This is a genomic window from Mesorhizobium sp. M0676, from assembly GCF_040320535.1.
GTDB lineage: Bacteria > Pseudomonadota > Alphaproteobacteria > Rhizobiales > Rhizobiaceae > Mesorhizobium.
The window spans coordinates 383,183-430,368 of the sequence record NZ_JAMYPU010000001.1 but is presented as its reverse complement, the minus strand read 5'-3'; the positions used below and the strand labels follow the sequence as shown (position 1 = coordinate 430,368).

The 47,186-nt window shown below is 62.8% G+C and carries 44 protein-coding genes and 1 tRNA gene (1 of these 45 cut by a window edge); 19 read left to right on the top strand and 26 right to left on the bottom strand.

The window, feature by feature from the left end; genetic code table 11:
* Positions 1-249 precede the first annotated feature (249 nt).
* From NKI35_RS02075 to NKI35_RS02065, 3 genes are all read right to left on the bottom strand, one after another.
* Positions 250-1,239: a BMP family lipoprotein gene (locus NKI35_RS02075; RefSeq protein WP_023683177.1), complete on the bottom strand. Its 990-nt coding sequence runs from the start codon at positions 1,237-1,239 to the stop codon at positions 250-252.
* Between the two features lie 251 nt (positions 1,240-1,490).
* Complete coding sequence (locus tag NKI35_RS02070) at positions 1,491-1,814, bottom strand: hypothetical protein (RefSeq protein WP_023691865.1); 324 nt, start codon at positions 1,812-1,814, stop codon at positions 1,491-1,493.
* Between the two features lie 116 nt (positions 1,815-1,930).
* Positions 1,931-2,677 (bottom strand): hypothetical protein, encoded by a 747-nt coding sequence (locus NKI35_RS02065; RefSeq protein ID WP_352738277.1) that lies wholly within the window; start codon positions 2,675-2,677, stop codon positions 1,931-1,933.
* Positions 2,678-3,038: 361 nt separating this feature from the next.
* Here NKI35_RS02065 and NKI35_RS02060 point away from each other — a divergent pair.
* Positions 3,039-3,128: transfer RNA gene (locus tag NKI35_RS02060), tRNA-Ser, on the top strand.
* Positions 3,129-3,358: 230 nt separating this feature from the next.
* On the opposite strand, the gene NKI35_RS02055 is transcribed toward NKI35_RS02060, so the two are convergent.
* On the bottom strand, positions 3,359-3,811 hold the full coding sequence (locus tag NKI35_RS02055; protein WP_352738275.1) for a BA14K family protein: 453 nt from the start codon (positions 3,809-3,811) through the stop codon (positions 3,359-3,361).
* 509 nt (positions 3,812-4,320) lie between these two features.
* On the opposite strand from NKI35_RS02055, the gene NKI35_RS02050 reads away from it, so the two are divergent.
* The gene (locus NKI35_RS02050; protein ID WP_023683172.1) at positions 4,321-4,719 is read left to right on the top strand and encodes a hypothetical protein; all 399 of its coding nucleotides are present in this window, start codon (positions 4,321-4,323) and stop codon (positions 4,717-4,719) included.
* Between the two features lie 904 nt (positions 4,720-5,623).
* Here NKI35_RS02050 and NKI35_RS02045 read toward each other — a convergent pair.
* The 4 genes from NKI35_RS02045 to NKI35_RS02030 all read right to left on the bottom strand — a co-directional run bounded on the left by NKI35_RS02045 (position 5,624) and on the right by NKI35_RS02030 (position 13,300).
* Positions 5,624-10,255, bottom strand: a complete 4,632-nt coding sequence (locus tag NKI35_RS02045) for an autotransporter outer membrane beta-barrel domain-containing protein (RefSeq protein WP_352738273.1) — start codon at positions 10,253-10,255, stop codon at positions 5,624-5,626.
* 110 nt (positions 10,256-10,365) lie between these two features.
* Positions 10,366-10,521 carry a hypothetical protein gene (locus NKI35_RS02040; RefSeq protein WP_156033724.1) on the bottom strand — a complete coding sequence of 52 codons (156 nt, stop codon included), beginning with the start codon at positions 10,519-10,521 and terminating at the stop codon, positions 10,366-10,368.
* A gap of 472 nt (positions 10,522-10,993) precedes the next feature.
* Positions 10,994-11,287, bottom strand: coding sequence for a hypothetical protein (locus tag NKI35_RS02035; RefSeq protein WP_023704064.1), 294 nt, complete (start codon positions 11,285-11,287; stop codon positions 10,994-10,996).
* A 192-nt stretch (positions 11,288-11,479) separates the two neighbouring features.
* Positions 11,480-13,300 carry a PAS domain S-box protein gene (locus NKI35_RS02030; RefSeq protein ID WP_352738271.1) on the bottom strand — a complete coding sequence of 607 codons (1,821 nt, stop codon included), beginning with the start codon at positions 13,298-13,300 and terminating at the stop codon, positions 11,480-11,482.
* A 126-nt stretch (positions 13,301-13,426) separates the two neighbouring features.
* Here NKI35_RS02030 and NKI35_RS02025 point away from each other — a divergent pair, with 126 nt between their 5' ends.
* Positions 13,427-13,795: a response regulator gene (locus NKI35_RS02025; protein WP_352738269.1), complete on the top strand. Its 369-nt coding sequence runs from the start codon at positions 13,427-13,429 to the stop codon at positions 13,793-13,795.
* Between the two features lie 422 nt (positions 13,796-14,217).
* Here the strand turns inward: NKI35_RS02025 and NKI35_RS02020 are convergent, their stop codons facing one another.
* Positions 14,218-14,376 carry a hypothetical protein gene (locus tag NKI35_RS02020; RefSeq protein ID WP_023726519.1) on the bottom strand — a complete coding sequence of 53 codons (159 nt, stop codon included), beginning with the start codon at positions 14,374-14,376 and terminating at the stop codon, positions 14,218-14,220.
* Positions 14,377-14,506: 130 nt separating this feature from the next.
* On the bottom strand, positions 14,507-16,507 hold the full coding sequence (locus NKI35_RS02015) for an AI-2E family transporter (RefSeq protein ID WP_352738267.1): 2,001 nt from the start codon (positions 16,505-16,507) through the stop codon (positions 14,507-14,509).
* A 185-nt stretch (positions 16,508-16,692) separates the two neighbouring features.
* On the opposite strand from NKI35_RS02015, the gene NKI35_RS02010 reads away from it, so the two are divergent.
* Together NKI35_RS02010 and NKI35_RS02005 are read left to right on the top strand one after the other, a co-directional pair.
* Complete coding sequence (locus NKI35_RS02010) at positions 16,693-16,926, top strand: hypothetical protein (RefSeq protein ID WP_023671105.1); 234 nt, start codon at positions 16,693-16,695, stop codon at positions 16,924-16,926.
* Positions 16,927-17,126: 200 nt separating this feature from the next.
* Entirely contained in the window at positions 17,127-18,206 is a 1,080-nt protein-coding gene (locus tag NKI35_RS02005) for an aminopeptidase (protein WP_352738265.1), read from the top strand.
* A 29-nt stretch (positions 18,207-18,235) separates the two neighbouring features.
* On the opposite strand, the gene NKI35_RS02000 is transcribed toward NKI35_RS02005, so the two are convergent.
* Positions 18,236-19,441: an ROK family transcriptional regulator gene (locus tag NKI35_RS02000; RefSeq protein WP_352738263.1), complete on the bottom strand. Its 1,206-nt coding sequence runs from the start codon at positions 19,439-19,441 to the stop codon at positions 18,236-18,238.
* Between the two features lie 145 nt (positions 19,442-19,586).
* Here NKI35_RS02000 and NKI35_RS01995 point away from each other — a divergent pair, with 145 nt between their 5' ends.
* The 7 genes from NKI35_RS01995 to NKI35_RS01965 all read left to right on the top strand — a co-directional run bounded on the left by NKI35_RS01995 (position 19,587) and on the right by NKI35_RS01965 (position 26,540).
* On the top strand, positions 19,587-20,852 hold the full coding sequence (locus tag NKI35_RS01995; RefSeq protein ID WP_352738261.1) for an ABC transporter substrate-binding protein: 1,266 nt from the start codon (positions 19,587-19,589) through the stop codon (positions 20,850-20,852).
* An 80-nt stretch (positions 20,853-20,932) separates the two neighbouring features.
* Entirely contained in the window at positions 20,933-21,868 is a 936-nt protein-coding gene (locus NKI35_RS01990) for a carbohydrate ABC transporter permease (protein WP_023671101.1), read from the top strand.
* Positions 21,861-22,766, top strand: coding sequence for a carbohydrate ABC transporter permease (locus NKI35_RS01985; RefSeq protein ID WP_023671100.1), 906 nt, complete (start codon positions 21,861-21,863; stop codon positions 22,764-22,766). The genes NKI35_RS01990 and NKI35_RS01985 overlap by 8 nt, the downstream gene beginning before the upstream one ends.
* A gap of 25 nt (positions 22,767-22,791) precedes the next feature.
* Positions 22,792-23,898, top strand: a complete 1,107-nt coding sequence (locus NKI35_RS01980; RefSeq protein ID WP_352738259.1) for an ABC transporter ATP-binding protein — start codon at positions 22,792-22,794, stop codon at positions 23,896-23,898.
* Between the two features lie 49 nt (positions 23,899-23,947).
* Complete coding sequence (locus tag NKI35_RS01975; RefSeq protein WP_352738257.1) at positions 23,948-24,715, top strand: SDR family NAD(P)-dependent oxidoreductase; 768 nt, start codon at positions 23,948-23,950, stop codon at positions 24,713-24,715.
* Positions 24,716-24,741: 26 nt separating this feature from the next.
* Positions 24,742-25,731 carry a sugar phosphate isomerase/epimerase family protein gene (locus NKI35_RS01970; RefSeq protein WP_352738255.1) on the top strand — a complete coding sequence of 330 codons (990 nt, stop codon included), beginning with the start codon at positions 24,742-24,744 and terminating at the stop codon, positions 25,729-25,731.
* On the top strand, positions 25,728-26,540 hold the full coding sequence (locus tag NKI35_RS01965) for an SDR family NAD(P)-dependent oxidoreductase (protein ID WP_023735070.1): 813 nt from the start codon (positions 25,728-25,730) through the stop codon (positions 26,538-26,540). Before NKI35_RS01970 ends, NKI35_RS01965 begins: the two co-directional genes overlap by 4 nt.
* Positions 26,541-26,850: 310 nt before the next feature.
* On the opposite strand, the gene NKI35_RS01960 is transcribed toward NKI35_RS01965, so the two are convergent.
* From NKI35_RS01960 to NKI35_RS01940, 5 genes are all read right to left on the bottom strand, one after another.
* Positions 26,851-27,285, bottom strand: coding sequence for a hypothetical protein (locus NKI35_RS01960; protein WP_023671095.1), 435 nt, complete (start codon positions 27,283-27,285; stop codon positions 26,851-26,853).
* Between the two features lie 698 nt (positions 27,286-27,983).
* A complete protein-coding gene (locus NKI35_RS01955) occupies positions 27,984-28,532 on the bottom strand; it encodes a dihydrofolate reductase family protein (protein WP_352738296.1) in 549 nt (182 codons plus the stop codon).
* A 185-nt stretch (positions 28,533-28,717) separates the two neighbouring features.
* Positions 28,718-28,987: a PilZ domain-containing protein gene (locus NKI35_RS01950; RefSeq protein ID WP_023726509.1), complete on the bottom strand. Its 270-nt coding sequence runs from the start codon at positions 28,985-28,987 to the stop codon at positions 28,718-28,720.
* 59 nt (positions 28,988-29,046) lie between these two features.
* A complete protein-coding gene (locus tag NKI35_RS01945; protein WP_023671091.1) occupies positions 29,047-29,256 on the bottom strand; it encodes a hypothetical protein in 210 nt (69 codons plus the stop codon).
* A 183-nt stretch (positions 29,257-29,439) separates the two neighbouring features.
* Entirely contained in the window at positions 29,440-29,790 is a 351-nt protein-coding gene (locus tag NKI35_RS01940) for a hypothetical protein (RefSeq protein WP_352738253.1), read from the bottom strand.
* A gap of 130 nt (positions 29,791-29,920) precedes the next feature.
* Between NKI35_RS01940 and NKI35_RS01935 the strand changes: the two genes are divergently transcribed.
* The 4 genes from NKI35_RS01935 to NKI35_RS01920 all read left to right on the top strand — a co-directional run bounded on the left by NKI35_RS01935 (position 29,921) and on the right by NKI35_RS01920 (position 32,561).
* A complete protein-coding gene (locus NKI35_RS01935) occupies positions 29,921-30,109 on the top strand; it encodes a hypothetical protein (RefSeq protein WP_023671089.1) in 189 nt (62 codons plus the stop codon).
* A gap of 259 nt (positions 30,110-30,368) precedes the next feature.
* Entirely contained in the window at positions 30,369-31,121 is a 753-nt protein-coding gene (locus NKI35_RS01930) for a DUF4142 domain-containing protein (RefSeq protein ID WP_352738251.1), read from the top strand.
* 32 nt (positions 31,122-31,153) lie between these two features.
* Positions 31,154-31,759 carry a general stress protein gene (locus NKI35_RS01925; protein WP_023671087.1) on the top strand — a complete coding sequence of 202 codons (606 nt, stop codon included), beginning with the start codon at positions 31,154-31,156 and terminating at the stop codon, positions 31,757-31,759.
* A gap of 181 nt (positions 31,760-31,940) precedes the next feature.
* Positions 31,941-32,561, top strand: a complete 621-nt coding sequence (locus NKI35_RS01920; protein WP_031192923.1) for a hypothetical protein — start codon at positions 31,941-31,943, stop codon at positions 32,559-32,561.
* 53 nt (positions 32,562-32,614) lie between these two features.
* Here NKI35_RS01920 and NKI35_RS01915 read toward each other — a convergent pair whose 3' ends face one another.
* The 3 genes from NKI35_RS01915 to NKI35_RS01905 form a co-directional block, all read right to left on the bottom strand.
* Positions 32,615-33,763, bottom strand: coding sequence for an extracellular catalytic domain type 1 short-chain-length polyhydroxyalkanoate depolymerase (locus tag NKI35_RS01915; protein WP_352738247.1), 1,149 nt, complete (start codon positions 33,761-33,763; stop codon positions 32,615-32,617).
* Positions 33,764-33,971: 208 nt separating this feature from the next.
* On the bottom strand, positions 33,972-34,958 hold the full coding sequence (locus NKI35_RS01910; RefSeq protein WP_352738245.1) for an aldo/keto reductase: 987 nt from the start codon (positions 34,956-34,958) through the stop codon (positions 33,972-33,974).
* Positions 34,959-35,184: 226 nt separating this feature from the next.
* Positions 35,185-35,925 (bottom strand): FadR/GntR family transcriptional regulator, encoded by a 741-nt coding sequence (locus tag NKI35_RS01905; RefSeq protein WP_023686499.1) that lies wholly within the window; start codon positions 35,923-35,925, stop codon positions 35,185-35,187.
* Between the two features lie 124 nt (positions 35,926-36,049).
* On the opposite strand from NKI35_RS01905, the gene NKI35_RS01900 reads away from it, so the two are divergent.
* Positions 36,050-36,952, top strand: a complete 903-nt coding sequence (locus NKI35_RS01900) for an NAD(P)-dependent oxidoreductase (RefSeq protein WP_352738294.1) — start codon at positions 36,050-36,052, stop codon at positions 36,950-36,952.
* A gap of 77 nt (positions 36,953-37,029) precedes the next feature.
* On the opposite strand, the gene NKI35_RS01895 is transcribed toward NKI35_RS01900, so the two are convergent.
* Positions 37,030-38,403, bottom strand: coding sequence for a DUF1828 domain-containing protein (locus tag NKI35_RS01895; protein WP_352738243.1), 1,374 nt, complete (start codon positions 38,401-38,403; stop codon positions 37,030-37,032).
* A gap of 221 nt (positions 38,404-38,624) precedes the next feature.
* On the opposite strand from NKI35_RS01895, the gene NKI35_RS01890 reads away from it, so the two are divergent.
* Complete coding sequence (locus NKI35_RS01890) at positions 38,625-39,509, top strand: AraC family transcriptional regulator (protein WP_502897114.1); 885 nt, start codon at positions 38,625-38,627, stop codon at positions 39,507-39,509.
* A gap of 323 nt (positions 39,510-39,832) precedes the next feature.
* Here NKI35_RS01890 and NKI35_RS01885 read toward each other — a convergent pair whose 3' ends face one another.
* Both NKI35_RS01885 and NKI35_RS01880 read right to left on the bottom strand, forming a co-directional pair.
* Positions 39,833-40,627 (bottom strand): FadR/GntR family transcriptional regulator, encoded by a 795-nt coding sequence (locus tag NKI35_RS01885; protein ID WP_023691897.1) that lies wholly within the window; start codon positions 40,625-40,627, stop codon positions 39,833-39,835.
* Positions 40,628-40,630: 3 nt separating this feature from the next.
* Positions 40,631-42,073 carry an FAD-binding oxidoreductase gene (locus NKI35_RS01880; protein WP_352738241.1) on the bottom strand — a complete coding sequence of 481 codons (1,443 nt, stop codon included), beginning with the start codon at positions 42,071-42,073 and terminating at the stop codon, positions 40,631-40,633.
* 161 nt (positions 42,074-42,234) lie between these two features.
* Here NKI35_RS01880 and gloA point away from each other — a divergent pair, with 161 nt between their 5' ends.
* Positions 42,235-42,645, top strand: a complete 411-nt coding sequence (gloA, locus tag NKI35_RS01875; protein ID WP_019856614.1) for a lactoylglutathione lyase — start codon at positions 42,235-42,237, stop codon at positions 42,643-42,645.
* 74 nt (positions 42,646-42,719) lie between these two features.
* Here gloA and NKI35_RS01870 read toward each other — a convergent pair whose 3' ends face one another.
* The 4 genes from NKI35_RS01870 to NKI35_RS01855 form a co-directional block, all read right to left on the bottom strand.
* The gene (locus NKI35_RS01870; RefSeq protein WP_352738238.1) at positions 42,720-43,688 is read right to left on the bottom strand and encodes an ABC transporter permease; all 969 of its coding nucleotides are present in this window, start codon (positions 43,686-43,688) and stop codon (positions 42,720-42,722) included.
* A 4-nt stretch (positions 43,689-43,692) separates the two neighbouring features.
* Positions 43,693-45,195, bottom strand: a complete 1,503-nt coding sequence (locus tag NKI35_RS01865) for a sugar ABC transporter ATP-binding protein (protein ID WP_352738290.1) — start codon at positions 45,193-45,195, stop codon at positions 43,693-43,695.
* A 5-nt stretch (positions 45,196-45,200) separates the two neighbouring features.
* Positions 45,201-46,184 (bottom strand): ABC transporter permease, encoded by a 984-nt coding sequence (locus NKI35_RS01860; protein WP_023686507.1) that lies wholly within the window; start codon positions 46,182-46,184, stop codon positions 45,201-45,203.
* Positions 46,185-46,343: 159 nt separating this feature from the next.
* A protein-coding gene (locus NKI35_RS01855) for a sugar ABC transporter substrate-binding protein (protein WP_352738235.1) crosses the window boundary here: on the bottom strand, positions 46,344-47,186 show its 3' portion. It continues 228 nt past the right edge of the window; the window shows 843 of its 1,071 coding nt (coding positions 229-1,071); its start codon lies off the right edge, out of view; its stop codon occupies positions 46,344-46,346.

Sequence of the window (47,186 nt, the reverse complement as noted above, 5' to 3'; positions counted from 1 at the left end):
GCGCGAGCACAAGAAGCTCGCTCTACGCCAAGCCGCATGACCAGTTTCATGATCGCCCATTTTGCAGAACTTGACGCACACAACCCCGTTAGGCCGAGGGACAGCCCCCCTCTGCCTTGCCAGGCATCTCCCCCGCAAGGGGGGAGATCGGACGTCGCCGAGACCTCCGCCAATCCTCAACGTCCTTTAAAGCCCTCAAACAAAACCGCCGGGCTTTTACCCGGCGGTTCGTAAGCGAATTCTTATCAATCAATACGGGCAGGCGTTGTCGGCGGTATAGTCGTGCACCTGGATCGTGCCGGCGATGATGTCGGCCTTGGCCTTTTCGACGGCAGCCTTCATCTCGTCGGTGACCAGCGCCTTGTTGTTGTCGTCCATGGCGTAGTCGACGCCGCCTTCTTTGAGGCCGAGATTTTGCAGGCCGCCCTTGAAGGTGCCGTTCTTGCCGTCCATGAAGGCGGTGTAGACCGCAACGTCGACGCGCTTCAGCATCGAGGTCAGCACCTTGCCGGGCTGCAGGCCGTTCTGGTTGGAATCGACGCCGATGCCGAGCTTGCCGGCATCCGCCGCCGCCTGCAGCACGCCGACGCCGGTGCCACCGGCCGCGGCATAGACGACGTCGGAGCCCTGGTCGATCTGCGTCTTGGCGATCTCGCCGCCCTTGGCCGGATCGTTCCACGCCGCGGGCGTGTCACCGGTCATGTTCTGGATGACATCGGTCGCACCGGCCGCCTTGGCGCCGCCGACATAGCCGCATTCGAACTTGCGGATCAGCGGAATGTCCATGCCGCCGATGAAGGACACCTTCTTGGACTTCGAGGCCATCGCCGCCAGGATGCCGACGAGATAGGAGCCTTCGTTTTCCTTGAAGACCAGCGAGCGGACATTGGGCATATCGACGGCATCGTCGATGATGGCGAAGTTGAGATCGGGATATTCCTTCGCGACCACCTTCAGCGCATCCTCCCAGGCAAAGCCGGCCATGACGATCGGGTTGCGGCCGTCCTCGGCGAAGCGGCGCAGCGCCTGCTCGCGTTGCGAGGCGTTCGACACTTCGAACTCGACATAGGCGGTGCCCGTCTCGGTCTTGAACTTTTCGGCGCCGTGATAGGCAGCCTCGTTGAAGGATTTGTCGAACTTGCCGCCGAGATCGTAGAGGATGGCCGGCTGGACATCCGCGGCGAAAGCCGGAAGAACCATTGCGGTTGCGGCCAGGAGGCCGAGAACGATACGTTTCATGTGATCCACACCCTGTCGGTTATTTTTTTCCGTTACGCGCCGCCCGTCTGCCCGGTTCTCCGGCAGGCACGCGGCATCAGCCAGGAGTGTACTCCCCTCCCGCTCAAGGCAATCTGGCACGGCCCGAAACAAAATTCACGCGGAATTTTGACCTTTTGGAAAAGCATGCCCCCCGTTGGAAAAACATGCCCAATGCGGTGACAGCTGTGGACGATTGCCGCGTTGTCGTCGCAGTCCGCCGGCACAACCCATCAGCCCGGCGCGAATTCTCCGCCGCGCCGCCGGCGCCGGTAGCCGATCGCATAGAGGATGAAGGCAAGCACCGCGAACACGGCAAACCCCGGCTGGGCAAGCACCCAGGCGATGCCGCCATCCCATATCATCGGATTGACCTTGGCGCGCACGAAGGTCTCGAAGGCCGCGCGGGTGTCGGGCGAAACCGCCAGCCAGCTCGAATTCAGCGGCGTCATGACCAATGCGGAAGCCGCCACCGAGCGCGTCGCGTCGAGCACGGCCATGATGACGGCGACCGAGAGTGCGACCATGGCCGCGAGGCGAAACAAAAAACGCAGCATCGAAATCTTCCCCGGTCCTCAAGTTCCTCCCGAGGACCTTCCGGTCAAAGGCGAGGAATAGAATGCGCACGCCCGGCGCGCAATCGCCATACGCGAATTTGAAGCCTATCGCCCGCCTATATGGCCACCTTTCGGCTCCGCCGATGGACGAGCCAGATGCCGAGGATGCCGCCGCCAATGGCCCCGACCACCAGCCCGGCAAGGCCGATGAACACCGCGAAGTAGCCGCAGCCGCCTTCGAAACAGCTGATGTCGGTGGCTTCGGCGATCCCCGCGCCGAGCGCGAAGCCGGCGACAGTGCCGACGACGGCGCCGAGGGTGATGCCGGCCAGCGCGGCGACGATCGAACTACAGGCTGACGGTGCCTGAGCTTCCGGCCTTGCATAAAAGGCCTTGGCCTCGTCGCGGCGGCGAAGCAGGTAAATGCAAAACAGGCCGATGACGATTTCGGTGGCGGCGATCGCAAGCTCCCTGGCGGAGACGGTGAAATCGGGCACGGTCAGCGCATAGACCTGCTCGGCCAGCCGCCAGGCGATGGTGGTGAGCTGCCAGATGGTGAAATGACGCGGAAAGCGCGCGGAACGGCTGAAGGCGAGACCGAGCAGATAAAGCCCCCACACGATGGTGACGATGTCGAAGGCCAGTCCGCCAAGCACGAAATAGAAGACCCTGTCCGGCACGCCGGAACTCTCGAACAGCCACCGCGCCGAGACCAGCCAGTAGACCGACCATGCCATGACGAAGAGGAGCCAGACCACGGGCACGAAGGACAGCCCGCTGTCCGGACGCCCTGCGGGCGTCAGCCCGCCTGGCATGCCTCCGGCCGGCGTTCCGCTGGCCGGCTGTTCATTGCTCGATGTCATGTCGGACGATGCCCCCCGCAAAGCCTCCGCCGCACTCGACAGGTGGCGAGGGGCGAAGTCAAGCGCGGCCGGCCCTGCCGCCTTGCCCGTGGAACACCATTCAGAACCGAAGCGCCTTAGAAGCGGAGCCGATCAACGCCCCGCGAAACGATGCATGGCCGGCAAAGCGAATAGACTGCCGTTATGGCTTGGCATTCGGCGCCGGATCGACTAGATGAGCCCCGCGCCTGTTTAATTGACGGGCGCCGGGAAAGGCATCCGCTGGTTGGCGGTGTCCATCAAGCGGGTCTTCCCGCAAATCCCAAAGGGATGCATCTCCCCAACCCGCGTGGCAAAACCGGCCGGGCGCGAATGCAAGGACGGAGAGGTGGCCGAGTGGTTGAAGGCGCACGCCTGGAAAGTGTGTTTACGGGAGACCGTAACGCGGGTTCGAATCCCGCTCTCTCCGCCATCGCCGTTGATTTTATTGTATTCTTTGACTATTTATCGATGTGCCATAACCGAGGAAACTCGACGGTAGCAACTCTTCGGAACCTTGCCCAGCCGGATCTTGAGTCTCGTGGCGGCGGAGCATTTGTTTGTCCCTCACAGCGATGTCGGGTCTCGTAACCCTAATTCGCCGTCACGCCTCACACAAAGAAAAACCCCGCCGAAGCGGGGTTCTCATTTCGGTCAAAAATCTCAGTAGGGAGAATTGCACTCCCGACGAGGGCCGTAGTTCGGCTGGTAGGTGTTGTCCGAGGCGCGGTAGCTACGGTAATGATCGTAGCACCACTGCACATGCGAATCGCCACCCCGGTAGACGCGATGGTTGTTGTTGAGCGCGCCGGTAATCAGGGCGCCGGCAATGAATGCTCCGGCGGGGAACCAGAAATCGCCGTGGCGGCGATAGCCGTGTCGGTAATGGCGCGAGCCGCGATGGCCGTTCCAGTAGGGGCCGTCATTGTTGTAGCGCGAGAAATTGCGATCGCCGCGATGCTTCATCCACGGCTTGTAGTCCACCGCCTGCACATCGGACGACGCCGAAGGCGCCTGCGGCGTGAACATTTGCGCTGCACCTGCAGGCACAGCGGCGGTGGCCGCGAACGAAACTGACAGCGTGACCGCCAGCATACCCGATACAATCTTATTCATGATCTTCTATCTTTCCGTTGCCGTCCCTTATGGGCTTTAAACGGTTTAAGAGCGTTCCGGTTCCGCCCGCCTGCCACAACAAAACCCCACACTTGGCGGGGTTCTGTCGTTTGCGATGCGGAGCGGTTAGGCGGAGAGCTTCGCAACCATCTCCGGAGTCAGAATGCAATGCGCCCATGCCTCGTCATCAATCGGCTTTAGGCTGTCCGCCAAGATCTATCCCGATTGGGATCCACGTTCATGAAGGATCGCACGCCGCAAATCCCGCGGACCTTGCTGGTCCTAACCCCTCCCATAACCATAGACGGCAAGATTTGGTCTTTGTGGGTTATCATTGCGCCGAGTTCGAATTTCCACGCTCGCTTAGTGGAGAGCTACGTAGCGCCGAAGCGGAAGACGCGACTTGTCAACAAGGCGTAGATCCCATGGTTGGCGGGGAGCGTTGGGCGTGTCCTTGTGCCGGCGCAGGGATGATGATTTGCTGCGATTCAACAAAGCGGGGGAACGCCATGGCGGACACGGTTATGAAGGCTCCGGTTCTGGATGTAGTTTTAGCATCTGGGATCGACGCCGCCTTAGGCACGGTGTCGGTCACATTTGGATCAATCGACACAAAGAGATTCCAACTCGATTTCTCCGCACAATGTGTTCCTTTGGCAATTGCTGCCCTCTCGGTCGAGATGGGAAAGCTCGTCGCCACTCTTCCTGCCGAAATGACACCAAAACTGCAGGGCATTTCTATAACGAGCACTCAACTGGCCATGAAAGAGGACGGCACTGTAGCCATCTTTCTCCGATTGGAGAGTGGAGCGGAACTGCCGCTTGATTTTCGGTTGGACGACCTCACCCGCCTGCGCCAACAAATAGACGAAGCGCTTACGCTGGCGGATCGAAAGACCCACCACTGATATAAGCTTCGTCCCGCTCTACATCCGCGCCTTGTCATCTCGCTGGTTGCTGCCGGCGTCTGGCGATTCCGGCAGCGCGATATAGTGGGCATGGCTTCCTGCCCCTGCTGGCCGGGCTGGGCACAACCGGGCTTAATGAACAAACTGCGACATAGCGCGTTGAGGCTCATTCGCGGAGGGAGCTTCAAAAATGGATCCGGTAACGGCTGCTGTGCTAGTTTTGCTTTCTTGCAGCCCCGGCCAGGGAGTCTGCGAACCACTCGGTACATCACCGGCCGTTTTCGGATCCCTTGACACATGCCAGTTGACGCTAGCGAGGAGGCTCGCGGACGCGCCCAACGGAGAGATTGTCGGTCGATGCCGTTTAATCGATCCGATGGCTACAGGTTCCGTTCCCGCGGGATACAGGACCATTGTCGTCACGCGGGGCACAGGGGCGGATTCGGTGAGCCGTCGCTATATCGTCCCGCACAAGGACTGAAGCCCGCGACATCGCCCGCACCTCTTGCGTAGGGGAAAGAGGCGCGGGGCCGACCGGCTGTTTTGCCTTGCGCAAACGCTTTCGGCTGGCAAGTTCATCAACCGGCTACCCGCAGCAGCAGTTCGGGCCGGGGTTAATCTCTATGACGGCCGCGTCTATGGGCCTGGCGGCGAAGGCTTCATCCGCCTGAATGTCGGCTGCCCGCGTCCCCTGTTGCGCCAAGGGCTGGAGCGCATGTCCAGCGCGCTGGCATCCCTGTGATCGAGCGCCAGGGTGCTTCGGATTCGAGCCTGGTACTTGATGCCGGCAGCCGGTAAGGAAACGTCCGAGGGCCGACGAGCCAGGTGGCCCGCAAGTCCGGATTCCATAGCCGTGCCGGACACAACCCTCAAGCCAAAGTCGACATGTCCAGCTTGATCGCCGCTACCATTTCACAGCGAACCCGAGCTTGGCGCCCAGGGCGTGGCTATCGCCAAAATCCTTGAGGCTTGTCCGCGCTGTCCCTTCTCCGAAGACGGCGTAGCGGCCGTCCGCCCAGCTCAGCGAGCCACCAAGGCCGACACCGCCCCACAGCGCCTGATTTTCGCTGACCAGCTTCGTGCCAGACACATCGACATCATTTCCGTCGAGGAAGTCGTAGTAAAGGTTGCCGAGCCCATAGATGTGCGTACGGCTTACCTGCCCGGCATCGTCCACCCACTGGTCTTCATAGTCCGCGGAGAGGCCGAGCCGGCCAACGAGGCTGTTGCTGCTGCCGGGCGACACGATGGCGCCAAACGGGTCGGTGAACGTGTCGAAGTCGACCGACGAATAGGCAAGCTGGGCTTGCGGCGTCAGCGACCAGTTGCCGTTGAGGGCGATCTTCTGTCCAGTCTCGATGCTCAGCCCGTAGCCGAAACCGTTGTTGCTGTCCGCAAGCGTGGTGCCCAGCGTGGCCGACCGGATGTCACTGTCATACCATGTCGCCTCAGCCTGCGCGTCGACGTAGAAGCCACCGCTGCCGAACCAGGTGAGCGTGCTGCCGACGCCGAAGCCGGTGGCAGCGATCGACCCTGCCCCGAAGATCGAGGAGACGTCCGACGACGCGGTTCCGTAGTGGGCCGTAATCCCTCCGATCAGGGTACCGGCGTCGCTTTCGTGCAGCAGGCCATCGACGCCGGCCTGCAGCTTCCAGGTGGTCACGTCATAGTTCGTGCCGGAGGTCGACGTCTCAGGCTTGATCTCGGCATGGGCAGCTTCGATGCGCGCCCATATCGCCTTGCCGTCGACCGAGCCCTGGCCTGGCAGGTCCGCACCTTGCGGCGTAGCACCCTCGCCCCACGACCGATTGCCAATGCGTTGCTGCATGGTGCCCAGTTCATTGAAGGCCTGCAGCACCCCTTCATAGGCCTCGTACAGAGGCACGCCGGGCGAATAGAGCGGCTGCGGATCGGGATCGCCGTTGACCAGGGCCGAGCGCAGATACCAATCGCCATCGGCCGGTGTGCTGACGCCGTTCTTGTAGAGCCTGTATGCGTAGGCGCCCGCGACGACCGCTGCATCGCCTTCGAAGGTATAATTGCCGTCGAGCGAGAAGCTGCCGTTCGAGACGCCGCCGACGTCGACGATCTTGATGCCTCCGACCGTTTGGGCGCCCGACCCGCCGAAATTGACGACCTGAAGGGTACCCGTCCCTGACGTGTTGCCGGCGATCACCAGCATGTCTGTCGGCGAACCGTCACCACCGAGCGCAGCGTTGAGAACGACGGCGCCGCTATTGCCGACATAGTCGCCGCTTACGGTAAGTGTGTCGCCTGGGACGCCACCCGCGATGCGCACCGTTCCGGCGTTGCTCAGCCCCGCAATCGTCTGGGACGTGCCGGCAAGATCGAGCGTGGCGCCCGAGGCGACGGAAAACTGCGAGGAGGAACTGAACGCGTTCGCAGCGCCCGCGGCAAGCGTGCCGCCGCTGACCGTTGTGGCGCCGGTAAAGCCTGAGTTGTCCAACGCAAGCAGCAGCGTGCCTTGGCCGTCCTTGATGAACGTACCGGCGCCCGAGAGCACGCCGGCATAGCTGGCGGAGGCGACTTGGTCGAATGTGAAGGAGGCGCCGGCGCCGATCGCGACATCGCCACCTAAGCGCTCGGCTGCCGAGACGAGGCCGCCTTGATTGACGGTCCAGTCCAGCAGCGACGTGCCTGACAGCGTCAGCACGCCGGCGCCATCCTTCATCATTGCGCCGGTGCCGGAGATATCGCCGGCGAAGCTGGCGTCCGCCGCCTGGTCGAACACGACAGTGCCGGAATTGCCGATGTCGCCACGAATCGAGGTTGCATCGCCGACCAGCGTGCCAGCGCTGACCAACGTGTTGCCGCCATAGCTGTTCGTTCCCGTAAGCGTCAGCGTGCCGGCGCCGGTCTTGGCAAGGCTGCCAGCGCCAGAGATCGCACCGGACAAGGTCAGGTCGGCCACAGTGTCGAAGGTGCCGCCGGCCGACGAAAGCGTGACGTCGCGCGCCGAGCTGAACGCCGCTGTGTTGCGCAGCGTCCCGCCGGAGAGCGTCAGGCCGCCAGCGGCAACGCCGAGATTGTTGTCGGCTGAAACAGATAGCACGCCGCCCAGGACGGTGGTGCCGCCCGTGTAGGTGTTGGCGCCGGACAGCACCAGCGTGCCCGCATCGGTCTTGGTCAGGCTGCTGGTCCCGGTTAGCACGGAGGCGATGGTGGCGGTGTAACCTGCTCCGGCCACCGTGCCGTCGCCGACCCGGATGATGCTCTCGCCACCGGCGCCGGCGAGCGTGACGGAGTCGCCCTCGATGCCGTAGCCATCGGCAGCGAACTGCATGCCGGTAACCTCCAGCGCGCCGGCGCTGTCGTCGGTGGTGACGGTGCCGCCAAGCGTCTGGAAGATGGCGAAACCGGGTTGCGGCTTCATCGCGCCGGTCACCAGGCCGGTGCTCGTCGTCCACGTCGGGCTTGCCGCAGTCCACGTGCCGTTGCCGCCATCGACCAGCTCGTTGTTGGCATTCCCGGCCGCGTCACCGTCCCAGAACAACAGGTCGTTACCGACACTGCTGATAAGATTGACCTGGTTGGCGACAGAAGTCTGCACCGTCAAATCGGCCGCCGTGACGCCGGCCGGCAGATTGCCGAGTTCGAGACCATTGTCGGTGAGGGCGCCGCCATAATTGATGAGCCGGTAGACGCCAGGGCCAAAGCCGCCTACATCGGTGATGTTGAGGCTGCCGTCCAGCGTCAGCGCTCCGGTCACCTCGATCAGGTCGTTGACACCGCCGCCGACAATTCCTGCCTGGCCGAGCTCGTAGTCGAGCATAGAACCGGAGCTCAGGCTGAGCGATCCGACCGTAAGCGTACCCGGACTGGAGCCGGGGGCCAGCACGCCGCCATCGGCGACGATCACCGCGCCGCCTATCGAGCCGGAGCCGCCCAGCGTGCCGCCGCTGTTGACCGTCGTTTCGGTATTCCCAAGCGAACCTTCGACGACGAGCTTGCCCCCGTCGACCGTGGTACGGCCGGAATAGGTGCTGTCGCCGTTGAGCACCAGGGTGCCGGCGCCCTCCTTGTAGACGCCGCCCACGCCGCTCAGCTCGCCATTCGCGGTCAGCGTCGTACCCGCCGCCGCGCGGAAGTAGCCATAGGCGGAAGTGAGCTTGACATCGCGGCTCATGGCGAAGCTTGCTGTCGTGCCGAGTTCGCCGCCGTCGAGTGTCAGCAGGCCCGTAGCGGCACCCAGATTCTGGTCCGACGCGACCGAGATGCTTTTGCCGGTCCCGACCTTGGTGCCGCCGCTGTGGGTGTTGGCACCGGTCAGCGTCAGCGTGCCGAAGCCTTCGATGTCGACGCTGCCCGAGCCGGAGATATTTCCGCCGAAGGTGTGGGGGCCGAGGTCGAGAAACGAGACAGCGCCGTTGTCCAGGATGTCGCCACGGATCGCCACGGTGTTGCCGGCAAGCGTTCCTGCATTGACGATGTTGCCACCCGTATAGCTGTTGGACAAATTGGTGACGTTGAGGGTGCCGGCGCCGCTCTTGACCAGTGTGCCGGTGCCGGTCACCTGGCCTGACACGTCCAACTGCGTGCCTGCCACCGTGTCGAACCCGCCGGTCGAATTGATCAGGACATTGCGATTGGTGGCGAAGCTGGTGGTCGTGCGCAACGTGCCGCCGTCGAAGGTCAAGCCGCCCGACAGGGCGCCCAGATTGTTGTCACTCGAAATTTGCAGGGTCCCGCCGGACAAGGTCCAAGGCGTGACGGCAGTTGTCGTCCCCGTTAGGGTCCAGGTGCTGTTTCCGGTTTTCTCGTAGAACCCAAACCCGTCATATTTGGCGCCAGCGCCGATCTGCGACACACCGAAACTGGCGCTGATATCGCCACCCAGCTTGAATGTATCCGCGGCGCTGAAAGCGACCACATTGCCTGTGATGGTGGAGCCGGCCTGAATCTCCAGCGAATTGACGCCGCCGGTGAACTGGATGGCTTTGCCGGCTGCCGGCGTTCCGCCACCGGTGCCGACGGCACCGCCGCTGATCGTACCCGCATTGATGACCGCGATGTTGGCGCCCTTGATCCCTGCGGCGCCATCGCCGCCTGCCAAGGAGCCCTGACCGCCACCGCCGCCAACGATCGTCGCACCTAGCTTGTTGATGACGGTTCCACCTGAAAGCAGCAGAACAGCGGCGCCACCGTCCCCACCGCCGCCGAGAACTGTTCTTCCACCGGCACCCCCGAGCAGATTCCCGCTGTTCTGGATTGTCCCGCCGCCCATCAGGACGATGGCAGCCGCGCCGCCGCCACCACCTGCTTGGACCCCAATTGTGGAGAGACTCGTGCCGCCGGTAACGCTGCCGCCCGCCTCTACAAACACGTTTGCGGACGAGAATATGCCGACGCCGCCACCACCGCTGCCGCTGTTGCCATTGGTCCCACCTCGGCCGCCAGTGCCACCACTCACCGATCCCGTGCCATTGACTGTAACGTCGGCCGTGGCACTGACGCCCACACCGCCACCGCCACCGCCGCCGCTCCTGACGACGCCATTCGTGCCAGGGGAGCCCAAAGCGCCGGCCCCGCCGCTGATGCTGGTTGCAATGGTCCCGTCTGTCGAGATGACCAGACCCGTAGCACCAGTGGCACCGGCAACGCCATTTGGGTTGTTAGCTGTCCCACTTACCGCTCCCGATCCTCCTGGCGCCCCGTCACCCGTCGTGAGGTCAATGCCGCCACCACCGCCACCAGCGGTCGCGCCATTGGCGGCATTCTGACCCGTGGCACTCGCGAGCGCGCCGTCAACGCCACCTTGTCCAGCGCCTGCGCTGCTACCATTGCCGCCATCGGCCCGAGCCGGCGCGGCGCTCAGCGCAAGGGCAACAGTTAGGATCGTCAAGGCGGAAGTGCTGGAGCGAAGCGACACGACTTGCGGCAAGCGCGCGAGATGCAAAACCCAAAACCCATCACGCGCAATCCGCTCCGCCATGCCTAAGCTCCCTGATTCCTGAGTGCGCGAAGGCAGCATGAAAGCTATTCGCCCGCAAGAAGTTTATAGTCATGAGAGCTACCAAGAAGCTAACGGTGATCAGTAAAATGAAGTCTGCGACTTTTGAGCGACAGAAAGTAGTCAATATTAGATATAGCTTATTAAGCAGAGACCTTACGGAATCGCGAGAACAATCTCGCTGCATCAATTTATGCGGAAACGTTCGGACCTCCTGGGCTCCAGCCGATCCCATCGGGCGGAGGTGAGTTTCGCCTCTACGGGGGCGATGAGGCGCTAGGCTGCCCCTTGGGCGACCCCTCACTATCCTGCAAGAAGTGATTCTGTAATCGACTCCCACTCTGCGTCTAGCTTGCCAGTTGCCACAGGCTGCCCGGCGCGGCGGTACCAGTAGGCTGCATTAGAAAGGTCGCCTTCTTTGCGGTGCAGATAGGCATGAACCCATACAGAGGCCGGATCAGATTCGTTGGCCTGCACACACTCATGCGCCCGCTCCCAATCGCCCTGTCTATCCCACCATAGAGCGTGGAGCGCCATCCCAAGATTCGCCGGGGGCTCTACTCCCTGAAGGGTCGCACGGAACTCGTCGATGTCCATAGTTACCTCGCCTCTGGCTACGCCGGTCCTGTCCCGTTCCGTGCAACGAAATGCGCCCTCTGCCGGTGATTTGCTCCGTCGACTTTAGCAATGGCTCTGGCGATCTTTAGCGGAAACGGGGTTTTCGCTCGGCAAAGGCCGCATCAAGGGCTTCCAATTGACGAATGCTCGTTGCAGGGCTGCTTCCTGCTTCTAAGCTTCATGGACGGCAGAAGCTGCCACGGAAGCCAAAGGCGCTTCCAGGCTCCATGTTATGCCATGCGGACCGTGTTCGAGAATTCCCTTCCCACTAACCGCCGCGGGCGCGACCCGCTTCAGCACCACGGTTCCAAAGCCACCTTGTCCGACAGTCTGAACCTGCGGCCCATCGGTTTCGACCCAGGTGAGGTGAAAGAGCCTCGAAGCACCGGAACCGGTGATGCCCCATGTGACCGAGATCCGGCCCTTGTCCCCTGAGAGCACGCCGTATTTGGCCGAGTTGGTCGCCAATTCGTGGAAGGCAATCCCGAGATACTGAACTGCGTTGGGACTGAGCACCAATGATGGGCCCGACATTTCGATCAAATCCCCCCGCGGGAAAGGCTCGACCTGGGCCGCCAAAAGTTCGCTGATCGTGGCACCCTTCCAATCCGCCGATACAAGCAGGTCGTGAGATCGTGACAACGCCATGATGCGCTCGCGCACCTGGGTTTCAAATTGTTTTGGCGTCTCCGATCGCTTGTTGGTCTCCCGGATCATCGACAGGATGACCGAATACTGGTTTTTCACCCGGTGGTTGACCTCGCGCATCAGCATGCGGATGCGATATTCATTCTCCTTCGTCGACGTGATGTCTCGCGCTATCTTCGATGCGCCGGTGATCTGCCCGGTTGCGTTACGCACGGGCGATATCGTCAGCGAAACCGGAACCAGGCTGCCATCCTTGCGCTGGCGGGTCGTTTCGAATGGTTCGACGCGTTCGCCGCGGCGAATGCGTTGGAGAATGCGGGGTTCCTCGTCCTGATGGTCTTCGGGGATCAGCATGGTCACCGACCGGCCAATCGCTTCGTCGGCGGTGTAGCCGAAAAGCCGTTCGGCGCCCTGGTTCCAGCTTTTTATGATGGTGTTGAGATCCTTGCTGACGATCGCGTCAAATGAGGATTCCACGATCGCTGAGAGGTGCTGCCTGGTTTCTTCGGCACGTTGGCGGTCCGTCAGGTCCAGCAGCATGTTGACGGCGCCGATCAGAGCGCCGTGCTCGTCCCGCAGCGGTGTCGGGTAGGGCAGGAACGGAAAAAACGATCCGTCGGGCCGTTGCGCAACAGCTTGCTGATTGCGGACCGGCCTGTTCTCCTTGAGCGCAATGGCCATCGGGCATTCATCGTGCGGCAATTCCTTGCCGTCGGCAGTGAACAGCTTGAACGTCACGCACCATTTATCCTTGCCGATTTCAGGCTCCCTGCCTGCCAGATCGGCCGCGGCGCGGTTGTAGTAGGTGATCGTCCCATCCTGATCGGTCGTGTAGATGGCGACGGGTAGGCCGTCGAGTATCTGGTGATAGGTACTGTCATGCTGCCTGAGCTCCGAGCGGGTGTGCACCAAGTCGGTTACATCGACCGTGAAGCACCGGGTGTTGATCAGCTTGCCGTCTCGGAAATGTCCGCTTGAGGTGACTTCGACATGCTTGATCGATCCATCGCTGGCCCTCAATCGCGCCGGATATCTTACGATCTTCTCGCCATTGGCAAGGCGACCCAAAATGTCCTCTATGACGTCCCGGTCGGGATAGAACTCGGCGATGTGGCAACCGAGGTAGTCCTCTGCGGGATAGCCGAGAAGGTTGAGCTCAGCCTGGTTGGCATGCACGATCACGCCGTCTGCGTTCACCAGATGCAGGGCAACGGCGCCGTTTTCGAAGAAATCCTTGTAATCGAAATCCAGACCGTCATTGCTGGACACTCCCGGGTTTTCGAAGGCGACAACATTCGCCTGTGTTGCTTCATGCATCCCAAACACCTTGTCCAGTCCAACCAAATATAATGCGGCTTGGATCAGTTGGTTCCCATTGCTCGCGATCTCGACCCGCTGCGTACGGGAACCGGACCCTAAGGGTCGTAGCCTCGACTCGTCTTCCATCTACAAACGTGCGATCATCCGCGCATGGGCAAACCCTTGGTCCTTGTCGTCGACGACGAAGCCTTGATAGCACTGGATATGGAGTCCACTCTTTCGGAGGCGGGCTTTGCCGTGGCATTGGCGGCGACATGTTCCCAGGCGAAACGTTTTCTTGCGAACCATACCCCCGCCGCAGCGATCCTGGACGTCAGGTTGTCGGACGGCGAGACTGTTGACGCGGCAAAAATCTTGGCAGGGCGGGCGGTTCCTTTCGTCGTCTATTCCGGCCTGGGGATCGAGGAAACCCACGAAGCGTTCTCGTCCGGCGTAAGAGTGATGAAACCCGCCGGACCTGCAGAGGTGATCCGGGCTCTCATAGCCATGACTGCCGGCCAGCAGAAAATGACGGGATAGCCGTGCTCTGAGCACCTTTGGTCTAAATTAGCCAGGCGCTGCCGGAGCAGCTGCCGCGCCTCACGGAGCAGCGAATTGCGGCCGGTGCCGATCAGGCGAACAAGGTCGCGCCCGTGATCCTCGGTGATGCCGGTCTCCCTGGCAATTGACAGCACCAGTGCTTCTTCCCTTCCACTTTCTTAGGGTCGTGCCTTGCCCGTGCTGATCATGCCTTCTCCATCGGCTCAACGCCAAGATCTGAGAGAGACTCATTCCTCGACGCACGGTCAACCTCGCTGTGCCGCGTTTGAACAGATAGCGGCTTATTGCGTTGCGAGGATCGATCCTGGCACAGCCAAGTGGCCGGTCCGTTCGCACGATAATGCGCCCCGCGCAGGGACGGCGCCAGCATGGGCCAGATCGACCAGACAGATTGAGCAGTCCTATGTCTCTCCGAACTCGGTTTCGTTTCTTGACGTCGGGTGCCGCTCGTAGTCAACGGGCGGCGGCAGGAGCACGACTTCGGTCTCCTTGCGGCCGAACTCTCTGCCGATCTGGAACGCTGCATAGATCGCGCCAAGGCGGATAAGGAATCTAAGCATGGGGGGTCTCCTTCGATGTTAGGAACCGCAAGGCCGCGAGATTGTTCCATGGCCTGCGAGTGGGGGACGATCTTGCCGTCTCACCAGGCATTCCAGCGCCGGCGCGGCAATCTGTGACATGGCGGTGCGGCTAGGCTGTTGCGGCCGTTGCCTGGGCCGGGATCCGTTTTCGAGGGGCCGGACGGCGTCGATCGCGGCGTTTCGAAACGACTTTGAGGGGAACGGCCGGCGCTGGAGAAAGTGCGCCAAGCACAGCGTTGACCATGCCGTGGGCTACGAAATCGGCGCTGATGTCGGCGGCCAAAGCTTGCCTTTCTTGCCCGACATCGCCCTGCTCCGCGTCTGACCAGAACACAATCCCAATTCTCAAACCTGCCTTGGCGCGCTTCAGTCTCCGGACCAGAAAGCGGGCATGCTTGAGCGAATCCCGGTTCAGGAAACCGACCACGACGGTGTCGATCGCCTCTAGTTCGAGACGACGAATACCTGCCGGCTCCATATCGACAAAACTGGCCTTCGCCACCGTAGCACCTTGCACCTCCAGCACCTGAGCGAGCATGGCGGCAGCGGCATCGTCGAGTTCGCCGCGACCGCCGGCACAAAGCACCGACATGTCCTTGCCGTCGGGCAGTTCGATCTCTTCCTCTTCGACGCCATCTGTTTCCCTGCTCGCGCTCCCTTCGGCGGTGGTTGTCGGCGCATCTTCCTCGCTTGCCTCTTCCTGTGCATCGTCGGCAAGATTTGCCACAAGAATTTGGGCGCTCGCCGCCACCTGCCTTCGCTGTTGATCGCCCATCACGCCACGCATGCGGTCCTGCTCGCCCAACAGGAGAGCAGGAATGGCGACAGTGTCGTAGAAATCGATCAGGTACTTCTCCTCGAGGATCTCCTCGGCATGGTCAGTTGCCTCGTCGGGATCGCCGGCCAGGAGCCGTTGATAGAGCCGGGCGTGAGCTTCAAGGACGGGCTCGTTGCCAAACAGGACGTCGAGAAATTCGAACTGCGGAACATGTCGCCCGAGGACGACGAGGCAAACTGTCAGCGGCGTCGAAAGGACCAGGCCGAGCGGCCCCCACAACCATGTCCAGAAAATTGCCGCAACGATGATTGCCAAAGGAGAAAGTCCCGTGCGCGAGCCATAGAGCCACGGTTCGATGACGTTGCCGGTTACCAATTCCATGACGACAAACAGTGCGGCGGTCCACAGCACCAGCGACCAGCCGGGCGCAACCGCCAAGGCCAGAAACAAGGGCAGCAGCATGCCGATAACAGGGCCGATATAGGGAACGAAGCGCAGCGCCAGTGCCAGCAACCCCCACAGCAGCGCGTTGGGAATGCCGAGCACCCAAAGGCCAATCGCGATTGGTATCGCGTAGACGATGTTGACCACCAATTGCATGATCAGATAGCGGCCAACCCGTTTGCCGGCATCCTGCAATGCCTGCGTTGTGCGATGGAGGTCGCCATAGCCGACGAGGCGGATAAACCGGTCGCGCAGATCCTCGCGCTCAAGCAGCATGAAGATGACGACGATGATGATCAGGCCAGCTGATGCCAGCGGGCTGATCAACGGTCCGATGATGTTCTGCAATACCTCCAGAGGTCTCTCGCGGGCGACGATCTCGACGGGAACAGGCTCGCGCCGGGGCTTGTCGGCCGCAGGCGGCGCCACATCCTGCTTGTCGATCTCCTGACCGACGCGCTCGATCACCCCGCTCAGCCTGGCAATTATGCCGCCACCAACGCCCGTCTCCTTGAGGGAACGCACCTTGGTCAGAATGTTTGTCTGGTAGACGGAAATGTTCTGAGCAAGCTCGCTTACCTGGGTCGCAACAATGAAGCTGAACAGGCCCAGGGCCGCGAACGCGCCAATCACGCTCAGAAGCACTGCGGGCAGCCGAGGCAAGCCGACACGCTTCAGTGCGGAGACCATCGGCACCAGCGCAAAGGTCAAAAGCAGCGCGATGGCAATGGGAAGGAACACCTCACGACCAAAATACAGCGCAGCTACCGTCGTGACGATGGTTGCCACGGTAGGCAGAGCTGTGCGCGGATGGGCATTGCCTGCCGCAAGAATCCGTCCTAGCCCTCGCTCGGACGATGAGATCTCGTTTCGACGATTGGCAGCCACGTGATTCCCCCCGTTTCCTAGCGATAGTTAGACCCATTCGCCTGCCGGGCAATGTTTAGCAGGGCCGAATACATACGTTTTGCGGTTTTGCGCCCTGGGCGCTGTGCTCTGACGGTTCAGTCGATATCGTCGGAGCCGCAAATCTGTGGTAAAGCCGCCGCCCAACCAACCAAAGGACGACATCTGTGAGCGAACCGACTGTGGCCGAAGCGACCGAAAGTATCTATGCCTCGCTGCGGGCGGACAATGCCGACATCGACGCCCATATCGCGACGCTCAAGGCTGCGCTGACACGAGAGGGCGCAAAACAGGCGGTGTTCGATCCGGCAAAATTGGCGCAGAACAACCGCTCGGGCCGTAAGTTGATGCAGGCTTATTTTCGCCAGCGCGGCGTGAGCGTGAGGTTTTCGGACCAGTAGCGCGCGGCAGCTTGGGGGAACGGCGTCCCAACGGACGGTCCGTATCTCGCCCGCTCCGCCCTGCGGTGGACTTTCGTCAATCCTAGGCGAATGCCCGCATTGCCCCTGCCCAGGTCGGTGTCGCCCCCTGCCCCTGCAGCTCTTGACGGAAACCGGTGCCTCCTGTTTGAGGTGGACCAGGACGTTTGCTGCATGGGGAGATGGGCAAGGGTGGGCAAACAGTGAAGCGCGTTCTTCGGATGCTTGCCGCGGTCGTCATGGCGTCCGGGGCGACCGGCTGCACGAGCATTTCCTACTACGCGCAGTCGTTGCAGGGTCACGCGCAGATCATGGCCGCCCGCAAAAATATTGGAAAACTCATCCGTGATCCTTCGACGCCTGAGGCATTGCGCGCCAAATTGACGTCGGCCAGCGCCATAAGACGGTTTGCGACAGATGAACTGGCACTGCCCGAAAACAACAGCTATCGCAGCTATGTCGACATCCATCGCGACGCCGTGACCTGGGCCGTTTTTGCCGCGCCGCAATTCTCGCTGGCGCCACGAACATGGTGCTTTCCGGTCTTCGGCTGCGTTCCATACCGGGGTTATTTCTCCCGGAAATCCGCGACTGAGAACGCAGTCGAACTTCAAAGACAGGGGCTGGACGTCTATGTCTCGGGCGTCACCGCCTATTCCACGCTTGGCTGGTCGAGGGACCCGCTACTGAGCACCATGCTGCGTCAGGACGACACCTATCTCGCCAGCCTTGTTTTTCATGAACTGGCGCATCAGCGCTTCTATGTCGATAACGATTCCGCATTCAACGAGGCGTTCGCCGTTGCCGTCGAAACCAGCGGCGTCAGGAAATGGCTCCGCGCCGCCGGCGACCGGGCCGGATTGCGCCGCTACGAAGCCGATCGCAAGCGCAGCGCCGATTTTCTCGGACTGGTGGCGAAGACGCGCGACGAGCTAAGGCAGGTCTATGGTAGTCCCCGCACCCCGGAAAAGATGGCGGCCGCCAAGGCAGCAACCATCGACCGGTTGCGGGCGCGCTACCGGCAGATGCGCGACAGGCACTGGGCGGGATACCGGGGATACGACGCCTGGTTCGCTGCCCCGATCAACAACGCCAAGCTCGCGGCAACTTCTGTCTACGGTGAACAGGTTCCGGCCTTTCTTCGCTTGTTCGACCTGTGTTCGGGCGACTATCCAAGGTTTTACGCTTCTGTCCGGCGGATCGCGGATTTGCCCAAATCGTCACGCGCCGAAGCGCTCAAGGCTGCGGACACGTGCAATTGACTTGAACAAGCACAGGCTGGTCCTGACGATCACCCCAGCGACAGTTCCTTCGTCTGGTGTCTCAAAACGAGGCCGACCGCGCCCAGCAAGGCATCGTTCTCGGTGTGCCTGCCAACGATGATGCGCGTGCGCAGGGCGGGAGCGACATCCCGGGACTTGATCAGCGTGTGGCGTTCATAGGACGCGATCAGCGGCGTCAACAGAATGTCCCCTGCCAAAGCCATATGGCCGCCGATGATGATAAGCGGCGGATTGAGCACCGAGCCGATCAGGCCGAGACCCCGGCCGGCGATCTCGGCGGTATCCTCGATCATCCGCAACGCCCTGACGTCGCCCTGCTCGGCCATGGCGATGACATCGTCCATGGTGACTTGCCGCCCAACGACACGCGAAATCTGTTCCAGCGGCCGGGTAAAACTCGCGTAGAGCTCCAGGCATCCGCGATTGCCGCAGCGGCAAAGGTCGCCGCCGGGATCGATGCTGATGTGCCCGAATTCGCCGGCGCCGCCGGCGACGCCCGTCACCAGCCGGCCATGCTGGACAATGGCGCCGCCGACACCCAGATCGATCTTGAACAGCACGAAATCGTCCTGGCCGACGGCCGCACCCCACATCAGCTCGGCAATGGCCGCGCAGTTGCTCTCGTTGTCGGCGAAGATCGGCTGTTCCAGAACGGGGCCGAACACATCTCGTATGTTGACGCCGGCCCATGTTGGAACCATGCTGGCGCGCAGCACCACTCCATCGCGGCTGACAGGGCCGGAGACGGAGACACCAACCCCCAGGAGCCCCGCCACCGGCAGACCGTTTTCGCTGTAAGATTGGGCAATCGCCGATTTGACCGCCTGGGCCGCCTGTTGCGGCTGGTAGTCCAGCGCCATTGGAATATTTTGTTCGGCAATGACGGAATGCGAGACATCGGCGACGATGAGCCGTATCTGCTGAAGAGCCAGGTGAATGCCGACGCAGGTGCCCGCTGTCGGATTGAGCGTCACCGCCGCGGCTGGCCTGCCGATGCCTCTGATGCCGTCGCGGCTGGTCGGGGCTTCGATCACCATTCCAGACTTTTTCAAGCCGTTAAGCGCGGTTGACACCGTCGAGCGCGCCAGACCGGTGGCGCGTGCGATCTGCAACGCGGAGAGTGCGCCGCGCTCGCTCAGGCAGCGCACGATCATGCTCTCCGGCGACGCGGAGGGTCTGTCGATCAGCCAGGTCCTAAGCGAAGGTTTTGTCATGGCTCAACATAAACATCGTTGACTGATAGCTCCAATATGTCATCTTGGAAAGAACTCGAGATTGACGCATCTCGCCGGCGGCGGCTTCAAACCGCGGCCATAAGCGGTCGAGACGAACCGTGCAACACGATATGGGAGTGAAACGATGAAGTCCGTCATGACCGCGCTTGCGGCCGCTGCTGCGTGCACATTTTTCGCCGGAACAGCCTTCGCCGAGCCCAAGACCAACCTTTTGCACCAATGGGCGACCGGATCGGACGCCCAGGCGATCGCCAAGCTCGGCGAGATGTTCACGGCCAAGGGCGGCAAATGGGAACAGACCTCGATTGCCGGCCACACCGCCAATACGCTGGCCAAGCTGCGCGCCGACGTGATCGCCGGCAACGCCCCGCCTGCCGTGCAGCTCAAAGGCCCTGAGATCGCCGAATGGAACGAGACCGGCATGACCGCCGATCTCGACGAGTTGGCGGCCTCGGAAGGGTGGGAGAAAGTGGTGGCGCCGGAATTGCTTCCGGTGATGAAGCCGACCGGCAAATGGGTCGCCGCGCCCATGAACATCCACCGCATCAACTGGCTCTGGGCCTCGCCCAAGGTCATGAAGGCGGCCGGCGTGGCGGAAATGCCGAAGACCTGGGCCGAGTTCAATGCGGCCTGCGACAAGATCGTCGCCACAGGCAAGATCTGCATCTCGCATTCGACCGCCGACTGGACGGATTCGACGGTGTTCGAGGTCGTGCTCTACGGCCAGGACATCGATCTCTACCGCAAGGCCTTCGTCGAAGGCGATGTCGAGTCCATGCGCAGCCCGGGGATGGTCAAGGCCTTCACGCAGATGCGCCTAATGACGAGCAAGTACATGGATCCGGGCATGGTCGGCCGCGACTGGGATTCGATGTCGGCGCTCGTCGGCAAGGGCGACGCGGCGTTCCACATCATGGGCGACTGGACGATCGGCCTTTTGACCGCCGCTAGCTTCAAGGAAGGCACCGACTATGTCTGCGCCCAGGCGCCGACCGATTGGGGCAAACCCGGCTTCATCCTCAACTCGGACTCGGTCGTGTTCTTCAAGCAGAAGGACCAGGATTATATCGACGGCCAGAAGCTGCTGGCCAGCCTGATCCTGTCGCCCGACTTCCAGACGGTCTTCAACCAGGCCAAGGGCTCGATCCCCGCACGCCTGGATATCGATCTGTCGAAGGGCTTCAATCCGTGCCAGCAGCTCTCGCAGAAGGATCTGCAGGCTTCGATCAAGGAGGGCACGCTGGTCCGCTCGATGGCGCACAACATGACCATCCCGCAGAAGATGCGCGGCGCGATCATGGACTCCATTACCGAGTTCGTGGCCACGCCGGACATGTCGCCCGAGGATGGCGCCAATGCAATGGCCGACGCGGCGGAAGCACAGAAATAGACGGGAATGGCCGGGCGCGATGCCTATCCGCCCGGCCGTCCTCCCTTTCAGTCCCGTGCTCTGCCAATGCTGTACTCTGAATGTCAAATCACGACCTGATCCTGTCGGTACCGACGCCCGCCCGCCCCTGGCGCGAGCGGCTGGGCTCCGCGATGCCCTTGCTGGTGCTCGGCCCCTCTCTCGTGGCGAGCTTCGTCTACGTCTTCGTGTTCACCGGCTGGACGCTCTATATCTCGCTGTCCAACTCCTCGCTGCTGCCGACCTACGGCTTCGTCGGCCTCGAGAACTACGCGTCGCTGTGGGCGAACCGGCGCTGGAACATCGCCTACAACAACCTGTTTTTCTTCAGCGCTTTCTACATCGTCGGCTCGATGGCGGTGGGACTGCTGCTGGCGATCCTGATCGACCAGCGCGTGCGCGGCGAAGCGGCCTGGCGCACGATCTTCCTCTATCCGCTGGCCGTCTCCTTCATCGTCACCGGCACGGTCTGGAGCTGGCTCTACAATCCGACCGACGGCATCCAGGCCATGGTGCGCGGTTTCGGCTGGGCGAGCTTCAGTTTCGCACTCGCCAGCGACCGGCACTATGCGATCTACGCGGTGATCATCACCGGTGTCTGGCAGGCCTCGGGCTTTGCCATGGCGCTGTTCCTGGCCGGCCTGCGCTCGGTGGATCAGGACCTCGTCAAGGCCGCGCAGATCGACGGCGCATCGACGTTCCGCATCTATCGCAAGGTGCTTCTGCCAACCATTGCGCCGATCTTCCTGGCGGTCGCCGTCATCCAGATCCAGTTCGCCATCAAGACCTTCGACCTCGTGGCGGCCCTGACCAAAGGCGGCCCGGGGATCTCGACCACCTTCCCCGCCATCTACGTCTATGACCTGATGTTCCAACGCGGCCAGATCGGCGAAGGTGCGGCCGCCGCCATCATGATGCTTGCCGCTGTTGCCGTGGTGCTGGTGCCCTATTCATTCTGGGTGGTCTGGCGCCGGCGCAAGGAAGCCGGCCATGGCTGACGTCTCCCTGGACCAGTCGCTCGACCGTCGCGCTGCCGCAGTCGCGTCGCGCCGGCATTTTCTCACCCGCTTCGCCATCTATGGGCTGCTGGTCGTCTTCGCGGCGATCTACCTGGTCCCGTTGCTGGTGGTGGTGCTGAATTCATTCCGCGACCAGCAGGAGATCGCGCGCAACGGGTTGATCTCGCTGCCGCGCAGCTTCCGCCTCGATGCCTGGGGCCAGGCCTGGAGCACCTATTGCATCGGCGGCACCTGCGAGGGCATGCAGCGCAACTTCTACAACTCCCTGAAGATGACGATCCCGGCCACGATCATCTCGACGGCGGTCGGCGCGATGAACGGTTACATCCTGTCGAAATGGCGCTTCAGGGGTTCGGAAGCTTTGTTCACCTGCATGCTGCTCGGCGTCTTCATTCCGGGCCAGATTTCGTTGATGCCGTGGGCGTTCATCCTCGGCAATCTCGGCCTCAGCAATTCGGTCTACGGGCTCGTCCTCATCCACGTCATCCAGGGCATTTCGTTCACCACTTTGTTCTGCCGCAACTACTACGTCAGCATCCCCGACGACCTGATCAAGGCGGCGCGCATCGACGGCGCCGGCTTCTGGCGCATCTTCCGCAAGATCATTCTGCCGCTCTCCTCACCGATCCTGATCGTCACGGTGATCTGGCAGTTCACCGGCATCTGGAACGAATATCTGTTCGGCGTCGTCTTCACCTCCGGGCAGCAACAGCCGATCACGGCAGCGCTCGTCGCGCTGACGGCAAGCGGCACCAATGTGCGCGCCTACGATGTCATGAGCGCCGCCGTGCTGATCGGCGCGCTGCCGCCGCTGCTGATCTATCTCTTCGGCGGCAAGTATTTTGTGCGCGGCCTGACGCAAGGTGCCATCAAATGAGGCGCGATCAAGTGAAGGGCATTGCATGTCGACATTGATCATCCGATCGCTGCGCAAGAACTTCGGCGCGGTCGAGGTGCTGAAGGGCATCGATCTCGAAGCGCGGAACGGCGAGTTCATCGCGCTGGTCGGACCGTCCGGCTGCGGCAAGTCCACTCTGCTGGCGATCATCGCCGGGCTCGAATCCGTTACCTCCGGCGAGATCCGCATCGACGGGCGGCTGGTCAATTCGGTGGCGCCGAAGGACCGCGACATCGCCATGGTGTTCCAGTCCTATGCCCTGTACCCGACGATGACGGTGCGCGAGAACATCACCTTCGGCATGGAAAGCCGCCGCGTCCCGAAGCCGCAGCAGGACGAGGCCGTCAAGCGGGTTGCTGCCTTCCTGCAGATCGAACCGCTGCTTGGCCGCAAGCCCGGACAGCTTTCGGGCGGCCAGCGCCAGCGCGTCGCCATGGGCCGGGCGCTGGTGCGCGATCCCAAACTGTTCCTGTTCGACGAGCCGCTCTCCAATCTCGATGCCAAGCTGCGCGTCGACATGCGCACCGAAATCAAGAAGCTGCATCACCGCGTCGGCAAGACCACGGTCTACGTCACCCACGACCAGGTCGAGGCGATGACGCTGGCGTCGCGCATCGCCGTGATGCACCAGGGCGAGGTCCAGCAATTCGACGATCCCGCCACGATCTACAACCGTCCGGCCAACATGTTCGTCGCCGGCTTCATGGGGTCGCCGGCGATGAATTTTTTGGCCGCGGAACTGAGCCAGGAAGGCGGCCGCCCGACTGTCGTCCTGCAGACCGCCGACGGCAAGACGGCCAGCCTGCCGATCGTCCAGGCGCTCCCATCCGACACGCCGCGACAGCTCGTGCTCGGCATCCGTCCCGAGCACATCTACCGCTTCGATCCCGACCTTGCGCGCCGCAAGCCGGGCATCGCGCAGATCGATGCAGTGGTCGAACTGGTCGAGCCGACAGGCGCGGAGACCATGGCCGTCCTGCGCCTGGGCGGCAAGGAGATCACCGGCCGTTTCGACCCCGACGGCACGCCGCTTATGGGCGAGACGGTGACGCTCGGCATCGACATGGCGCGTGCCTGCCTGTTCGACCCGACGACCCAACGCCTGATCTGATCTGATCTGACCCGATCTGACCGAAGCTTGATCTGAAAAGAGTTCCGCCTTGTCCTTCGCCACCTATCCGAGCCTGTCCGAGCGTGTCGTGCTGATCACCGGCGGTGCGTCGGGCATCGGCGCCGACACGGTCCGCGCCTTCGCCGCCAATGGCGCACGAGTGGCGTTTCTTGATCTGCAGCAGGAGGCCGGCGAGGCGCTCGCGCGGGAACTCGCCGCCGCGGCAGCGCACGCGCCCCTGTTCCTGCGCTGCGATGTGACCGATATCCCCGCCCTCCAGGCCGCGATCGGCACGGTGCGCGACCGCCTAGGGCCTGTCGCGGTGCTGGTCAACAACGCCGCCGATGACAATCGCCAGCCGGTCGCCGACGTGACCCAGGCGACATGGGACCATGCCCAGGATGTGAACCTCAGGCACCACTTCTTTGCCGCCCAGGCCGTGCATCCGCACATGAAGGAAGTGGGCTTTGGTTCGATCGTCAATTTTTCCTCGATCGCCTGGCGTTTCGGCGCGTCAGAGATGGCGCCCTATGCGGCGGCCAAGGCTGCGGTGGTCGGGCTGACCTTGGCGCTGGCGCGGGCGTTTGGCCCCGACAACATCCGCGTCAACGCCATCGAGCCGGGCGCCGTCATCACCAACCGGCAGCGGGAGCTTTGGTACAAGACCCAAGGTTCGGTCGACCAGGTCGTGCAGCGCCAGGTGATCCGCAAGGTTCTGCTCGGCGAGGAGATCGCGCGCACGGTGCTGTTCCTCGCCGCCGACGACAGCCGCATGATCACCAAGCAGTCGATCACCGTGGATGCCGGCCTGCGATGACCACCCCTGACTCAAAGGATCGCTTCATGCTCGAGGTCGGCCTGAACCCCTACGGCCTGACCTATCATCTCGGCCTCCAGGGCCGCGGCACGCCACGCGCCAATCCTAGACCTGCGGGGCTCGAAGGTTTCATCGCGCTCGCGACCGATCTCGGCGCGCGCGTGCTGGAGATCTGGGTGCCATGGCTGAGCGAGCTTTCCGACGACGCGGTGATCGCGCTGCGCGAACGGCTCGCCGGCCTTGGCATCACGCCGGTCGTCAGCGGCGGCCTGCTGGTGGACGAACCGCTCGACGATGCGTTTCGGGCCGCGCGCCTGCTCAAGGCCAAAATCATCCGGACGGCGCTGACGCCCATTCTCTGCGGCGACCGCAACGCCGCCGGCGAAAAATGGAGCGAGTACGTCGGCATCATTCGAGAGCGATTGGTGGAATGGGGTCCCCGCGCGCATGCCGAAGGGTATGTCCTTGCGATCGAAAACCACCAGGACTTCACCAGCCGGGAACTCGTCGATTTCTGCGCCCTCGGTGGTGACAGTGTGGGCGTCACCTTCGACACCGGCAACACGTTCCCGGTCGGCGAAGCGCCGCTCGATTGTATGAAGGTGATCGCCCCCTGTGTCCGCCATGTCCACCTCAAGGATTACCGCGTGCAGTTCACGACCGAAGGTTACCGGCTGATCCGCTGCGCCATCGGCGACGGTGCGGTGCCGTTTGCCGAGCTGTTCGCCATTCTTGGCCAGCACCACGATCGCATGACCGCCGTTCTCGAACCGGGCGCCTTGGAGGCCCGGCATGTCCGCTATCTCAGCGACGACTGGTGGCGCGGCTATCCGCAGAAGACGGCACGCGAATTTGCCGCCTGCCTGGCGGCCGCGCAGCGCAACCGGCTGCCCGACGATGCCGACACCCGCACGCCTTGGGAGCGCGAAGCCGACGTCTCACTGGTTTCCTATGAGCTCGACATGATCCGGCGCAGCGCCGCCAACATGCGCAAACTGATGGAGAATATCCGATGACGGCACGTGAACTCGATGGATTGACCGCCTTCGTAACCGGCTCCGGCCGTGGCCTCGGCCGCGTGATGGCCGAGCGCCTGGCCGAACTCGGCGCCAATGTCGCGATCCACGACATGGACGAGGAAGCGCCGGCCAAATATGGCGAGTTCGCCAATCTCGGCGAAGTGGTCGAGCGCCTGAAGCGGCACGGCACGAAGGTCACGTCGGTGACCGGCAACATCGGCGACCAGAAAGCGGTTGCCGAGATGAAGCGCAGGATCGAGGCCGATCTCGGCGACGTCCATGTGCTGGTCAATTGTGCCGGCGGCGACATCGGCGCCAGGGGCGGCAAGCCGAACCCGAACAACGCCCTCGACATCGAACTCGACGACATCCGCGTGCTCACCGAGAACAATCTGATCGGCACCATGCTGGTCTGCCAGGCCTTCGTGCCTCCGATGAAGCAGCGCGGCGGCGGCTCCGTCATCAACATCGCCTCGGCGGCGGCCCATCTCGGCTGCTCGCCCGAGGTCGTTTACTCCACCTTGAAGGCCGCGGTCGTGCATTACACCCGCTGTCTGGCCAAGGAACTGATCGACGACGGCGTGCGCATCAATGCGGTCAGCCCCGGCGCCACCAAGACGGCACGCTTCCAGGCGACCCGCGTGGTCGATCCGGAGCGCATGGATTCCAGCCGCAAATCGCTGAACCGCTATGCGGAACCGGAAGAGATCGCGGAGGCGGTGGCGTTTCTGGCTGGCCCGCGGGCGCGGTTTATCAACGGGCAGGTGCTGCGGGTGGATGGCGGGTTTACGATCTTTCCGGGGTGATGGGGGAGGCCTCGAATTTCAATTTCGGGGCCGAAAGCGGAAGGTCCGTTTTCGGGATTCCTGGGTCAAATTGCCCCCTCACGCCTCGAGCTTTTCGCAGCGTCAAAACGGCTGTGGAGGGATTGGCAGGCTATACCGCTGACGAAGCGCACATGTGACGCACCAGAGGTCCACTAAGCAATGGTGAACGTCATTTCTGAAGTCGCAAGCAACTCGGCCGCCCTACTCCATTGAGGTCAGCCATGCCTTCGCGGAACCGACGCAATCTCTGCTGGAGCCTGCATGCTTCTTCAGGCGCAAGCGCTGAGTCTCAGTGCGGCATGAATCCTTTTCTCAGCCAAGCCAATATCTTGCTCCCATTGAGAACCCTGCGGACACGCCCGGCGGCCCAGCCAGCCTGCATGGTGGCGCCGGTGTGGCAACTGCAGACGATCTCATGCAACTGCCAATCGGAGAGTTCGAAGAAGCGTCTGGCTTCCCCGTAGGTATCCGATTGCATGCCCGATGCACGCAGCAGTGGATCGTCAAAGGCGACACTGATCGCCGATCCGACCGCGCGCGCTTCTCCGCGGACAGAAGGATGCAGATGCTCAGTCCCGGTGAGAGCCACAAGGGAGCGCGTCGGATTTCGATAGAGCAGTTCCGCCCACCGCTCTATCCGTTGCGTCCTTGTAGCCAGCAGAGCCGGCGATAGTGGACTGATGTCCGCGACTGACTGGAGTTGATCGAGTGTCTGGTGCTTCATGACTGCCTCCTGTTGGTCGTTCCAATCCCTAGGCCTTTGCTGCAGGATTGGCTCACACGCTAAGCCGCCTCGTAAAGGAGCGGCGGCCGATCAGGTGTTGCCACCAATCGCCCACAGGCACCACGCGGCGGCATCTGCAGCGACACCAACTGCATTCCTTCGCCAATGTTCCAGCGGGATGAAAAAAACTGTGCGGCCGGCCGACCCGACGGACCCGGCTGGCGCACGCAGGATCCTGAACTGCTGGACGATGATGACGCAGGCCTGGAAAGGCGGCTAGGTTGGACCTTGCTTTTCAGGCTTGACCATGATGTTTCACTACCCGCTCGGTCATCGCGGGAAGGCCAGGAGCAGAGCCGCTGGCGGCAACGATGAGTTGCGGACGAGGTCGGGCGGTGGAGGACGACGCGCCCTTGGGCCGCCAGGTCACTGAAGGACCAACCGAAGCGGCGCTTCGGGCGTAAAAGCGATGTCCTTGTAGGTCTGCAATGTCTGCTTATGGACGAACGGCGGCAAGGCCTCTTTGACCGGCATGGGGCGCATTGCTGACCGGCAGATTTTCGGCCGACAGCAGACCCTCTGCTGCTTGGGTACCCAGCACGCAAGCTGACATGTGAGACCTCGGTGCGAAGGCCGGGACCAGGCCCACTGCGAACGTACGTGTTGGTTCGCATGTTGGCGCTGAAGCGCCTTATCGTTCAGCCTCGCGGCACATAGATCATATGAACCGTATCGTCATCGATCAATGTGCTCGACACCAGTTGCAGCGGAGGCCTTGCCTCGTGGAAGAAAGGCTTGCCCTTGCCGAGCACGAACGGCCTCACGTGCAGGTGATATTCCTCGATCAGGCCCAGCCCGGTCATAAGACCGGCCAGTTCCGGACCGGAAACGCTAAGGATACCCTCCGTGCGGGCCGCGATCTCGCGAATCTGCGTTTCAATATCGCCGGAGATGAGGGTGGCGTTCGGGCCGACCCGTGAAAGTGTGCGCGAAACGACCCATTTGGGCAGCTTGCGCCAGAGTGTCGCGAACTGGCGAAGCGAAGCATCCCATTCCGCGCGATCATCGTCCCAATAGCGCATGACCTCGTACATCCGGCGGCCATACACAGCGCCGGCATGGTTGCGAATCGTCTCGATCCAATACTCGAAGTGCTTCTGGCTTGGTGCGCTCATGACCAGATTTCCGGCAAGGTCATCGACATAGCCATCGATGGAAACGTTCATTCCCAAGATAAGTTTGCCCAAAAGCAGCGCCTTCACCTAGTGGGTCCACGGACCAACCGCTTGTAATGCAAGCAGTCAGAGGCTATCGCAACTGATTGCAAATCGCAAGCAGCATGGAAGGAAGCGTTCGTGCCGCAAACGAGCCCTGCCTTGTCCCATCAACCCTGCACTTGAACAGCTGGGTGATCCGTCCCGGCTACCGCCATCTACGCCTGCCGTCCCGAATCGAGTTGCACCCCAAGTCGCTCGTTCCGCCTCCACCGCACCACGGCGCGATAGCTGGTATGATCGACCGGCACGTGAAGCACGAAACGGTCGGGGATTGCGATATCGGCCTTCACCCGCAGCTCCGCACCGTGGGCGTGCTGGTTACAAACCAGACAATTGATACTGGCGTCGCCAACGCGGATTGTCGCTTCCTTCAGAACAAGATCACGGATATGCGACCGTCGCTCTATCGGTGGGTCAGCCGGCATTGCCTTATCCCTCTGATTTGACGACCTGAAACTCTTCTGAACCCGGAATGGAAAGCGCACTACCGGCCCAGCGGTTGCCTCGAAAGACTGACGAGCTCGGCTTCGTCGACCACGCCGGCCATATAGTTCGCGATAATCCGGGATGCGATGGCGTCGCGTGCTTCGGGCGACTGACCGTCGCGCTTAAGCTGCTCGAATACACGGCCCAACAGCTCGAGTTCGGATGGCTGCAAAACGCCGGCCTCGGTGGCTTTGCGTCGAATGGGCATTTGTGATCCTCCACTGCGGTCAACAACATACGACCGCGGCAGGGAAACTCAACTGTCAGGGCGCCGTCCAGGCGGCGCCGACCACAAATCCCGTTTACCCGAGCGGGGAGTTTTTCACTCAAAGCCACAGTGATCTGGCCGCCGGCAAAGCCGGCGGGGGCAATAGAGTCATAAGATACGCCGCTAGAACCAGCTTCGGTCGCGTTCCTGGCTTTGCCCGAGCAGCATGCCGATCAACAACCCGGCAATGCCGCCAAGCACGAAAGCGCTGCTGATGGTGCCGGGATTTTGCTGGACGGCTTCGGACACCGTCTGCGCCTGCGATCTCAGCTGCTGCGTTGCCCGTGCCGCGCGCTCGGTCGCGCTGCCGTACCAGCCGCCGGCTCCGCCAACGGCATCTTCTGCGCGCTCGGCAAGCGTCCGGTTGATCTTGCTGATCTCGCGCTTCAGCGATGCGACCTGCTTCTCCAGGGCCTCCTGGGCATCTCGGGCGGAAATCTTCGGGGTGTCCTTCGGGGTGTCGTTCTCGGCCATGGCTGTTCCTTTCGTTGAGGCAGGGGGAACGGCCAACGGACAAGGATGGTTCCGCTGCCTGCGCTCACAGTCATTCGCCGGGCCGGCCGCCAACTTTGGGAACACTCTCCCGATCCAACGGTTGTGGCTGATGGAGGGCACGCATTTGTCGAATCGATCGAGCCATGCTGAAACGCTGCGGACGGTCTCCGACCTGCTCCACCGCGCCCGCCGTGTCATTCGCGACGGCGGCCATGCGGCGGCGATGTTCGAAATAGACACGCTGCTGCAGGTCGCACAAACAGAGGTTGCGCGCCGCCTCGAACGCAACGATCGCTGAACCTCGATAGTTCACCGCGGGCGGTGTTCACTTGCCGGCGGCGAAGGGCCTCGTTTCCCTTTTTGATCGACTTGCAAGGCGCCCATCGAGCGGGTCGCCGTCCTCAGCGTCGGCATGGCAAAGGCGCAAAAAGCCGCTGACGAGGGGCCATCATCGCGGCATCGACCCTCCCGGCTATAACGCTTGGGCGGCGGAACAAAGCTTGGCCGCACTGGTTAGGCTCACAGCACGATGTGTGCCCCAACGAGGATTTCTGTCCATGAAAACACGTGTTCTTCTAGCTTCGCTGGCCACCGCCACAGCCATGATGTTCGCCCTGCCCGCCTTCGCCGCCGACAGCGCTCAGGACTTTGTCGACAAGGCCGCCATCGGCGGCCTGTTCGAAGTGGATTCCAGCAAGATCGCCGAGGGCAAGGCCCAGGATCAAGGCGTCAAGGATTTCGCCAAGCGGATGATCGACGATCACGGCGCCGCCAACGCCAAGCTTGCGACCATCGCCGGCGAACAGAAGCTGAAAGTCCCGACGGAGCTGGACGCCAAGCACAAGGCCAATCTGGAGACTCTGCAGAATGCCAACGATGCCGTCGACAAGCCCTACGTCCAGATGCAGCGCGATGCGCATTCGGAGGCGGTCACGCTGTTCGAGAGCTATGCCAAGGACGGCGACAACGCGCAGCTGAAGACCTTCGCCTCCGAGACCTTGCCGACGCTCAAAATGCATCAGGAAATGGTCGAGAAGATCGCTTCCGCCGACAATGCATCGTCGACCACCAGCTCCACCACCCCGGCCGTGAGCACGACCGACACCACCAATCCGGCCGCCCCAGTCCCGGGTGCCAACAGCTTCACCGAGGATCAGGCGAAGAGCCGCATTCAGGATGCCGGCTTCTCCGGCGTGTCCAAGCTGACCAAAGACGACCAGGGCATCTGGCGCGGTCAGGCCACCAAGGATGGCAAGACCACGACCGTGGCGCTCGATTATCAGGGCAACGTCGTTGCCGGCGCGAACTGAACCCTCTGAACCAGAACGAGGAGATCAAGACCATGAAAACCGTAACCGGACTTTTCGACAACTACGATGATGCCTCCGATGCCGTCGGCGAACTGGAGGCAATCGGCGTGCCGCAGGCCGACATCAGCATCGTCGCCAACAATTCGGATGACTGGTACGACGACGGCGACACTTCCAACGCCGCCGAGGATGCGGCCGGCGGCGCCGGTCTCGGAGCCGTCATTGGCGGCGCCGGCGGGCTTCTGACAGGGCTCGGCATCATGGCCATTCCGGGCGTCGGTCCGGTCGTGGCCGCAGGATGGCTGGCCGCCACCGCGGTCGGCGCCGTTGGCGGCGCGGTCGTCGGTGGCGCTGCCGGCGGCATCGTCGGGGCGCTGACCGAGTCAGGCGTCCCCGAAAGGGATGCGCATGTCTATGCGGAGGGCGTTCGCCGCGGTGGCACGATGGTGACCGCCAGGGTCAGTGACGAACTCGCCGACGAGGCCGAGCGTATTCTTGGCGAATCCAACTCGGTCGATCTGCAAGACCGCCGACGCGCCTATGAAGCCGGTGGCTGGACCGGCTTCGATGCCAATGCCGACCCCTACACCGACATCGAGGCCGAGCGCGACAAAACGCGCAACGCCAGCCCACTCTGATCATCGAGCCCCGTCGCCGCACGGCGGCGGGGCCGAAGGTGCTGTCGGCGCACAGCAAGCGGCGTTCAAATTCGGCCATAAGGGGCGGTTCTCTTCGGACCTGCCCCTTTTCGCTGTTGCCTTGGCTTGACCGGCTCTTGCCGTGTTAGCATCGAGCCAACGAAACCAGCCCAAGGAAAGCATGAGCCCGTCCCCGCAACTGATTGCCGAATGGCCGCTGTCGCCGTCAGCGACACTCGGGTCCGCCGTGCGCTCCAAGGGGATCGAACGTGAAGTCAGAGCCCGGCTGCCATGGGCAGTCAGGAAGCACGTCAAGGCCGAGACGGGCCGCATCGCATTGCGAATGTCGAGATCCGAAGCGGAAGCGTTCAAGGCCGCCTCTGCCAGTATCTCCAAAACACTGGAGGGAGTGGAAGCGCTGCCTGTGCTTCCACGCGAGGTCGAGGATATCCTTACGATCTCTTCGCGCGAGCGCCACAAATGGCTCAAGGACGGTCGGCTGCAAAGCACCGGCACACGCACCGTCAAGATGCGTGGGCGATCAAAGTCTGTCACCTTCCACGTTTTCGACCCGCGCCACATCGAGGACGTCCTGGACCGCGATTTGGCAACAGTCTGGAGAGAGCAGGATGTCCAGGCGGTCGCCGAGAACAGGCGGCGCGGCGCGGGCAAGGCCGCGTTGACGCGCGCGGGAAAAGGCACCGGGCAGGCACGCACTGCGAGGAAGGCCCGGAACACGGACGGCCCGCCGCCCGGATTGAAGGGCTGGGATGCGTTCGAGGACGAAGGCCTGCTGCGATAATGATGCTGGCGCTTGCCGTTGTCCTTTGGGCCGGGCGAGCCTCAGCCTCAGCCTCAGCGCATCAATCCCGCTGCCCTGAGCGCGTCCTCGATGACCTTGGTGATCCCGGCCGCCGGACCGCCTGGCGGATTGACGGGCTCCGGGGTCGGATCGACACGGACGGCTCGCGGTTTTTCCTTCGGCGAGAAAGGCTGCAATACAGTGCCTGAAGCGGCCTCGGCTTTCGCCGCGCGTCGTACGTCTGGCTTCGTCAGCCCCCAGAAACGGGCGATGTGGCGCGTCGAGGAAATCCCGACATCCAGCATGAACGGCCCTGCTTTGCCGAGAGCATTGTCGCCGCTCGCCTGCAATGGCGTGCCATGGCCCATGCCGGCAATGCTGTATGCCTCGACCACGTCGCGGCCTTTGCCATCGCACCAGACTTTTCGGCTCTGACCGTCGACCTTTTCCGTGCGTGTCGGCGCTTGAGCGAGGCCGTGCACGCCCTCCCATTGCGCCAGCACCGCGTCGGCATTGGAAGGCACCACGGTCGTATCGGCCGAGCCCTGCCAGACCGAAATCCTCGGCCACGGCCCCTTGTGCGGCGAGGCCTCCCGCAACAGACGCTGCAGGTCGGTTCTGGACGGGCCGCCATGGCCACGCATGCGGTCGAAGGCTTCGGGGATGGTCGAGGCGCTGCCATAGGCAAGCCCGGCAATGATCGCGCCACCGGCAAACACGTCCGGGTAGGTCGCCAGCATCACCGCCGCCATGGCGCCGCCGGCGGAAAGACCGGTGACGAAGATCCGCTTGCGGTCGAGACCGTGGGTGACCACCGCCGCCTCGATCATCTGGCGGATGGACAGCGCCTCGCCGCCGTCGCGGCTTATATCGCCTGGCACGAACCAGTTGAAGCAAAGATTGGCGTTGTTGGCGCGCTGCTGCTCGGGGAAAAGCACGGCAAAACCCTGCTCGTCGGCGAGCTCGGTCCAGCCGGAGCCATGATCGTACGCGGCTGCATTCTGCGTACAGCCATGCAGCACCACGACCAGCGCCGCCTGCTTCGGCAGGTTTTCAGGGAGGTGAAACCGCGCGCGCAAGGCGCCGGGATTGGACCCGAACCCTGTCATCTCGGACAGTTGGTCGTCCTTGCTCAGCCCTGCACCGGCTGGCCGGCCGCGCATCGCGCTCAGCCGGGCGATCGTATCGGATATGTCTCGCAAATCGGTATCCTTGCGCGCCGGAATGGGCAGACTCGTGCACACAACGCACACGCAGGAATATCGTTGCTGCACTGCACAATAACAAGCGGCGCGGCCGATTAAATGACCGATGGATCATAGAATCCGCTGCACGGCTTGTGACGGACGAACGCAATTTGGCCCTGCTGGCCTCTGGTCAGTCGTCCGGTCGAGGGCGGCAGGCGCTGGCTCACCAGCGCTGATGCACGTAGGGCTTGATGTTCTCGTCATAGACCGTCTTCACCTTGGCCATCAACTCGGAGGACAACGGCGCAAGCTCCGCCGCTTCCGCATTGGAAACCGCCTGCGCCGGATTGCGGGCGCCGGGAATGACAACCGTCACCGCGTCGAACATCAGGATCCAGCGCAGCGCGAATTTCGCCATGGTGGTGTCGCCTGACACCAGCGGCCGCACCTTCTCGACCGCCGCCAGCCCGACGTCAAAGGGCACGCCCGAAAACGTCTCGCCGACATCGAAGGCTTCGCCATTGCGGTTGAACAGGCGATGGTCGGTGGTCTCGAACTTGGTGTCCGTCCTGAACTTGCCGGACAGCAGGCCGCTGGCCAGCGGCACGCGGGCGATGACGGCGACGTCGTTCTTCTTCGCCTGGTCGAAGAACAGCTCGGCCGGGCGCTGGCGGAAGGCGTTGAAGATGATCTGCACGCTGACGACGCCGGGATATTGCATCGCCTTCAGCGCCTCTTCGACACGCTCGACGCTGACGCCGTAATTGCGGATCTTGCCTTGCTCGGCGAGCTTGTCGAGACGCTCGAACACTTCCGGGTGGTAATAGAGATCGGTCGGCGGGCAATGCAGCTGCACTAGGTCGAGCGTGTCCGTCTCTAGGTATGTCAGGCTGCGGTCGATCCAGCCGGTGAGGTTCTCGACGCTATAGCCTTCGACGCTCTGCTTCGACAGCCGCCGTCCGGCCTTGGTGGCGATGAACGGGCGCGCGCCGCCACGTTCCTTCATCACCCGTGCGATCAGTTTTTCCGAACGGCCGTCGCCATAGACGTCGGCCGTGTCGAGGAAGCTGACGCCGGCATCGAGCGCAGCATGCAGGGCGGCGACCGCATCGTCATCATTGACCTCGCCCCAGGCGGCGCCGATCGCCCAGGCGCCGAAGCCGATCTCGCTGACTGATCTGCCGGTACGGCCAAATTTCCGTGACTGCATTTTGCTTCCTGACTTGCGGCTTTGATGACGGTTCTGATTTCGGGAGCCTCATACCGCATGGCAACGCGATTGACATCCCTCTTCCCTGGATTTACCAGATCACAGGGTTGTATGACAACCTGGTAAGATTGCAACGATTTCGAGCCGGGAGGAACATGTCGCTGATTCGCGAACTCGATCTCCGACGGGGTCGCCGGATGAGCAGTCCGTCAACCGTGGTTGCCCCCTAATCGTGAACAGCTTTGTCGCGCAGATCCTCGAAGCGGGCATAGCTCTTGGTCAGATGGCTGCGCATGGCGCGCCGCGCGGCATTGACGTCCCTGGCTTCGATGGCCCCGAGAATGGCGCGATGCTCGCGCTGCATGCGGTCGAGATATTTTTCCCGCTCGGCCTCCGTCATCCGGTCGAGCCGCGTCCAATGGCGCGGGACCATGGCGCTGCCGAACGTGTCGAACAGCCGGGTGAAATTCGGGTTCTGCGTCGCCGCGAGAATGGCGCGGTGGAAGCCGAAATCCTCTTCCGAGCCGGAGCCGCCGGCGCGCACCGCAGCCTCCAGCGCGTCGAGCCGCGCGCTCATCTGCTGGAGCGCTGCCTCGCTGCGCCGTTCGGCGGCGAGGCCTGTCGCTTCCACCTCGATGCCCATGCGCAGTTCCAGCACGCGCAGCACCTCGTCGATCGATTCGAGATCGTCGGGCAGCACGGAAAAAATCTTCGGCGGCGGATCCTTGGCGACGAAGGCGCCGAGCCCCTGGCGCGTGGTGATCAGCCCGCGCGCACGCAGCGCCGCCAGCGCCTCGCGCACCACGGTGCGGCTGACGCCTGTGGCAGCAACAATCTCCTGCTCGGTCGGCAGCCGCTGCCCCGGCGCAAGGTCGCCGGATTCGATCTGCGCAATCAGCGTGTTGACCAGACCCGTCCGCAGGTTGGGCGCCTGCGGTATGGCATCGAAAGTCATGGGCTCCGCCATCGAAGGCCTCCGGTTCGATTCTTGTTCAAAGGATTGCATCGACAGGTGCTCGCCGCAAGGTGACCAAGGGTGAGCCCGCCGGTGTGGGTCCAAGGAGAATTACATGAAAGAACCCGAGGATTGCATGAAAGAACGCATCGGTTTGATCGGCCTGGGCAGCATGGGTGCTGGCATGGCCGACAATCTGCTGCGCAAGGGCTGGCCGCTGACGGTGCATGTCCACCGCAGCCGCACGGCCGCCGACCGGCTGATCGCCGCCGGCGCCACCGAAGCGCCAAGCCCGCGCGCGCTCGCCACCGCGAGCGACATCGTCATCCTGTGCGTCACCGGTTCGCACGAGGTCGAAGCGCTGGTCAAAGGCCAGGATGGCCTTGCTGCGGCAGCTAAGCCGTTGCTGATCATCGACTGCTCGACCTCCAACCCGTCATCGACGACAGCGCTTGCCGCCGACCTCGCGGAGCAGGGCATGACGCTGATCGACGCGCCGCTGGCGCGCACGCCCAAGGAAGCCACCGAGGGCAAGCTCGACGTCATGGTCGGCGGTGCGGCCGAGATCGTCGCCCGAGCGCGGCCGGTGCTCGAAGCCTTCGCCGCGCGTGTCGTCCACACCGGCCCGACCGGCAGCGGCCACACCATGAAGCTGCTCAACAATTTCGTTTCGATGGGCTATTCCGCGATCTATTCGGAAGCGCTGAGCCTCGGCGCCAAGGCCGGCCTGACGCCGCAGGTCTTCAACAGCGTCATCTCCGGCAGCCGCATGGATTGCGGCTTCTACCAGGCCTTCTTCGATTTCGTCTTGAACCGCAACGAAAACGCCCAGCGCTTCGCCATCGCCAATGCGCTGAAGGACATGACCTATCTCGCCTCCTTCGCCCACGCCGCCGGCATCGCCAACCCGATCGGCGCCGCTGTGCGCAATGGGTTCGCCACGGCCGTCACAACAGGCCATGGCGAGAAGTTCGTGCCGGCGCTGTCGGATATTGTGGCGGGGTTGAATGGGGTGTCGCTGGTGGAGGCGGCGGAGTGATAGCGAAGCATGGGCAGGCCTCGCCTTCTGCACATCACAAGTCATTCGCCCTCAGCGTTTGGCCGAAGCGCTCAGCGTCAGTGGACAGTTGCAGCTTCGTTGCCAACAACGACACGGGCTATTCGTTGGATCGTGTCAATAGGGCCGCTCTTATATCGCGGTGCCGCGTCAAGGCGGTTGTCCGCCTGTAGACGTACTTTCTGACTCACGGACGTTTCGGTTTCCAAGACTGCAACTACCGACAATGGTAGGTGTCGCTCGCTATCCGCGATCACTCGCAATAACATTGCTTGCCATAGCTTTGAATCATTCGTCGCTATAAACAAAGCCACAGGATCGCGATCTTCCGGATAAAAAACCATATCTGGTGTGACATCTGTCAAGTCCGGAGAAACTGGTTGGCCCTCGACATAGCGGACATGGCGCTTATCCATCTCGTCTCTAATCGCGGCCCTCACATCGTCCTCGAATGCATTCTTTACACGTTCGACAGTCAAAAGAATCAAATCGTTCAGACGTAGGAGCAAAGCTGAAAATTCGAGAACAGCCTTGGGTAGATCGGCTTCTGTTATGCCGTCTATGAATATTTCTCCCATTTCCTCGTCATAGGCCGCACCGTGTTGCACCAAGATTTGGGACAATGCCTCTCTGCGACTGGCAGCATCCATAGTGGCACCCTCCGCTTCCAGGAACGCAATCGTGAGGGCGTTGTCGACAAGACGGTACAGGCCACTCTTAGGACCAAGCGCGTATATGCCTATTAGGTCTCCAGAAATGAAGTTTTTATAGGGCGTGCAAATAGCCACACCACCGCTGAAGGCAGTTATTTGGACGTTCTCGCAGAACGCCCTACATATTTGTTCCTTCAAGCCCATGGCATCGCGTCTATCCACAAACATATCGTGTTGGTGGTCTATGCCGACAAGGCTGCACGCGATCGCCGTAGCGACCCCATCACTCATAGCATGTCCATCGTTAAGCATTTTCATGTGGCGATGGTAGGACTTCGGATCAGGAATGCGCTTGGTTCCTGACGGTTTTATGATGCCTACTGACAAGTTATCAGTGTCCCCGCAAGCTGTGTGCACATGCCAGCCACCATGGGTCGCGTGAAACTCCCACCTCGCCAAAATTCGGAAATCCCCGCCGATTTCTTCGCCCAAGGTGGCGATAAACTCTGGAACAAGTGTGTGATAGGCAACCAGCACTCTGTAGTTACGCCCCTTTGTGGCAAAGCTTATGGTTTGCCATCGATAGCGGCGCGTAAGAGGATAGGCTTTCCCTCTCTTCTTGCTGAGAGGGAAGTCCTTTGTTTTCAGCTTCTCGTCGCTCCATAGAGAGAATACGACGTTTGCTTTTTTCGGTCCAATTACCCCTGCTACCCTCATAACTTTGTATTCTATGCGGATTCTCAGCCGGTCACGCAATGGTGCGCCTGTGGCGTCGGCCATACAAATTGATAAATTCGCATAACCAGATGGCGACCGGCCAGTACTTCGATCTGTCAGCGCCTAGTAGAGGCAGCCGGCACGTTAAAATCGACTTAGGTAACCACTATCCCGCGTCCTAGCTGCGCATACCTCCTCTTTGGCCATGTCAAACCGCAAGATCGGTCGAGCGCGAGGTATCCGAGTGCGCCTATCTGGTGTCGCCACGCAGGACGAGACGACTGATGACGCCACTTGAAAACTACCAAGCCCGGATGCAGCGGGTGCTGGACCACATCGATCAGCATCTGGACGACGATCTGGGCCTGGAAGCGTTGAGCGGCGTTGCGGCGTTCTCGAAATTCCATTTCCACCGGCAGTTCACGTCAACCTTCGGCTTGTCCGTGCATCGCTATGTCCAGCTCGCCCGCCTGAAGCGCGCTTCGTACCGGCTTGCCGAGAGCGACGCCCAAAGCGTGACCGACATAGCGATGGATGCCGGCTACGACGCGCCGGATGCCTTCGCCCGCGCCTTTCGGCAACGGTTCGGACAATCGCCTTCGTCGTTCCGGAAGTCTCCCGACTGGGGGGCGTGGCTCATGGCCTTCGGGCCGCTCGACAAAGCAAGGACCACGCTCATGCAGATAATCTTCGAACCCGACGACGTAATGATCCGCGAAGTGCCGCCGACGCCGGTGGCGATCATGGAGCATCGCGGCGACCGGGCGACGCTCCAGGACACCGTCCAGCGCTTCATCGCCTGGCGCAAGGCGGCCGGCCTCTCGCCCGAGACAAGCCCGACCTTCAACATCTTCCGTTCCGAAAGGGAGCCGGCGAACCCGGCCGATTACAGCATGGATATCTGTGCCGGAACCGACCTGCCGGTAGAAGGCGGGCCGATCGAGGACGCCCAGATGAAGGCCGGCGGGATCCCCGGCGGACGCTGCGCGGTGCTGCGCTACCCCGGCAACACCAACAATCTTGAGCCGGCAGCGCTTTACCTTTATCGGGAGTGGCTTCCGGCCAGCGGCGAGGAGGCGCGCAACTTTCCGATCTATTGCCAACGGCACTTTTCGTCGAACGGACCGGTGCGCGAGGTGGTGCTTGAGCTGTTTCTGCCGCTGAAATAGCGCGGTGGGGTGGCGGCCTATCTCCGGCCCTGAGCTGGTTGAGCCGACGACCGAGTGAAATCTGATATGGCGCTCCCCCACTCCGTCTCGGCTTCGCCGAGCCACCTCTACCCCCATATTCGTGGGAGCGAGGAAACCCAAGCTTTTGAAGGGCTGCGATCTCGGAGATTGGCATTTCCTCATCCCCCATGAAATGGGGGGTCCGAAGGACGGGCGAGACCCGTGGCTCGCCCCGGCAAGGTGGCTCGGCGAAGCCGAGACGGAGTGGGGGTCAGCGCCGCCATGGGCGATTGGCCCAGCGCGCGGACAAGGCAAGGCAATCCCTAAGCCTGCCCGCGCACAGCCTTCCGCAACCGCGAATGCCGTACCGGAGACGCTGCCTCGGGCCCCGGCGCTATCTCCGCAGCTTCCCCCTCATGCAAGCCCACCCGCAGCGCCGCGCCCGCCAGATGGTCGCGCATCGCGGCTTGCGCCCCTTCGGCGTCGCCGGCACGGATCGCTCTCAGGATGCGCTCATGTTCGCCGAGCGTGATGCGGGCCATGTCGTCCGACTTTTGCTGGTTGCCGGCGGCGAGAATGCTTTCGCGCACCCGCTCGGACACGAAGACCAGGAATTGGCCCATGTAGGAATTGCGCGTCGCCTCGGCGACGGTGCGGTGGAATTCGAGGTCGCTGCGCAGCCAGGCGACGCTGCCATAGGGGGCGGCGCGCATGCCGGACAGCGCATCGCCCATGGCTTTGAGATCGGCGTCGCTGCGCCGTTTTGCGGCAAGGGCCGCCGCCTGCACTTCGAGGATACCACGCAGTTCGAACAGATTGCGAAACGAGTCGGCGCGCTGCAGCGTCTCATGGTCGATGGTCAGCACCGTCGGGTTGGTGGTCTCGACGACGAAAGCGCCGCGTCCCTGCTGCGACCAGATGCGGCCTTCCGAGCGCAGCCGCGCGATCGCCTCGCGCACCACGTTGCGGCTGACCCCGAAAGTGGTTGCCAGCGCCGCCTCGGTCGGCAGCTGGTCACCCGGCTTCAGCCGGCCTTGCGCGATCTCGCGCGAGATGGAACTGGCCACCAGAGTGGAGAGGTGTGGGCCGCGATTGACCTTGTCGAGTTTCAGCGTCATCGCTCACCTATAGTCGACGGCGGGTGCGGACGCCAGAATGCGGCCGTTGCTGAGAATGTGGCGCGGGTCGAATGCGTCCTTGATGCCGGCGGCGAGGTCGAGCGTCACCGGATCGATGCGTTCGAGGAACGCCTTCTGCTTGACCCGGCCGATGCCGTGCTCGGCGCTGATAGAGCCGCCATAGCGATCGACGACGGTGAAGATCTCGGCTTCCGCCTGCTCGAACAGATGTTCCATCGCCTCGGTGCCCATGCCTTCCGGCGGCACGACGTTGAGGTGGATGTTGCCGTCGCCGACATGGCCGTAGGTGACGGCCAGCGCGTCGGGCCGGGCTTTCTCCAAGGCGGCCAGCGCATCGGTGAGGAAATCGGCAAGCCTGGAGATCGGCACCGAGACATCGGTGCGCAGGTAGCGCCCGCCCCTGCCCTGCCGCTCGACCATGATCTCGCGGTAGAGCCACAACCGCTCACCTTGAGCCCTGGTCGAAGCGATGACGCCGTCCTCGACGATGTCCTCGACGCTGCCGAGAAACCCCAGCAGCATATTGGAGAGGTCGATCAGCCCGCCCGACGACACCTCGATCAGCACATAGACGGGATAGGGCTGGCTGAGCGGATCGGGAAAATCCTGGCCTTCGCGCATGGTGATCTCGATGCCGACGCGCAGGATCAGTTCGAAGGCGGTGAGCAAATCGCTGCAATCGCGCCGCGCCCTTGCATAGAGTGCCATCGCGTCCTCGACGGAGCGCAGGCCAACCAGCGCGGTTTCGATCTGCGTCGGCTTGGGGAATAGTTTCAGCGCCGCCGCGGTGACGATGCCGAGCGTGCCCTCCGAGCCGATGAAGATCTGCTTCAGATCATAGCCGCGATTGTCCTTGCGCAGCACTTTCAGCCCGTTCCAGATGCGGCCGTCGGCCAGCACCACTTCGAGGCCAAGCACCAGATCCCGCGTCATGCCGTAGCGCAGCACGTTGAAGCCGCCGGCATTGGTGGCGACATTGCCGCCGATACGGCAGCTGCCCTGCGCGCCGAAGGTGATCGGCAGCAGGCAGTCGCTCGCTTCGGCGGCGCGCTTGGCATCCTCGAGGATGCAGCCAGCCTCGACCACCATGGCAAAGTCGATCGGGCTGATCGAACGGATACGGTTCATGCGCTCCAGCGAGATGACGATCTCGCCGCCATCCGCCGCCACTGCGGCGCCCACGAGCCCGGTCAGGCCGCCTTGCGGCACCACCGGAATGCGCTCGGCATGGCAGAACCGCATCAGCGCCGACATCTCCTCAACCGAAGAGGGCCGCGCCACGGCCAGCGGCCGGCCGAAATGATCGCCCGACCAATCGCGGCTGTAGCGCGCCAGATCCGCTTCCTCGGTCAGCAGCCCGCCATTCGGCAGCAGGCCGGCCAGGGCTGCGATCTGCGATCCGGAGGGTGGCGGCACGGCATTCATGGATTGGCTCTGGGCCCCTCGGCAAAACGGCTGGACAAATACCGGCGTTGTCGTGTTATCATACAACCCTGATTGAGAACATCAAGCGAGGCCATCTTGCCGCCAAGCGTTCGATGTGGATGATCAGACTCGCAAATCACAGAATTCGGAGGACTTCCCCAATGAGCGACGCCCCGGGCTTTCGCTATATGCACACCATGATCAGGGTGCTCGACCTCGACAAGTCGATCGCCTTCTACACCGAGGTGCTCGGCATGACCCTGCTGCGCCGCGACGACTACCCCGGCGGCAAGTTCACCAACGCCTTTGTCGGCTATGGCCCCGAGGACAAGGAAGCCGTCGTCGAGCTGACGCTGAACTGGGGCCGCGAGGAACCCTACGAGATCGGCACCGGCTTCGGCCATCTGGCGCTCGGCGTCAACGACATCTACGCCGTCTGCGCCGAACTGGAAAAGCGCGGCGCCAAGATCCCGCGCAAGCCCGGCCCGATGCAGCACGGCACCACCCACATCGCTTTCGTCGAAGACCCCGACGGCTACAAGATCGAGCTGATCGGCCTCGACACAATGTGATCCGATCGGGCCGGACCGCATCGGCCTCGCGCCGATGCGGTCCCGTCCTGTCCGCGCTTGCCTGGGAGGCGGGATCACTTGATGACCGCGATCTTGCTGCGGTCGATGGTAATGGCGACGGCAGCGATCAGCACCGCGCCGAACACCATATTTTCCAGGAAAATGTTGACGCCGACAAAGGTCATGCCGATGCGCACGATCGAGATGATCAGCGCGCCGACCGCCGTGCGGGCAACGCCGCCGAGCCCGCCGGTGATCGCCGTGCCGCCGACGATGACGGCGGCGATGGCCGGCAGCAGCAGCTGGTTGGCCAGCACCGGCGAGCCGCTCGACAGCCTGGCCCCCAGCACGACGCCGGCGATGGCCGCGAGCATACCCGACGCGGCAAAGGCGATGATCTTGGTGCGGTCGACATTGATGCCCGCCGCCCACGCCGCCGGTTCGCCGGCGCCGACCGCAATCGCCTGGCGGCCGAAGCGCGTGTAGCGCAGCGCCAGAAAGGCGGCGATGCCGATCACCGTCGAAATCAGCACCACCACGGGAATGCCGGCGACAGTGGCGTTGATCCAGGCGGTGTTTTCGCGACCAGCCTCCTCGATGGTGATGGCGCGGCCATTGGAGACCCAGAGCGCCAGGCCGGTGACCACGCCGCCGGTGGCGAGCGTCGCCACGAAGGACGGCACGCGTAGCTTGACGTGGACGACGCCGCTCAGGATGCCGAAGGCAAGCCCGGACAGGATCGCCACCGGAAAGGCGGCGAGGCCGAGCGACGGCAGCAATTGCGCCAGGATGACGCTGGCCAGCGACGCCACCGCCTGGATCGACAAATCGATGCCGCCGAGCAGAATGGCGAAGGTGACGCCGGTCGCCAGGATGAACAGCACGGCGGTGTTGGCAAACAAAAGCGCCACGGTTTCGCCGGTGAGGAAGCCGGGCGCGGCGATCTCGATGATCAGCAGCAGGCCGACCAGCAGGATCAGCGGAATGGCGCCTTGCGTCCACTTGCCCTCGAAAACCTGCCTGATGGAGAACGCCTCATTCATCGGTTCACACCATTGCCCTGAGAAGATCGACCTGGTTCGGCTTGTTGCCCGGACTGGCATCGAAGCGCGCGGTGATTGCACCGTCGCGCATCACCAGCACCTGGTGCGACAGACCGATCGTTTCCTCCAGCGTGTCGGAAATCAAAAGGATCGCCACGCCTTGCGCCGAGAGATCGCGCACCAATTCGTAGACCTCCTCCTTGGCGCCGACATCGAGGCCGCGTGTGGGATGGTCGAGCACCAGGATGCGCGAGCCCGCCGTCATCCAGCGCGCCAGCACCACCTTCTGCTGGTTGCCGCCGCTGAGCTTGCGGCAGGCGGCATCGGGACCGGGCGCCTTGATGCGCAGCCGCTTGATCCAGTCGGCGGCAAGCCGGCGCTCCTTGCCATAGTCGATGGCGCCATGGCGCATGACGCTGGAGAGATCGGCCAGCGAAATGTTCTCCGCGATCGACAGGAACATCACCAGCCCTTCGAGCCGGCGCTCGCGCGGGACATAGCCGATGCCCTTGCGCACCGCCGGTTCCGGCGAGGAGAAGCGCACGACATCGCCGGCGATTTTCATCTCGCCCGCATCATGCTGGACGAAGCCGCCAACGGTGCGCGTCACCTCCTCGCGGCCGGAGCCGACGACGCCGGCTATGCCGACGATCTCGCCCGCCCGGATCGAGAGATCGACGCCGTGATAGAAACCGTTGGCGCCAAGCCCCTTGGCCTCGACCATCACGGTATCGCGCGGCGCCAGCTGGCGGGCCTCGCGATAATACTCGGCCTGCAGGCCGCGCCCGACCATGATCTCGTGCAGCTCAGGCGCGGTGACTTCGGCTGCACGATGTTCGGCAACGACGGCGCCATCCTTCATCGTGTAGACGCGGTCGGAGATATTGAGCACCTCGTCGAGCCGGTGCGAGACGAAGACGAAGCTGGCGCGGGATTTGAGCGACCGCACCCGCGCGAACAGCACCTCGATGTCGGCGGCGTTGAGCACCGAGGTCGGCTCGTCGAGCAGGATCAGCAACTGCCGCTCGACCACTTCCTCCAGGGTCAGCGCCTTGGCGAGCTCGACCATCTGGCGCGCGGCGAAGGTGAGTTCGGAGGTGCGCGCGGTGACGTCGATGTCGATGCCGATCTTGGCCAGTTGCCGCCGCGCCGCCGCGTTCATGGCGCGCCAATTGACGAGGCCGAAGCGGGTGAAGCGGTCCTCTTCGCCGAGATAGATGTTTTCGGCAACCGTCAGGTTCAGCACCAGCGACTGCTCCTGGAACACCATGCCGATGCCATGCCTGGCCGCATCACGGGCGTTGCGCATGCGCAGCTGTTCGCCATCCAGCGTGAGCGAGCCGCCATCCGGCCGGTAGCCGCCGGCCAGCACCCGCATCAGCGTCGACTTGCCGGCGCCGTTCTCGCCGATCAGCCCGACCACCTCGTTGGGCCGCACTTCGATAGAGACGTCGCGTAGCGCCTGGACGCCGGGGAAATTCTTGATGATGTTGCACGCCTGCAGCATGGCGCTCACTTGACGATTTTCAGGCGGACGCGGTCGAGCGACAGCGCCACCGCGGCGATGATCATCAGCCCCTGCACCGTCTGCTGGATATAGGGCGATATGCCGAGCAGGATCATGCCATTGGCAAGCACGGTGACGATCAAAACGCCGATCAGCGTGTTGACGACGCCGCCCTCGCCGCCGGTCAAAGCGGTGCCGCCGACGACCACTGCGGTAACCGCGGCAAACAGCCTGCCGTCGCCGATGACGGCATGCGACTGGCCGAGCTGTGCTGCGGCCAGCACGCCGGCAATGCCGAAGAAGAACCCGGCCAGCGCAAAGGCGGTGATGCGCACGCGCACGACATTGACGCCGGAGAGCTTGGCGACATCCTCATCACCGCCGATCGCCAATATGTGGCGGCCGAGCTTGGTGTGATACTGGATGACGGTGGCGAGCAGGAAGGCGCCGAACGCGACCCAGACCGCCACCGGAAGGCCGAGGAAACGGTGCAAGGCCAGGTCGCGGATCGAGGCGTCGTTCAGCTTGATGGCCGTGCCGCCCAGCATATAGACCGACAGGCCGAGGCCGATGAACCACATGCCGAGCGTGCCCATGAAGGACGGGATGCGCAGCATGGTCTGGACGAGACCGCTGACGAAGCCCATGGCGGTGCCGGCGGCGATGGCAGCGAGCACCGCCCACCAGCCATAGTCGTTGCCGTTGCCGTCATTGGCGGCGAGCAGCACAAGCACCATCGCCGCCACCGAAAGCGTGCCTTCGACTGCGAGGTCGATGCTGCCCATCAGGATGATGAAGGTCAGCCCCATCGCCAGCGTCAGCGGCACGGCGGCGGAATTCGCAAGCCGCACCAGATTGCGCAGCTCGATGAAATTGGGGTTGGCAATGGCGATGAGTACGCAGAGTACAATCAGCACCGCCAGCGGCGCCAGGCTGCGCCAGCGCCTGCCGCCCAGGAATGTCGCGATGCGGCCGGGGAACGGTGTCATGGGCGTCGTCCGCTCGATGTCCGAAACGGACTTCAGGGGTTCTGTATGGATTGTCAAGAAACCGCTTCCCGTCTGCTGGTGACAGCCGTCGCGACAAGGGGATCGCGACGGCTGCGGGAGGAAGCGGGCCGCCAGGGAGTTGCAGCCCACTCCGATGGATCAGGTGCGGATTGCTCCGGTGACCCGGCCCCACAGATCGTTCCAGTCGATCTCGGGCTTCGCATCGACATTGGTCTTGTAATATTCCTCGACATTGTCGTGCGAGATCAGCACCGCCTTGCCGTAGAACTCACGGTGCTCCGGGGGCTCCTTGGTCGGGTCGAACTTGCCGATCTTGGCGTTGTAGCCGATGGCCAGACCCATGCCGCCCTGCCAGAACGGATCCGAAGTGACCGTGCAGGCGAACTCGCCGGTGCGCACCGCATCGACCGCCGTCTTGATGCCGTCGACGCCGACGATCGGCACCTTGCCGGCGAGATTTTCGGCACGCAGCGCTTCCAGTGCGCCGGAGCCCATATCGTCATTGGCCGCCCAGATGCCCTTGATGTCGTCGCCGAAGCGGGTGAGCAGATTGCCCATCAGGTCGAAGGCTTCGGTCGACTTCCAGTTGGCGACCTGAAAGTCGAGCAGCTTGATGTCTGGGTTGGCGGCGAGCGCCGCATCGAGGCCCTTCTTGCGTTCGATCGCCGCCGTGGTCGAGATCAGGCCGCCGAGTGCGACGATGCCGCCCTTGCCGCCTATGGTCTTGAACAGGATCTCGGCGATGGTCTTGCCGCTGTCGATGCCGTCGAACTCGATATGCGAGACATAGTTCGGGTTGAAATCCTTCGGGTGCAGATCCCCAGGCTTGTTCCACTGGGTCACCACATAGGCGCCGGCCTTGCCGCAGGCTTCCACGATCGGGCGCGCATCGGGCGTGTCGTTGGGATCGGAATTCAGCACCATGTTGCCGCCGGTCTTGGCCAGCATCGCCTTGATGTCGGCAATGCCCTTCTCGCTGTT

Excerpts from the sequence above, each read along its gene's own strand:
- NKI35_RS02075 (WP_023683177.1), bottom strand. The coding sequence starts at position 1,239 with ATGAAACGTATCGTTCTCGGCCTCCTGGCCGCAACCGCAATGGTTCTT.
- NKI35_RS02070 (WP_023691865.1), bottom strand. The coding sequence starts at position 1,814 with ATGCTGCGTTTTTTGTTTCGCCTCGCGGCCATGGTCGCACTCTCGGTC.
- NKI35_RS02065 (WP_352738277.1), bottom strand. The coding sequence starts at position 2,677 with ATGACATCGAGCAATGAACAGCCGGCCAGCGGAACGCCGGCCGGAGGC.
- NKI35_RS02055 (WP_352738275.1), bottom strand. The coding sequence starts at position 3,811 with ATGAATAAGATTGTATCGGGTATGCTGGCGGTCACGCTGTCAGTTTCG.
- NKI35_RS02050 (WP_023683172.1), top strand. The coding sequence starts at position 4,321 with ATGGCGGACACGGTTATGAAGGCTCCGGTTCTGGATGTAGTTTTAGCA.
- NKI35_RS02040 (WP_156033724.1), bottom strand. The coding sequence starts at position 10,521 with ATGGTAGCAGCGCAGGCGCTGGACAAGGTGGCGTTGACGGCGCGCTCG.
- NKI35_RS02035 (WP_023704064.1), bottom strand. The coding sequence starts at position 11,287 with ATGGACATCGACGAGTTCCGTGCGACCCTTCAGGGAGTAGAGCCCCCG.
- NKI35_RS02025 (WP_352738269.1), top strand. The coding sequence starts at position 13,427 with ATGGGCAAACCCTTGGTCCTTGTCGTCGACGACGAAGCCTTGATAGCA.
- NKI35_RS02020 (WP_023726519.1), bottom strand. The coding sequence starts at position 14,376 with ATGCTTAGATTCCTTATCCGCCTTGGCGCGATCTATGCAGCGTTCCAG.
- NKI35_RS02005 (WP_352738265.1), top strand. The coding sequence starts at position 17,127 with ATGGGCAAGGGTGGGCAAACAGTGAAGCGCGTTCTTCGGATGCTTGCC.
- NKI35_RS02000 (WP_352738263.1), bottom strand. The coding sequence starts at position 19,441 with ATGACAAAACCTTCGCTTAGGACCTGGCTGATCGACAGACCCTCCGCG.
- NKI35_RS01995 (WP_352738261.1), top strand. The coding sequence starts at position 19,587 with ATGAAGTCCGTCATGACCGCGCTTGCGGCCGCTGCTGCGTGCACATTT.
- NKI35_RS01990 (WP_023671101.1), top strand. The coding sequence starts at position 20,933 with ATGTCAAATCACGACCTGATCCTGTCGGTACCGACGCCCGCCCGCCCC.
- NKI35_RS01985 (WP_023671100.1), top strand. The coding sequence starts at position 21,861 with ATGGCTGACGTCTCCCTGGACCAGTCGCTCGACCGTCGCGCTGCCGCA.
- NKI35_RS01980 (WP_352738259.1), top strand. The coding sequence starts at position 22,792 with ATGTCGACATTGATCATCCGATCGCTGCGCAAGAACTTCGGCGCGGTC.
- NKI35_RS01970 (WP_352738255.1), top strand. The coding sequence starts at position 24,742 with ATGCTCGAGGTCGGCCTGAACCCCTACGGCCTGACCTATCATCTCGGC.
- NKI35_RS01965 (WP_023735070.1), top strand. The coding sequence starts at position 25,728 with ATGACGGCACGTGAACTCGATGGATTGACCGCCTTCGTAACCGGCTCC.
- NKI35_RS01960 (WP_023671095.1), bottom strand. The coding sequence starts at position 27,285 with ATGAAGCACCAGACACTCGATCAACTCCAGTCAGTCGCGGACATCAGT.
- NKI35_RS01950 (WP_023726509.1), bottom strand. The coding sequence starts at position 28,987 with ATGCCGGCTGACCCACCGATAGAGCGACGGTCGCATATCCGTGATCTT.
- NKI35_RS01945 (WP_023671091.1), bottom strand. The coding sequence starts at position 29,256 with ATGCCCATTCGACGCAAAGCCACCGAGGCCGGCGTTTTGCAGCCATCC.
- NKI35_RS01940 (WP_352738253.1), bottom strand. The coding sequence starts at position 29,790 with ATGGCCGAGAACGACACCCCGAAGGACACCCCGAAGATTTCCGCCCGA.
- NKI35_RS01935 (WP_023671089.1), top strand. The coding sequence starts at position 29,921 with ATGGAGGGCACGCATTTGTCGAATCGATCGAGCCATGCTGAAACGCTG.
- NKI35_RS01930 (WP_352738251.1), top strand. The coding sequence starts at position 30,369 with ATGAAAACACGTGTTCTTCTAGCTTCGCTGGCCACCGCCACAGCCATG.
- NKI35_RS01925 (WP_023671087.1), top strand. The coding sequence starts at position 31,154 with ATGAAAACCGTAACCGGACTTTTCGACAACTACGATGATGCCTCCGAT.
- NKI35_RS01920 (WP_031192923.1), top strand. The coding sequence starts at position 31,941 with ATGAGCCCGTCCCCGCAACTGATTGCCGAATGGCCGCTGTCGCCGTCA.
- NKI35_RS01910 (WP_352738245.1), bottom strand. The coding sequence starts at position 34,958 with ATGCAGTCACGGAAATTTGGCCGTACCGGCAGATCAGTCAGCGAGATC.
- NKI35_RS01905 (WP_023686499.1), bottom strand. The coding sequence starts at position 35,925 with ATGGCGGAGCCCATGACTTTCGATGCCATACCGCAGGCGCCCAACCTG.
- NKI35_RS01900 (WP_352738294.1), top strand. The coding sequence starts at position 36,050 with ATGAAAGAACGCATCGGTTTGATCGGCCTGGGCAGCATGGGTGCTGGC.
- NKI35_RS01895 (WP_352738243.1), bottom strand. The coding sequence starts at position 38,403 with ATGGCCGACGCCACAGGCGCACCATTGCGTGACCGGCTGAGAATCCGC.
- NKI35_RS01890 (WP_502897114.1), top strand. The coding sequence starts at position 38,625 with ATGACGCCACTTGAAAACTACCAAGCCCGGATGCAGCGGGTGCTGGAC.
- NKI35_RS01885 (WP_023691897.1), bottom strand. The coding sequence starts at position 40,627 with ATGACGCTGAAACTCGACAAGGTCAATCGCGGCCCACACCTCTCCACT.
- NKI35_RS01880 (WP_352738241.1), bottom strand. The coding sequence starts at position 42,073 with ATGAATGCCGTGCCGCCACCCTCCGGATCGCAGATCGCAGCCCTGGCC.
- gloA (WP_019856614.1), top strand. The coding sequence starts at position 42,235 with ATGAGCGACGCCCCGGGCTTTCGCTATATGCACACCATGATCAGGGTG.
- NKI35_RS01870 (WP_352738238.1), bottom strand. The coding sequence starts at position 43,688 with ATGAATGAGGCGTTCTCCATCAGGCAGGTTTTCGAGGGCAAGTGGACG.
- NKI35_RS01865 (WP_352738290.1), bottom strand. The coding sequence starts at position 45,195 with ATGCTGCAGGCGTGCAACATCATCAAGAATTTCCCCGGCGTCCAGGCG.
- NKI35_RS01860 (WP_023686507.1), bottom strand. The coding sequence starts at position 46,184 with ATGACACCGTTCCCCGGCCGCATCGCGACATTCCTGGGCGGCAGGCGC.